Source organism: Rhizobium sophoriradicis, assembly GCF_025200795.1.
Classification (GTDB): domain Bacteria; phylum Pseudomonadota; class Alphaproteobacteria; order Rhizobiales; family Rhizobiaceae; genus Rhizobium; species Rhizobium sophoriradicis.
In genome coordinates this window covers 1-57,334 of record NZ_CP104157.1, presented here as the reverse complement: position 1 = coordinate 57,334, position 57,334 = coordinate 1, and the positions used below count along the sequence as shown (strand labels likewise).

Annotated in this window: 50 protein-coding genes and 12 pseudogenes (1 of these 62 cut by a window edge); 23 read left to right on the top strand and 39 right to left on the bottom strand. The window is 60.7% G+C overall.

Going from position 1 to position 57,334, the window contains the following annotated elements:
- Positions 1-529: the 3' end of an IS110-like element ISRel25 family transposase gene (locus N2597_RS32995; RefSeq protein ID WP_011053446.1), read on the top strand. Its footprint begins 731 nt before the window's first position; 529 of the gene's 1,260 nt are visible here — the last part of the coding sequence; the start codon falls outside the window, past its left edge; it ends in the stop codon at positions 527-529.
- Between the two features lie 243 nt (positions 530-772).
- On the opposite strand, the pseudogene N2597_RS32990 reads toward N2597_RS32995, so the two are convergent.
- A pseudogene (locus N2597_RS32990) lies at positions 773-1,581 on the bottom strand (IS3 family transposase); the annotation flags it as partial.
- A gap of 57 nt (positions 1,582-1,638) precedes the next feature.
- Between N2597_RS32990 and N2597_RS33820 the strand changes: the two are divergent.
- Positions 1,639-1,731 (top strand): annotated as a pseudogene (locus N2597_RS33820) (hypothetical protein); the annotation flags it as partial.
- 17 nt (positions 1,732-1,748) lie between these two features.
- Here N2597_RS33820 and N2597_RS32985 read toward each other — a convergent pair.
- A pseudogene (locus tag N2597_RS32985) lies at positions 1,749-2,039 on the bottom strand (IS21 family transposase); the annotation flags it as partial.
- A 661-nt stretch (positions 2,040-2,700) separates the two neighbouring features.
- Here N2597_RS32985 and N2597_RS32980 point away from each other — a divergent pair.
- From N2597_RS32980 to N2597_RS32950, 7 genes and pseudogenes are all read left to right on the top strand, one after another.
- A complete protein-coding gene (locus tag N2597_RS32980) occupies positions 2,701-2,907 on the top strand; it encodes a hypothetical protein (protein WP_225882632.1) in 207 nt (68 codons plus the stop codon).
- Positions 2,908-3,102: 195 nt separating this feature from the next.
- The gene (virB2, locus tag N2597_RS32975; protein WP_077991700.1) at positions 3,103-3,468 is read left to right on the top strand and encodes a pilin major subunit VirB2; all 366 of its coding nucleotides are present in this window, start codon (positions 3,103-3,105) and stop codon (positions 3,466-3,468) included.
- 62 nt (positions 3,469-3,530) lie between these two features.
- Positions 3,531-3,662 (top strand): VirB3 family type IV secretion system protein, encoded by a 132-nt coding sequence (locus N2597_RS33815; RefSeq protein WP_406550286.1) that lies wholly within the window; start codon positions 3,531-3,533, stop codon positions 3,660-3,662.
- A 19-nt stretch (positions 3,663-3,681) separates the two neighbouring features.
- Positions 3,682-4,152 (top strand): annotated as a pseudogene (locus N2597_RS32965) (SUMF1/EgtB/PvdO family nonheme iron enzyme); the annotation flags it as partial.
- 393 nt (positions 4,153-4,545) lie between these two features.
- Positions 4,546-5,052 (top strand): hypothetical protein, encoded by a 507-nt coding sequence (locus N2597_RS32960; protein ID WP_011427416.1) that lies wholly within the window; start codon positions 4,546-4,548, stop codon positions 5,050-5,052.
- A gap of 1,065 nt (positions 5,053-6,117) precedes the next feature.
- Positions 6,118-6,324: pseudogene (locus N2597_RS32955) on the top strand (DUF1403 family protein); the annotation flags it as partial.
- Between the two features lie 2 nt (positions 6,325-6,326).
- Positions 6,327-6,713 (top strand): annotated as a pseudogene (locus N2597_RS32950) (SMC-Scp complex subunit ScpB); the annotation flags it as partial.
- A 48-nt stretch (positions 6,714-6,761) separates the two neighbouring features.
- On the opposite strand, the pseudogene N2597_RS32945 reads toward N2597_RS32950, so the two are convergent.
- Positions 6,762-6,968: pseudogene (locus tag N2597_RS32945) on the bottom strand (DUF1403 family protein); the annotation flags it as partial.
- A 218-nt stretch (positions 6,969-7,186) separates the two neighbouring features.
- Between N2597_RS32945 and N2597_RS32940 the strand changes: the two are divergent.
- The 5 genes and pseudogenes from N2597_RS32940 to N2597_RS32920 all read left to right on the top strand — a co-directional run.
- Positions 7,187-8,087: pseudogene (locus tag N2597_RS32940) on the top strand (site-specific integrase); the annotation flags it as partial.
- 56 nt (positions 8,088-8,143) lie between these two features.
- Positions 8,144-8,641 carry a thermonuclease family protein gene (locus N2597_RS32935; protein WP_341356298.1) on the top strand — a complete coding sequence of 166 codons (498 nt, stop codon included), beginning with the start codon at positions 8,144-8,146 and terminating at the stop codon, positions 8,639-8,641.
- Positions 8,638-9,234: a thermonuclease family protein gene (locus tag N2597_RS32930; RefSeq protein ID WP_077991578.1), complete on the top strand. Its 597-nt coding sequence runs from the start codon at positions 8,638-8,640 to the stop codon at positions 9,232-9,234. Before N2597_RS32935 ends, N2597_RS32930 begins: the two co-directional genes overlap by 4 nt.
- A gap of 25 nt (positions 9,235-9,259) precedes the next feature.
- Complete coding sequence (locus tag N2597_RS32925; protein WP_077991585.1) at positions 9,260-9,574, top strand: hypothetical protein; 315 nt, start codon at positions 9,260-9,262, stop codon at positions 9,572-9,574.
- A 133-nt stretch (positions 9,575-9,707) separates the two neighbouring features.
- Positions 9,708-10,253 carry a hypothetical protein gene (locus N2597_RS32920; protein ID WP_077991586.1) on the top strand — a complete coding sequence of 182 codons (546 nt, stop codon included), beginning with the start codon at positions 9,708-9,710 and terminating at the stop codon, positions 10,251-10,253.
- Between the two features lie 32 nt (positions 10,254-10,285).
- Here N2597_RS32920 and N2597_RS32915 read toward each other — a convergent pair whose 3' ends face one another.
- Entirely contained in the window at positions 10,286-10,627 is a 342-nt protein-coding gene (locus tag N2597_RS32915) for a helix-turn-helix domain-containing protein (protein ID WP_077991587.1), read from the bottom strand.
- A gap of 397 nt (positions 10,628-11,024) precedes the next feature.
- Here N2597_RS32915 and N2597_RS32910 point away from each other — a divergent pair, with 397 nt between their 5' ends.
- The 3 genes from N2597_RS32910 to N2597_RS32900 all read left to right on the top strand — a co-directional run bounded on the left by N2597_RS32910 (position 11,025) and on the right by N2597_RS32900 (position 13,137).
- Positions 11,025-11,312: a hypothetical protein gene (locus N2597_RS32910; RefSeq protein WP_077991590.1), complete on the top strand. Its 288-nt coding sequence runs from the start codon at positions 11,025-11,027 to the stop codon at positions 11,310-11,312.
- Between the two features lie 9 nt (positions 11,313-11,321).
- On the top strand, positions 11,322-12,707 hold the full coding sequence (locus tag N2597_RS32905; RefSeq protein ID WP_077991593.1) for a DUF8535 domain-containing protein: 1,386 nt from the start codon (positions 11,322-11,324) through the stop codon (positions 12,705-12,707).
- Positions 12,708-12,840: 133 nt separating this feature from the next.
- Positions 12,841-13,137 carry a hypothetical protein gene (locus N2597_RS32900; RefSeq protein WP_165779400.1) on the top strand — a complete coding sequence of 99 codons (297 nt, stop codon included), beginning with the start codon at positions 12,841-12,843 and terminating at the stop codon, positions 13,135-13,137.
- 22 nt (positions 13,138-13,159) lie between these two features.
- Here N2597_RS32900 and N2597_RS32895 read toward each other — a convergent pair whose 3' ends face one another.
- The 18 genes and pseudogenes from N2597_RS32895 to N2597_RS32810 all read right to left on the bottom strand — a co-directional run bounded on the left by N2597_RS32895 (position 13,160) and on the right by N2597_RS32810 (position 33,074).
- A complete protein-coding gene (locus tag N2597_RS32895) occupies positions 13,160-15,871 on the bottom strand; it encodes a type IV secretory system conjugative DNA transfer family protein (RefSeq protein ID WP_077991598.1) in 2,712 nt (903 codons plus the stop codon).
- A complete protein-coding gene (gene virB11, locus N2597_RS32890) occupies positions 15,840-16,889 on the bottom strand; it encodes a P-type DNA transfer ATPase VirB11 (protein ID WP_049730566.1) in 1,050 nt (349 codons plus the stop codon). Before virB11 ends, N2597_RS32895 begins: the two co-directional genes overlap by 32 nt.
- A complete protein-coding gene (gene virB10 / locus N2597_RS32885) occupies positions 16,886-18,220 on the bottom strand; it encodes a type IV secretion system protein VirB10 (RefSeq protein ID WP_077991599.1) in 1,335 nt (444 codons plus the stop codon). The genes virB11 and virB10 overlap by 4 nt, the downstream gene beginning before the upstream one ends.
- A 10-nt stretch (positions 18,221-18,230) precedes the next feature.
- Positions 18,231-19,064, bottom strand: a complete 834-nt coding sequence (locus N2597_RS32880) for a TrbG/VirB9 family P-type conjugative transfer protein (RefSeq protein WP_077991600.1) — start codon at positions 19,062-19,064, stop codon at positions 18,231-18,233.
- Positions 19,061-19,795: a VirB8 family type IV secretion system protein gene (locus tag N2597_RS32875; RefSeq protein ID WP_077991601.1), complete on the bottom strand. Its 735-nt coding sequence runs from the start codon at positions 19,793-19,795 to the stop codon at positions 19,061-19,063. The genes N2597_RS32880 and N2597_RS32875 overlap by 4 nt, the downstream gene beginning before the upstream one ends.
- Before the next feature lie 59 nt (positions 19,796-19,854).
- Complete coding sequence (locus N2597_RS32870; protein WP_077991602.1) at positions 19,855-20,928, bottom strand: TrbL/VirB6 family protein; 1,074 nt, start codon at positions 20,926-20,928, stop codon at positions 19,855-19,857.
- A gap of 21 nt (positions 20,929-20,949) precedes the next feature.
- Positions 20,950-21,159, bottom strand: a complete 210-nt coding sequence (locus N2597_RS32865; RefSeq protein ID WP_077991605.1) for a hypothetical protein — start codon at positions 21,157-21,159, stop codon at positions 20,950-20,952.
- Complete coding sequence (locus N2597_RS32860) at positions 21,156-21,947, bottom strand: conjugal transfer protein (RefSeq protein WP_077991608.1); 792 nt, start codon at positions 21,945-21,947, stop codon at positions 21,156-21,158. Before N2597_RS32860 ends, N2597_RS32865 begins: the two co-directional genes overlap by 4 nt.
- A 22-nt stretch (positions 21,948-21,969) precedes the next feature.
- Positions 21,970-23,142 carry a lytic transglycosylase domain-containing protein gene (locus N2597_RS32855; RefSeq protein ID WP_341356297.1) on the bottom strand — a complete coding sequence of 391 codons (1,173 nt, stop codon included), beginning with the start codon at positions 23,140-23,142 and terminating at the stop codon, positions 21,970-21,972.
- Entirely contained in the window at positions 23,120-25,639 is a 2,520-nt protein-coding gene (locus tag N2597_RS32850; protein WP_077991614.1) for a VirB4 family type IV secretion/conjugal transfer ATPase, read from the bottom strand. The genes N2597_RS32855 and N2597_RS32850 overlap by 23 nt, the downstream gene beginning before the upstream one ends.
- A 3-nt stretch (positions 25,640-25,642) precedes the next feature.
- Entirely contained in the window at positions 25,643-25,969 is a 327-nt protein-coding gene (locus N2597_RS32845) for a VirB3 family type IV secretion system protein (protein WP_077991619.1), read from the bottom strand.
- Positions 25,970-25,971: 2 nt separating this feature from the next.
- Positions 25,972-26,343 (bottom strand): TrbC/VirB2 family protein, encoded by a 372-nt coding sequence (locus N2597_RS32840; protein ID WP_077991620.1) that lies wholly within the window; start codon positions 26,341-26,343, stop codon positions 25,972-25,974.
- A complete protein-coding gene (locus tag N2597_RS32835; protein WP_244597353.1) occupies positions 26,340-27,260 on the bottom strand; it encodes a lytic transglycosylase domain-containing protein in 921 nt (306 codons plus the stop codon). The genes N2597_RS32840 and N2597_RS32835 overlap by 4 nt, the downstream gene beginning before the upstream one ends.
- An 813-nt stretch (positions 27,261-28,073) precedes the next feature.
- Complete coding sequence (locus tag N2597_RS32830) at positions 28,074-28,874, bottom strand: hypothetical protein (protein ID WP_077991710.1); 801 nt, start codon at positions 28,872-28,874, stop codon at positions 28,074-28,076.
- Positions 28,875-29,165: 291 nt separating this feature from the next.
- Positions 29,166-29,609: pseudogene (locus tag N2597_RS32825) on the bottom strand (transposase); the annotation flags it as partial.
- Between the two features lie 7 nt (positions 29,610-29,616).
- A protein-coding gene (locus N2597_RS32820) for an IS630 family transposase (RefSeq protein WP_097622115.1) occupies positions 29,617-30,565 on the bottom strand; the annotation gives its coding sequence in 2 pieces (ribosomal slippage) (positions 29,617-30,228 and positions 30,230-30,565; 948 coding nt in all).
- Between the two features lie 93 nt (positions 30,566-30,658).
- A pseudogene (locus N2597_RS32815) lies at positions 30,659-31,410 on the bottom strand (IS256 family transposase); the annotation flags it as partial.
- Between the two features lie 1,178 nt (positions 31,411-32,588).
- Positions 32,589-33,074 (bottom strand): hypothetical protein, encoded by a 486-nt coding sequence (locus N2597_RS32810; protein WP_077991622.1) that lies wholly within the window; start codon positions 33,072-33,074, stop codon positions 32,589-32,591.
- A 505-nt stretch (positions 33,075-33,579) separates the two neighbouring features.
- On the opposite strand from N2597_RS32810, the gene N2597_RS32805 reads away from it, so the two are divergent.
- Positions 33,580-33,849: a WGR domain-containing protein gene (locus N2597_RS32805; RefSeq protein WP_077991624.1), complete on the top strand. Its 270-nt coding sequence runs from the start codon at positions 33,580-33,582 to the stop codon at positions 33,847-33,849.
- A gap of 86 nt (positions 33,850-33,935) precedes the next feature.
- Here the strand turns inward: N2597_RS32805 and N2597_RS32800 are convergent, their stop codons facing one another.
- Entirely contained in the window at positions 33,936-34,100 is a 165-nt protein-coding gene (locus N2597_RS32800; protein ID WP_165779399.1) for a hypothetical protein, read from the bottom strand.
- Between the two features lie 396 nt (positions 34,101-34,496).
- On the opposite strand from N2597_RS32800, the gene N2597_RS32795 reads away from it, so the two are divergent.
- The gene (locus N2597_RS32795) at positions 34,497-34,775 is read left to right on the top strand and encodes an HU family DNA-binding protein (RefSeq protein WP_077991628.1); all 279 of its coding nucleotides are present in this window, start codon (positions 34,497-34,499) and stop codon (positions 34,773-34,775) included.
- Positions 34,776-34,821: 46 nt separating this feature from the next.
- Here the strand turns inward: N2597_RS32795 and N2597_RS32790 are convergent, their stop codons facing one another.
- From N2597_RS32790 to N2597_RS32780, 3 genes are all read right to left on the bottom strand, one after another.
- Positions 34,822-35,133, bottom strand: a complete 312-nt coding sequence (locus tag N2597_RS32790) for a DUF736 domain-containing protein (protein WP_077991631.1) — start codon at positions 35,131-35,133, stop codon at positions 34,822-34,824.
- 496 nt (positions 35,134-35,629) lie between these two features.
- Entirely contained in the window at positions 35,630-36,025 is a 396-nt protein-coding gene (locus N2597_RS32785; RefSeq protein ID WP_077991642.1) for a hypothetical protein, read from the bottom strand.
- Positions 36,018-36,263 carry a type II toxin-antitoxin system prevent-host-death family antitoxin gene (locus N2597_RS32780; RefSeq protein WP_077991644.1) on the bottom strand — a complete coding sequence of 82 codons (246 nt, stop codon included), beginning with the start codon at positions 36,261-36,263 and terminating at the stop codon, positions 36,018-36,020. Before N2597_RS32780 ends, N2597_RS32785 begins: the two co-directional genes overlap by 8 nt.
- Positions 36,264-36,632: 369 nt before the next feature.
- On the opposite strand from N2597_RS32780, the gene N2597_RS32775 reads away from it, so the two are divergent.
- Together N2597_RS32775 and N2597_RS32770 are read left to right on the top strand one after the other, a co-directional pair.
- Positions 36,633-37,043, top strand: coding sequence for a hypothetical protein (locus N2597_RS32775; RefSeq protein WP_341356296.1), 411 nt, complete (start codon positions 36,633-36,635; stop codon positions 37,041-37,043).
- A 141-nt stretch (positions 37,044-37,184) separates the two neighbouring features.
- The gene (locus N2597_RS32770; protein WP_077991649.1) at positions 37,185-37,784 is read left to right on the top strand and encodes a hypothetical protein; all 600 of its coding nucleotides are present in this window, start codon (positions 37,185-37,187) and stop codon (positions 37,782-37,784) included.
- Between the two features lie 91 nt (positions 37,785-37,875).
- On the opposite strand, the gene N2597_RS32765 is transcribed toward N2597_RS32770, so the two are convergent.
- The 4 genes and pseudogenes from N2597_RS32765 to N2597_RS32750 form a co-directional block, all read right to left on the bottom strand.
- A complete protein-coding gene (locus N2597_RS32765; protein WP_077991712.1) occupies positions 37,876-38,808 on the bottom strand; it encodes an ArdC family protein in 933 nt (310 codons plus the stop codon).
- Between the two features lie 285 nt (positions 38,809-39,093).
- Positions 39,094-39,678, bottom strand: a complete 585-nt coding sequence (locus N2597_RS32760; RefSeq protein WP_077991651.1) for a hypothetical protein — start codon at positions 39,676-39,678, stop codon at positions 39,094-39,096.
- Positions 39,679-40,175: 497 nt separating this feature from the next.
- A pseudogene (locus N2597_RS33810) lies at positions 40,176-40,828 on the bottom strand (DUF7007 domain-containing protein).
- A gap of 326 nt (positions 40,829-41,154) precedes the next feature.
- A pseudogene (locus tag N2597_RS32750) lies at positions 41,155-42,852 on the bottom strand (ParB N-terminal domain-containing protein); the annotation flags it as partial.
- Positions 42,853-43,187: 335 nt separating this feature from the next.
- Between N2597_RS32750 and N2597_RS32745 the strand changes: the two are divergent.
- Both N2597_RS32745 and N2597_RS32740 read left to right on the top strand, forming a co-directional pair.
- Positions 43,188-43,928 (top strand): NYN domain-containing protein, encoded by a 741-nt coding sequence (locus N2597_RS32745; protein ID WP_077991652.1) that lies wholly within the window; start codon positions 43,188-43,190, stop codon positions 43,926-43,928.
- Positions 43,929-43,937: 9 nt separating this feature from the next.
- Complete coding sequence (locus N2597_RS32740) at positions 43,938-44,138, top strand: BrnA antitoxin family protein (protein WP_077991655.1); 201 nt, start codon at positions 43,938-43,940, stop codon at positions 44,136-44,138.
- Between the two features lies 1 nt (position 44,139).
- On the opposite strand, the gene N2597_RS32735 is transcribed toward N2597_RS32740, so the two are convergent.
- From N2597_RS32735 to repA, 9 genes are all read right to left on the bottom strand, one after another.
- A complete protein-coding gene (locus N2597_RS32735; protein ID WP_341356295.1) occupies positions 44,140-49,227 on the bottom strand; it encodes a helicase-like domain-containing protein in 5,088 nt (1,695 codons plus the stop codon).
- A 100-nt stretch (positions 49,228-49,327) separates the two neighbouring features.
- Entirely contained in the window at positions 49,328-49,933 is a 606-nt protein-coding gene (locus N2597_RS32730) for a DUF1419 domain-containing protein (RefSeq protein WP_077991714.1), read from the bottom strand.
- 98 nt (positions 49,934-50,031) lie between these two features.
- Positions 50,032-50,985: a DUF3991 and TOPRIM domain-containing protein gene (locus N2597_RS32725; protein ID WP_077991660.1), complete on the bottom strand. Its 954-nt coding sequence runs from the start codon at positions 50,983-50,985 to the stop codon at positions 50,032-50,034.
- A 448-nt stretch (positions 50,986-51,433) separates the two neighbouring features.
- Positions 51,434-52,144 carry a sulfite exporter TauE/SafE family protein gene (locus tag N2597_RS32720; RefSeq protein WP_077991661.1) on the bottom strand — a complete coding sequence of 237 codons (711 nt, stop codon included), beginning with the start codon at positions 52,142-52,144 and terminating at the stop codon, positions 51,434-51,436.
- Positions 52,145-52,364: 220 nt separating this feature from the next.
- Positions 52,365-52,532, bottom strand: coding sequence for a hypothetical protein (locus N2597_RS32715; protein WP_341356294.1), 168 nt, complete (start codon positions 52,530-52,532; stop codon positions 52,365-52,367).
- 485 nt (positions 52,533-53,017) lie between these two features.
- Complete coding sequence (locus tag N2597_RS32710) at positions 53,018-53,311, bottom strand: transposase (RefSeq protein ID WP_077991665.1); 294 nt, start codon at positions 53,309-53,311, stop codon at positions 53,018-53,020.
- A 325-nt stretch (positions 53,312-53,636) separates the two neighbouring features.
- Positions 53,637-54,941 carry a plasmid replication protein RepC gene (repC, locus tag N2597_RS32705; protein WP_077991667.1) on the bottom strand — a complete coding sequence of 435 codons (1,305 nt, stop codon included), beginning with the start codon at positions 54,939-54,941 and terminating at the stop codon, positions 53,637-53,639.
- A gap of 177 nt (positions 54,942-55,118) precedes the next feature.
- Positions 55,119-56,117 carry a plasmid partitioning protein RepB gene (repB, locus tag N2597_RS32700; protein ID WP_341356293.1) on the bottom strand — a complete coding sequence of 333 codons (999 nt, stop codon included), beginning with the start codon at positions 56,115-56,117 and terminating at the stop codon, positions 55,119-55,121.
- Positions 56,114-57,334, bottom strand: a complete 1,221-nt coding sequence (gene repA / locus N2597_RS32695) for a plasmid partitioning protein RepA (protein WP_077991670.1) — start codon at positions 57,332-57,334, stop codon at positions 56,114-56,116. Before repA ends, repB begins: the two co-directional genes overlap by 4 nt.

Here is a 57,334-nt window from a genome sequence, read left to right as displayed (position 1 = left end):
TATCTGCATGTTTCGTATGATCCTGGCCGAGGGCAGAAGCCTAATCGCCCAACGTAATGAGATCGAGGCGCGTGCGGTTGCGATGCTGAAGGACAACGCAGATTACCAGCTCTTATGCACAATCCCCGGCATTGGCCCAATCAATGCTCTGACAATCATGGCAGAAGCTGGGGACCTGCGCCGGTTTCAACACCATCGCCAGTTCCTGAAGTTCTGCGGCATGGATCTTGCGACAATCCAGTCAGGAATGTTTCGAGGCCAGACCAAACTCTCCAAATATGGAAATGCACGGCTGAGGCGGACCTTATGGATGGCAGCTCAAGTCGCGATATTGCAGCGCGCCAACAGCTTCCGCGACAAGTTCGAGCGATACATCACCAAGGACCGTCACAACACCCATTTACGTCGCAAGGCGTCAACAGCAATCGCCGCCAAGATGGCCCGCACCGTACATGCGGTTATCAAAAGCGGTGAACCTTATCGCCCCTTCTTTGAAGGGACGATCCACAGCGGAAGGACCCTTCTCTGACAGTGCCGTGGAGGCGTTGAGCTGCTCAGCGACCTCGTAGATAATGTTCAGGCCTTCCGCTCGACGGCAAAAAGGATCTCGTCTTAAGGACGGTGAGAGCCGCGATCATGCGTACTCTGTGTTTGTTATGGGAGAGACCGTTCGTTGACGATTGGCCGGGCCTACATCATAATTCAAACGCATCGGGAGACCGACGCGATAACGACCTGCTGCCAAAACGGCGTTTCATTCCGATTATAGGACGTTGTCGGAGACGATCATTCCGGGCTTGCCACGTCGTTCGATCAGCGTCGTCAGCTCCCGTGCGACGCGGCGGCCGGAGATCGAGGTGTCCGGGATTGCTGCCAGGCATTCGCGCGTCACGTCATCGACAATGTTGAGCACGCGGAATCGTCTGCCGCAGGCAAACTGGTCGTGCACGAAGTCCAGCGACCAGCGGGCATTGGCCTTCGCTTCGACCAGGATCGGTGCACGCGTGCCGACAGCACGGCGTCTGGCTTTACGCTTGCGAACGGAAAGACCCTCCTCGCGATAGAGCCGGTAGATGCGGTTTACCCCGGACAGCTCTCCCTCCCGCCGAAGCAGCACGAACAGCCGCCGGTAGCCGAAACGCCGACGCTCGTTGGCAAGGTCACGCAGCTTTGCTCGCAACTCCGTCTCCGGCGGTCGGTTCGCCTGGTAGCGGATCGTCTTGCGGTCGGCGGATATGATCTGGCAGGCCCGCCGCTCCGAAAGACCCATCACGGCCTTCAGATGCGTGACGGCTTCGCGCTTGGCGGCAGGCCCTACCATTTTTTTGCAAGAAGCTCGCGGAGCGCGGCCGCATCCAGCAACTGCTCGGCCAGCAGCTTCTTCAGTCTCGCGTTCTCGTCTTCAAGCGCCTTTAGCCGTTTCGCCTCGGAGACTTCCATACCGCCGTATTTGGCCTTCCAGTTGTAAAACGTCGCTTCTGAAATCCCGTGCTTGCGGCAGAGGTCGGCTGCCTTCGCACCAGCCTCCTGCTCCTTCAGCACCGCAATAATCTGCTCTTCGGTAAATCTCTGCTTCTTCATTCGTCCGTCCTTTGATGGGCCGGACTCTAATCAATTCTGGAGGAAATTCGCAGTGGCAGGTCAGAGATGATCAAATTCTTCACGACTGCAAGACCATGCCTTGTTGGTGTGGAAGCTTGCGCCACGGCGCATTATTGGGCCCGTGAACTGATTGTCAATGCCGCGTGGGCGGCGTGTTCCTGGCGCATCGTCGGCGAAAGCCGTTGCTCGAAGCTTCTAAAGAGCTCACAAAAGCGGCTGTAGCCGTAACCGTCGGGATGCGACCCACGATACTCCTCCCACAGGATGAGCAGAGTCACGCCGGGCTTCTTGAGTTCGACGGCAAGATCGGCCCAATTGGGTTCGACACGGCGTCTCGTGCCCTGTTTGATGCCGTTGCGAGCGAAGAGCTTGTTCTCGAGCGCATCGTCAGTGAGTTCGCCCGGCAACGGCCAGCTCAATCCAATTGCTGCCGCGCGCTGCTGTTATGCGGGTTCGTGACGAAAGTTCACGATCCGTTCGAGCTTAGCGTGTCGCCAGGAACAAATCTTGTTCCGACCCCAAATACCCCGCTCATTCGAACCGTGCAGCGCCGAATGAAAATCTGGCGCAGTACACAGGCCAATGCGCTGGTGTTCGGGCCATTCGCCGATGCGGCGCGGCAGACGGAAAGTATAGAGGTCGGGCAGTGAGATCATTACCGAACAATACAGGATCGTCATCCGCGCTCTTACCGCCAGGTTGGCCTTCGACAACCGACCCCACCGGAAAACATGATGACCGCCCGCGAAGCCGCCCGCTCGCTACAGCGCTATTGAGAGGCGCGCTCGCGAGCGGCTTCGCTACCTCCGTCACCTGCACCAGGTGCGGGGATACGATCGGAACAACCCGTGAGGCATTCGAGAACATCCGAGTGAGGCAACGGCATTATTTTCTGGGAACACTCTTGGGTGAGGCAATACGAGTCTCAACTAGATTGCGCTACGCACCGGTGCTGTTCAATTTTCGCTTCAAATGAGATTGAAATGTAGAAATCGAAAACTCTAGTGTAACCGAGCCTCCCGATAATCGTGAACATCAGATGACGGCATCTCTTCCGACCGAAGGGGCTGTGTTAGCTATGAGCACGCGGAGATAGGAATGTTGAAGGCAACGGGGCCGCTGTCGATCGTCTTGTTGGCCTCCACGCGCCCGTTCAACGACGCGCCGCCGTGTGCTGGCGGCGAGACGGCTGACGAGGAGCAATTGGCGCTTCGTCGGCCAATCTCCGCCTACAACACAGATTCTTCCACGCACGGCTTTGCGAACGCTACGTGCGAAAAGTTGAAATGGCCGCTCAACAGCTAGTTCCCCCGTCAACCGAGCAGCCGAAGCATGACCGGGAAAAGTCGGCATCCGAAGAATGGGATGTTTGGAGTTCATATACGCGTCGTTCTCCGAAGGGCGGCGCGATCCATCCGGTCCGCCACCGTCGCCGGACCAGGACGAGCGTAAATCCGGAGACCAACTCTTGTTCGATCTAAACAAAGGAGATTCGCAATGATGCGATGCTTTGAGAGATACCGCGTACATCTGAATCGCCTCTCCCTGTCGAACGCGGTGATGCGCCTGGTATCTGGCTATGCTCCTAGCGTGGGCGGCGCGATGGGTTGGAGCATGTTCTCCTTTGGGCCAGCTGCGGCCCAATCCGCAGGTGGCGGCACCGACCCGGCCACAATGGTTAGCAACATTTGCACGTTTATCCTTGGTCCGTTCGGCCAGTCACTCGCCGTTCTTGGAATCGTGGCGATCGGACTCTCCTGGATGTTCGGTCGCGCTTCACTGGGTCTTATCGCCGGCGTTGTCGGCGGCGTTGTCATCATGTTTGGAGCGAGTTTCCTCGGCAAGACGCTGACTGGAGGTGGTTGATTAGTAACCGTCTGGGAGAAGCCCTTTACCTGGCGGCGACACGGCCCGCATTGTTTCTTGGGGTGCCGCTAACGTTGGCCGGGCTATTTATGATGTCTGCCGGCTTTATCATCGTTATCGTTCAGAACCCGCTGTACGAAGTCGTACTCGTTCTCTTATGGTTCGGAGCGCGTCTTGTTGTGTACGAGACTTAATGCTGCCAGTGTGGTCCTGCTGGCGGCTCGTGGTGGATTGGACGACGCAGAATATGCCTGGGGTAACGAGTTGGAGCCCGAGGCCATGCCGATGGCAAGCATCTGGCAGGGGATTTCCGTGAGATCGTCGAAGCTTAAGGGTGCCGAACGCACCAGCGCCGTCGGGTCGTTCCCGGCAAACGGCCACGGCCTCTATGACATGATCGGCGACGTATGGGAGTGGACGACAGACTACTGGTCGACGAGTCACCCCGAGCTCGCACGACATTCCTGCTGCATCCCGAGCAACCCGCGCGGCGGCGATCCGGAGGCGAGCTACGATCCTCGGCAACCGGAAATTCGCATCCGCCGCCGGGTCCTGAAGGGCGGTTCGCATCTTTGCGCGCCGAACTATTGCCGGCGTTACCGCCCGGCCGCCCGACATGCCGAGCCGGAAGGCACCTCGACCAGCCATGTCGGCTTTCGCTGCATCAAAACATTGACGGGCTGAGGAGTGACGCGGGCGGGGGCATGAGTTCGCTTGGACTGTCGACAGTATGGATAGGGAGGAGCAGACTGCGGCTGAGCGCGACGCGATCCAGCTACGGACTGGCGTTCGCCAACTCGGGAGTGATCCGGCGCCCGCTTTCCGCAAGCCCGCTTCAAGGGCGTCGGCGACGTCGGTCTTGAAGCGTCTCTCCCGGATCTTCCGGCTGAACGTCTGCTCGAATCCGGGGTGGAAGCGCCTGAGATCGGCGAGGCCCGCGGGGGCCTGCGGAGATCCAAGCTGAGCGAGGGACGCGGCCCGCAACGCCCTGACGAGAAGGTCTCCGAATTCACCTGTTCTGCAAGGAGGGAGGCCGTCGACCATTCTTGCGATATGCGTTGAGCGCAAGAACCATCGTTGCTTCCCGCGGCGGCGGTTCGACGGCGCCCGAGCTTCTCCCGCCAGAGCGACACCTTCCTCGACCAGGCCGGCGGCGAACATGACGGTGGCAAGCTTGGCCGCTACCTTCGGACTGCCGGGATTGAGCGCCTGAGCGCGCCTGCCAGCTTCGATCGCAGCCTCGGGGCGCCCGCTCAGAAACTGCGCCACCATGAGGGCGGTGTTCGCCCGTGCAGAGAGGGGGGCCATCGCGACCGCCTGGTTAGCGAGGCCGAGCGGCCCATCCGTATCCGATGGATCGAGGGCGAGCTGCGTCCGTGCGAGCGTCGCCAGCACTTCCGCACCAGGTCGATCCCAGTCGACGGTGCGCCGCAGGCAGCGCTGCGCGGCACGGATGCTCGTCTCGCCCTGGGAGATCGAGGGGATGCCGGCCTTCAGGACGCAGACGTTGCCTGCGGCTCGGCCCGGCGCTCGTTCGATCTCGAATTGCCCGATCCCACCGAGCTCTCCGGCAAGCTTCAGTGAAAGCGACTGGACAAGCACCTCCCTCGCGGATACCGCCGATCGATCGTCGGCGTCGATTCCACGCCGTTCTTGACGACATGTCCGTCGGCGTCGTCGGTGACTTGCCACCAGATCGTCCGCACCGCTGATCGGCATAATATTTGAGTTCCGCCGAATAGAGATTTCTCCGGCCGTCGGTGGTCATGGGCTGCCCGGTCGACGTGGCAACCGTCAGCGTATCGAACCCCGTCAGCGCCGAAAGCAGAAAGTCCCTGGTAACGCTCGCCTCGCCCTCGAGCCGCTTCTCGGACGCCGACATGGTCACCGCAAGCAGAGGCTTTTCGATCACGACCGGCCGCGTACTCAACCGCGCCGCCCGCCCCGTAACGGATGTCAAACAGAGGATTGCGACAGCCGCGAAGCGCGGATACGGGAGAATGATTTTCCTTGCCCCTTGCTCTGAAGACTGCAACTCCTGCTCTCAGCCCGTCGCCTCGTCTTCCAGCTCTTCGGTCGGACCAATGTCCTCCTCCCCGAACGCCAGCCGATAGCGCCCTTTCGGCACGCTCAGCATGATCCGATGATCGCCGGACATAGTATTGCTTCAGGAAAGTCCGCACCCGACCGACTTCGATGCGAACAATGGGGTCGGCGGGATCGAAGCTATGGGGTCTCGCCAGCACGTCAATCGCAATGTCGTAGGCCTTGACGGGATCGTGGTGCCCTTCAAACCGTCTTTGCACCAGATACGACGGGATCGTGCGGCTGCGCTCCGTCGCCTGGAACTTCGGATCTTCCAGAAGGCGGCGAAACTCCACGCGCGCCGCATCCATGCTGGCTTCGCAAGCCCTGCCGTGCGTTCCCCAGCGTTCATAGCCGCCCCCCGCTAAGCCGTGGTTCAAGTCGAAACAGACCAGACGGTCTTATCGCTCAAATGACGAGAGGTTTGCAATCGGAGTTGCTGATATACCGTTGCATGATCGCGCCCAGGTAGCTCGGTGGCCCTCACTCCTGCCGTGTTTTAACATTCGCGACGCGGTCTTGCTGACCGCCGCGGGAGATGATCCAGGGGCCGGCGGCAAGGCGCGGCTATTGGCGGTAGCGCCGAAGGTCCGGACCAAGGGCGCCGATCCGGTCATTCGCCGATTGCTGACCGAAGACGCGGTACCGGCGTCCGCTCCGGGCAGCGCTCTGTCACGCTGGGCGGCAAACCGCCTGTTCGAGCGGCTCGAAAGTTTTGAGGCGGTGCGCGCACTGTCCGGCCGGTCCTCCTTCCGGATTTTTGGGCTGTGACGATGGCGGGATCGAGCACAGCCAAGACCAGTCGGCGACAGGCGAAAGGGCGACAGCAAGAAGTCCTGTACGATCGCGAGCTCGAGGACCTGCCGCCGGAGCTGCGCTGGCGGGAATAGATGCTGCGGGTCGAGGCGGTGTGATTTTTGCCTCGGCCGAGCCGATCAGGCGAGAGACCCTGGCGCGGGTGGTCGGCAAAGACTGTAGCATTGACCTGTTGATCGACGATCTCATCGAGGAGCTGTGGGATCGACCGTACGAATTGGTGTCGGTCGCGGGCGGCTGGCCGCACCAAACACGATCGCGGTTCGCCGAGACCATCCGAACTTCGGCAGCGCCAACAAGGGGAGGGGGCGGCGGCACTGTTCGAGTTCAAGGCGATGGTTGTTTTCCTCCCCGTTGCGGCCGTGCATCCTGGCGGCGACGGCGGCCGATTTGAGGGCGAGGCGATCGCGCCAACAGCCCAGCCATGGCGGGTCTGCACGGATTAGATCATCGAGCGATTTCAAAGCGATAGCTGCGGCAAAGGCAGCATCGGATTCGCTGACGTCGCGGCCGCGTGCCAATCCCCAACCTGGTAGACGGTGAGGCCATGGCGACGTCGTTGGAGCGGCGGCAATGAGCGAATCCGTGCGGAAGAGCATAAACATGAGCGCGGTTTTTGCCACCAATAAAGGATCAAACCGCACACCTTGCCGGCACGGTGATATGAACGATAAACTTCCATTGTCGTTCATTAGAGAAATGACGCAAATCACCGAGCAAAACAGCGAAATTCACGTCGAGGCGGGCTCTTCTCCGCCCCTCAGCACGGCGGCCGCCGGTGACATTTCCGCGCCGCAGTGGTCGGCCGCCATCTCGTTCCGTGTGGTGCCGCCGGCAAGGGTTGGGTGCTTCCGCCCGACCCACAGACGGTCGGCCTCTACATCACCGCTTGTGCCGCCGGGAGTGACGGGATCACCGCCTCGCGCGACAATCGCCGGTCGCAAGTCGAATTCGGTCAAACGATCGAGCGGCGACTTTCGGCGCTGACCTGGAATTATGCCCGGCGTGGCACAACGCTCGACCGAAAGGACCGCCATGTCGCTACTGTGCTCGCCGCGATCCGCAACACCCACGCCACGCAACCCCGCCAGAAGGAAGCGGCGCTGCCCGAACACCTGATCGCCATGCTGGAGACGTTGCCCTGCGGCACCTTCTGGGGACTGCGCGACCGGGCGATGCTGCTGATCGGTTTTGCCGGCGGGCTGCGGCGTTCCGAGATCGTCGGGCTCGACGTCGGCCGCGACCAAACGAAGGAAAGCCGCGGCTGGGTCGAGATTCTTGACAAGGGCATGGTCGTCACGGTGCGGGGAAAGCGCGGCTGGCGAAGTGGAAATCGGCCGCGGCTCGTCGGACGCCACCTGCCCGATCGTGACGCTGCAGACCTGGCTCAACCTTGCGAGGATCGCGCACGGCCCCCTGTTCCGGCGGGTGACCGGTCAAGGCAAGGATGTTGGCCCCGAACGGCTGCTGGATCAGGAAGTGGCGCGCCTCGTCAAGAAGGCGGCACTGGCTGCCGGCGTGCGACCCGACCTTACCGAAACCGAGCGTGCGGAAAAGTTCTCCGGCCACTCGCTGCGCGCAGGCCTGGCCTCCTCGGCCGAGGTCGAGGAGCGCTAAGTGCAGAAGCAACTCGGTCACGCATCCGCCGAGATGGCCGCAAGTACCAGCGCCGGCGCGACCGCTTCCGGGTCAACCTTACCAAGGCATCCGGGCTTTGACACGCCCCCTCCTCTGCCACCGTGCGGTCGTCCGAGTTCAGGCCTCTGAACAAGAGTTGCCCGCCACTGGCGCGCGCGACGACGATCAGTCCAAATTCCTTCCCTTTCCTTCAGAGGCGCAATTCGAAACCGGTGACACCTGGATTTCCAGCGGCCGGCGGTATCGCCTCTACGGCCTGCAATCGTGCCTCCGAGGGACAAATATCACGGTGTCTGCCGGCGTCGTGCGCGACTGCGGCGAGCTCGACCTCATCATGGTGCAAGCATTGATCCGGGACACCCGACCCGTCTGCGCCACCATCAAAGATCTCGACCAGAACAATGCGGTCGTGGCGTGCCAGACAACCACCGGCCAACACCGCTACGATCTGGCAACCTATATGATCGCTCAGGGATGGGGATTTGCCGCAGTCGACGGGGCGGGCCGTTTGATCGTCCCTGGATATAGGACGGCTGAGGAGGCGGCGCGATCTGCACGCGCCGGGCTTTGGGCGTATCCTGACATGCCGCATCCGGTTGCGTTCCTCACGCAGCAGGCGAGGACCCAACGATGAAAGCTGTGACCGTTTCGATGATGCTGTTCATGGCGATACCAGCGGCGTCGCTTGCACAAAGTCGACCAGCCGATGTGCCGCGCCAGATCTACGGCATGGTTCAGGTCGTTGATGCAACGACTTTCGAATTCGTCAAGAGCCGACAGGTCGTCCGTCTCGCCGGCTACGAGGCGCCCCGACTGGAGCAGACCGCGACGAGCGCTGGAGTGGGATGGCCTGCCGGTCAGGTGTCACGTGCATGGATGATCCTTCGGACGCTTGGCCAAAACGTCAACTGCGGGCCGATCGGACGCGACGCCAAGCAGGTGTTGGTCGCCCACTGCTTCGTCGGAGAGACCAATCTGGCAGCGACAGCAATTGCCGAAGGCATCGGCTATGCGTTCAACTACCCGGGCGAGCCTCAGGTGCCTGCCTATTTCGACATCGAAAGAAAAGCCAGGGGTCTGGGGTACGGAGTCTGGTCGTCACCCGACCTGCTTGCGCCCTGGCTATACGATGCTTCGGTGGCGAAGGCAGACACGTCCGACCGCAGGCTGCCGGAATCCGAACCGGGACTGCCGTTGCCGCTCCCCGTCAATCAAACAACGCGCTGAGTTGAAGAATCTGCCTGGAGGCTGAATGAAACGTGTTCTCGAAACCCTTGTCGTAGCAATGGCCTTGCTTGCCTCTGTTCCGGTTGCAGCCAGCGCGCAAAATGCTGGTTCGCCCAACCAGATCGAACAGCGAGACCCCGATCACTGCGGTGTCGCCGGCGCCGGATGTGATCCGGCGGACGTGCAGCAATGGAAGGCTGTTGGCAACCGGCTTGCCGACCTGTCGTCGGCAGACCTTAGCCAGTACGCCTACGCCTGCGCGCGTCATCCGGAATGGAAAAAAGACTGCCAAACCGATCCCGCAATCATTCTGAAGCGCCTGGGAATTGAAGGATATTGAGACTGCCGATGAGCAAGTCGGACAATGTCGTCGCCATTGCCGAAATGGCCTTCCTCGTCAGGACGGCCGGCCCTTTCCTTCAAGGATCGGTGGCACCTGGACGCTAATTCAAGAAATAGATGGAGGCGAAGTAATGAGACGATTTTCAATCGTGGTCGCGGCGTTGGCGGCTGGGAGCTTCACCGTATCGAGCCCTGATGCGAAGGCCGACGACGCGTCATGGGGTTGTCAGGTCCTCCTATGCGCGGCATCGCAGAATCCCTCATGGCATGGCGTTCCCTATTGCGTTCCGCCCATAACGAGGCTGATTGCTGCCATGAAGAAACCCGGATTTGATTGGCCTATCTGCCACGAAGCCAATTCGGGCAAGCCAGGCCGCGAGGATTTCGAGGAATGCCCAGCCGGCACGACAGTCGGCTACAGCTTACAGGGCGACAATGGATGGCGAGGTGAGCCGGACCAGTGCATCAAGACAGTCGATGTCTGCCGCTCGCCGAACCTGCGTTCAGATGCGACGAAGTCGCCTGGTCAAACCATTCGTCGCAGCTTTGGAAACGACGACACCGGCTGCGTCCAAAGGATTGCCACTCCGCGCCCGCGACGCGCCGACCCCTATTTCTTCGACATACCCAACGACACGGGCGTCAAGGAGCGGTTCTGGTTCAACCTCAATCATTAGCCGCGTGTTTTCGATCGATCCGGAGAGCCGAGTCAGGCAGCGGGCTCCGCTGTCCTCTTTTTCTTTCCCCGCCGCGATCTCAACGCTGCGACGCGAGTAAGATCGTCTTCGGTGACCTTGAGCAGATCTTCGATAACGACTTTCCACTCGCGCTGCATCTTGTCGAGGGTCGAAAGTTTCACGTCACGCATGCAGCGTGTGACTTGCGACATGTAGGCTTCCGATACGCCGAGCTGCTCGGCCAAATCCTTGTTGGTAACGCGACGCCTAGCCTTCAGACGGGCAATACCGACGGCCAGTCTTTCCTGAAACGACAGCGATGTGAGGATCGACTTGTCCAGTTCTATGTCGGCATCGACCTTCACACGTGGCATTGCACGAATATCCCGCGTTCGGTTGAAAGCGACATGCCGGGAGAGGACGCGTCATCTCTTGGAAAAGAGTCGTCGCTGCGGCGCCTGTTTGTCAACATGTTCGAAAATAAATCAATCATTGCGGATCCGACGGCGACAGATGATCAACATAAGCATGCCTATAACTCTTTGTTGCCCATCGTTGTCATTGGGACGTTCACAAGCTCGTTACCTCTCTACACCGTCAGTCAACAATGCAGCAAGCGGTCCTGGATTGCAGGGGGCTTCGAACTGCGCCCTTTGATCGTCGTCGCGATGATGTCGGACGACATGGCTTGCACTTGTGAACAAAAATTCCATTGCCGAATAATTATACTGCAGTTAAAGTCTATTCGTTATGCTTGATCGGAGGATTTGGATGGTATCGTTCACGACGTCCAGCTATCGATTTGACCTGACGCGTCTCGCCGTCGCGCTTTTGATCCTCGGACTGATTTTCATCACGGCCCGCCTGTCGATCGGCGACAGCCTGACAGTTGGTTACGTTATGGTGATCCCAGTGTACGTTTTTTTGTCGGCCGTTCTCGAGGACGCGCGGCTCGTAAAACACAGCCGCGTCCATGCGTGGGCAGAGAGATTGGCAGCTTTTAGCGCTGCAGCGGCTTGCGGATATACAGGCTACCAACTCTGGATATCAGGGTACTAAGACGTCGGCATGCGGATCGTTGTTCGCAATAGCCCTGCCCACGGTCTCGCCACACTGGAAGAACGCGAGGCAGTTGCGTTGCGCGCCTGGTATGGCAACGCTGCTTCCAGTGAAGACGAGGCCATCGCCCTATCCGTCATCAAGCGCTCTCGGTTGATGGACGGTTGGATCGAATGCGACTGCCTGCCCGGCCGATACCAGCCCCTTCTTGCCCCGATTCAACAGGAACACACATACACCCTACGGCGCCTGCTGCCGAAAGACGAAGATCCCGACCGGCATGAAGAGCGCCCAAACCATGCACATGCCTGCCCGTTTCATGTCGACAAGGATGCCGCGCCCTCTCGCTTCGATCGCGGCTATCAACTTCGCCCGTTGCCCAAGTCGGAACGAAGCTACATCGATGCGCTCCCAGCCATTCCCGGCCGACTTGCTGACGTCTCCGCCTCAGACCGGATCCGATCGGTCGAGCGAAACGATCGGCCCTCCCGGCTTGGATCAATCCTCTGGAGGGTGCTAGATAAAGCCGGCACCAATGTCATTCCGCCCCTGCAGGATGAGCGGGATTTCAGCCTCGGAGATCAGCTTGCGAGGCTACGCTCCGCAGCGCGTGAGTTTCGGGTGCTGCGCACCTGGACGCTTAACGCGTTGATGTCGACATGGGCGGCCGACTACCGTGATCCAGACAGCCGTTGGCAGCGGTTGATCGCAACCTCGCGCCCAGACTGGCCCGAGACTGTACGTCGAACCGGCTTCATGGCGCTGTTTGCGACAAGCGTTTCGACACAGACAATCATGCCGGCATCCTCGGCGCGCAAGCTCGATATCCTGGCAAAAGTCCGCCAGCCCCTTCGTGGCGATCCTACCAGCCGCGGACCATTCCTGACACTGTTGAATGTCGATTTTGGAGACCATGACGATGGGCCGGCCCGAGCGGTCCAAGCCTATGCACAGCCCGTCTACAATGGCGACACCCTGTTTCCGGTGGAATCGGGATTTGAGCGGGACGTAACCCATCTCCTGTTCTGGCTGCAACAGTCACTATTTGAGGCCGCACCAGAACTTCGTATCGAGATCACCAAACCACTCTTCGCCTCTGACACACCCATTGGTCCATGCCGGCCAGACTTCATCTTGAACGTCAGCTATGGAGCAACCCATTCCTTAAACCTTATCATCGAAGCCTTTGGAATGGAGAGTGACGAGTATCGTCAGGCGAAGGAGGTGATGTTGCCGCGAGCTAAGTATCTCGGACCCCTTTTTGGAATTTTTCCGAACGACCTGGCTGCGGCGAACGCGGCTGAGACTGCCCGGCGTCTGCAGTCGTGGGTCATCGATCAGGTGCGACACGCCGGAAATCTTTCCAGCCTATCTGCCGGTGGACGTGCGTCGTAGCTATCCGTCGTCGACGTCGGAACTGGAGCTATCTCCCGCGTTCTGTAATTGAGCATCCCGCAGTTCGGCACCCGCTGCTTGGAGCAAGGCCTCTTGAATGTTCGCTAGGGTCCCGGTTGAACACGTTCCAAACATGCGCGAGACCAGTTCCTCGGCGAGAAGTGCGATCGACGGCGTCAGTCTTTCCGCAGCGGGACTGCCCACCTCGCTTCTCACAGTGGTGAGCGCGTTAACGGCAAGCGTCCGCCTCTCCATCTCGCGCTCGTTCACCATCAACCAGAAACCTGCGTCAGCCTTTGCCGCGGAGACGATCTGCTGGATACTCCGAGGATCTGGAAAATCTGCTTTCGAAAAAGTGTTTAATCTCGCCCATGATATTGCTCTCCTCAAAAAGGTGACGCGGCGCTTCTTGCTTGCCTCGCCGGTTTGAATCGCTGGCGATGGAGACGCGCCTATTCGCCCGGCTCATCGAGTCGCTCGACCTCCTCCCCCAACGGATCGCGCGCCACCCTCGCGAACTGATGCAGGTAATCCAGTGAACTCGTCTGCGTCAGGCGGTTCGATAAGGTCCCGATGAGGAGATCGACGTCCGAATTGAGGTCGGTTGGTTCGAGTGAGAGCTCGTCGGTCTGCTCGAAGATCGCATCGTTCAAGGTCCGCAAGTCGCTTCCGAACGCTTCCCCGACCTCCTGCCGCTTGAGAATGCCTGCCTCCGCAGGGCGGGCGGCTGCATGATCCGTAGACTGGTTGACACCTTGGCGTCGACGACCGTTGCGAGCCGGAGATCCCGAATAGACATTATCCGCAAGTCTCCGCTCGTCGATTTTCAGACCAACGCCGGGGCCACGGTCGGGACCATGCCGGTTCGGCGCGCGGTCCTGTCGACGCCTTCCCAAGGGCTCCGATGCAGGTTCTTTCCGTCGCTGCTTCTGCTCCGCTGCGGATGAATCATCGTCGGCAACCCCAACCTCACGCGCCTCATCCAGATCGAGCCGATCGCGAAGCTCATCGAGGGAGGAGATATAGACATGGCGAACACCGTCTTTGACGATGAAGCGCTCGTCGTTGGCTTGCCACGACCGTGTGACGGCTGCGTGGTCGCGATGGCCGATCGTCGATTCGACCGGCTCCATGCATGGCCGCGACACTGGGCCGAATTTGCGCACTTTAGCGAACATCCGCTCGCCGCCAGAATCGAGTTTCATGATCCGCATCAGCGGCATGCCGGTGACCTGCAGGATTGCCTCCTCAGGCTTCATCATCATCAGCGTGTTGACGGGAAGCAGGTCGACCGAGACCGGCACTTTCGAAATCGATCTTTGGCGGCGTCCGTGGCGGTGGGAATAGGAAGATTGCTCGACCCATTCCGTCGTCTTGCCGGCTGCCATGGAGACCGCTGTCGCGTCCTCCTGGTTCTGGAAGTTCATGAACAGCTTGATCGTCGATGCCCCCATGAGGATCTTCTGGCCCGAGCGTTGGTAGAGGCGTTCGAGCTGGGCACCATCCTGGAGAATGAACACGAAACGCACGCCGTTCTTGCGGATCAGCGGCGCGAGCGTCAGAACCGTATCGATACGGCCGCCGTTGCCGAACTCGTCGAGCATCATCAGGACCTCGTGCTCGCCGTTGCGCAACGGGCCCATCTGGACAAGTTTGTCGGCCATCTGCTGGATGAACATCGAGATCAGCCGCTCGTAGATCTGCATGGCGTTCCAGTCCGCCTGGATATACACCACCATCTTTCGCGTCCTGATTGTGTCGATCGGGATTGACGTGATCGAGGTAAGCGCTTCGACCAGCGGGTTCTGCAAGAAGTTGAGTTTGGCGACGATCTCGGCGGCAATCCCCTCCCCGAGCTTTTCGTGGCGGCCGGCGAATTTGGTCAGTTGCATACGGGTCTGGTCGGAAAGGACCGCCTCGTAGTTTTCAAGCAATTGCACGATCGCCTTGCGCTCGTCGGACATGGAATTGAGGATGCGGTAAAGTTCGCTGAGCGACTTGCGCGAGTCCGGGCATTCGAGCACAAACCCCAGCATCGCCGTCAGTAGGATCCGGGCGCTCTCCTCCCAGAAGTCGGACGAGTCGGACCGCAGGCGTTCCGGCAGCAGCATCTGCGTCAGCTTCTGCAGGTCGGTGATCCGCTGGTTCGGCTCGGTGCTGATCAGATCGAGCGGGTTATAGCCGTCGGTGAATTTCGAGCCTGGCGCCAGAAGAAATACCTCGTAGCCTTTGTCCTTCAGGTATCCCGACGTTTCCTCGAACAGCTCACCGCTCATATCGAGGACCATCTGCGACCCTTCAAAACTCATCATCGTCGGGATGACGAAGCCTCGCGATTTTCCTTGCCCCGGCGAGCCGATGACCATGACGTGCTGGTCGCCGTCGTTGCGCAGCAGAAGCCCTTGTTTCAGACCGAGGACGATGCCGCGCTTGTCGCGTAGACGAAAATCGGCCGCATCCTTCAAGGTCGCCAGACGCGCCCTGCCCATGATCATCCGCTGGCGACGCTGGATGGCCGCGCCGATCGGAAATCCTACCAGAGCGCCGGCGGCGGCAAGACCGGCAAGCGCGGCTAGCACCGTCTGCCGGGAAGGCTTCTGATAGATCCCGGCCGTGTCGGTCGCGCCGAAAGGTGCCTGATACATCGCGGCCAGATGATTGCCGTAGTAGCCGGCGATCTCGGCGTGTTCGCCGGCTTTGGTGGCCACGAGATAGAAGGTCACACCATAGACGATCACGCCGGCATAGGCAGCCGCGAAGACCAGAGCCGTATGCGCGATCAGGCTGAACATCGAGCGCACATGCAAAAGGTAGAGGATCTTGCGCGAGAGAGCCCTGCCTCCCTTCAGCATCCAGAGGCACAGCAGGAGAAACAGGAATGGCGCGGCAAGCGCGAAAGCCAGCAGCGACAATCCGACCGTGTTGCGAGTGTGAATGATCGACCAGGTATAGCGGAGAGCATCGACGAAGCGCACCTGCCCGACATAGTCGAAGTAGGAGGCCGACCCAAAGGAGGAGGTATAGGCGTCGTAGATCAGCGTGAAAAATATAAGCCAAAGCATGACCGCGCAAAGCAGCGCGACCGGCAAGGTAATCAGCGAGGCACGCTGCAGGACGGTCCATTTTGGGCGGTCAGTCTCCGCTGACGTGAATACGCTTGCCATCTTTGTCCACCTCATCGGCAAAGTAGATCTCGCTGACGCCGCGGCCGCCGGCCGCATCGCTCTTCTTCAACTGCACCACGATCGGGATGATCGAACGGATATATCGAATGATATCGTCGCGCTCCATGCGGACATTGCTGTTGAGCACCAGCGTCGACAGGCGGTTGAATGCATGGTGCGGCGAGTTCGCATGGATGGTCGACATCGATCCCGGATGGCCGGTGTTGATCGCGTTCAGGAAATCAAACGCCTCGTCGCCGCGCAGCTCGCCCATGAAGATCCTGTCCGGCCTGAGCCGTAGCGCCGTGGCCAGCAGATCAGTCATGGTGACCCTCGCCTCTCCTTGGCCTCCCTTCGAGACCAGCAGCGACACGACATTTTCCTGTCGCGGTTCGAGTTCCTCCGTATCCTGCATCAGGATGAAGCGTTCCTGGTTTGGAATGGAAGTCAGCATGGTGTTGAGAAACGTCGTCTTGCCGGTGGACGTCCCACCGGAAATCAGCATACTGCGGTGATTGACGGCTGCGAGTTCCAGGAAAGCGCGAATCTTGCCGGCGCGGAGCAGCGTTGAAAGCTCGATATCCACGTCATCGATATAGTCATCGCCAGTAACCTTCGTGAAGCGAAACGCGCCGGCCTTCTCGTAGTCGTCTAGGTCGAAGCGACGAATGAACTGCTTGCGGATCGAGAATGCATGCCCCGTCGCCGACGTCGGACTAAGGACGAACTGCACGCGCTCGCCGCCTGTCAGTGTCGCCGACAATAGCGGGTTCTCAGCGTTGACGGTCTGCTTGGTAAAAGACGCCGCGCGAGACGCCATGTGGCGGATTGCGTCCTGGTCCAGGCCGTCGACCTGTTGGCTAACCATGCTGAGCTGGCCGATCTTCTCGAGCCAGATCTCGTTGCTGCGCTGGCAGGAAATCTCGACAACGGCAGGATCGTCGAGAAAGGCCCGGATGGGTTCCAGCGCCTCTGCCAGAAAATGCCGTTCGGCGGAGATTGCAGGGCGTGCGTTCATTTGCCGTATCTCTGCTTGCGCAAGCTCTCGAACCGCTCACGAACCGGATCAGGATAAAGGTCTGCGAAGTCGAGGTCGCGTGTGACAAAGACGTTGATGTCGGAGCCCTGCGGGATGTGGATGGTCGGCCGGATGTTGCGGCTGTCCTGGAAGGCTTCCGTGCCAAGCTGTTGAATGCCGGAAGCGATGGTCTCTGCGGCGATTTGCCGGGCTCGATCCTGTGACGTGTCGCCGTTGTCCTGCGGGATGCTGGTGACGCTGCCACTGTCGTTGATGATGGTGATATTCCGGTCGGGCTTCTGGCCAAGCTGGGCGATATATTGCGTGGCGCCGCCGATCAGCGTCATCAGAGCCGGCGGTCCGAACCGTTCCCAATATTTCCGGTCGACGACACCCGTCATGCCCGAGCGGCCAAGCCGGTCTGTGCCGTAGGAGCCAAGCTGCACCGAGACACCGTCACCGCGGATCATGCGGGTCCAGACGATCAGGATACGCTCCTGCCCCCGTTCGACCCCGGACTTGTAGTCGCCGATCAGCGAGGAATCGGCCGGAATAAGAATTCGACGGCCGTCAAAGGAATAGACGTCTTCGCGGACAATCCCTTTGACCATGCCGGCGAGATCGGAATTGATCGCTGTCTCCAGCGTTCCCCGGATCATCGTGCCCTGGGGGATCCAGGCGTCGGTGCGACGGTTCTGGGAGGCGACAGAGACTTCGGCGCCTTGCCCACCCATCGCCTTCAAGAACGCGCGGTCACTATCGGCCGCATTGCCATCCGTCGCCGCGCTCGGCTGCGCCCCCGATCCAACCCCTGATCCGAACGGTCCGGCACTCGCGCTATCGGCGGACGCTTGGGCCGCACCGGTCGTCCTGTTTGATTGGTCGAAGACCATGGCCGACGAACGTACGCGCTCCAAAAGCTTTGCCTCCCGCGCGAGTTCGATGCAGCGCGGGTTGTCAGGGTTCTTGCCTCGCGTGCAATCGACTTCCGCCGGGGGTGCTACGGGAGCAGCGGCGGGAACAACAGGTGCGGGCGGTGGCGGAGGTGGCGGCGGGGGAGCCTCTGGGACTTCAACCGTTGGAAGCGGTGGAGGCGCTGGCGTCCTGAAGCCTTCACTGCGCGGCACCTGCGCGGGGCGAAACTCTTCGCGCGGCGACGTGTCGACCGCCGGCTCCCTCTCTCCGCCCGCCAGGAGGAAATACAGGACCACGCCTACGCCCGCGATCGCCGCAACGACCGCGATCGGCCGCATCATGCCGATGCCAGACCGTCTGACCTGCCCGCCGATGGCGGTATCGTTGTCGATCGAGTGGTAGCTGGGATCTGACATGGCGCACCTCCTATCGTGATTGGGATTGCTGGTTGGCGGCTCCGGCTCCAATCCGCTTCGGAGCGACTGCACCTTCGATGGGCGCCGGAGTGTCGGCGGGAGACGTCCGGAGATTGAACAGGCACGTCTCCTCCTCGGTCCCGTACCGGAGGGACCACTGCCGCGAGACCTTGTCGATGACGATATAGTCCGCCTCCCGACGGTAGTTCACGAGGCTCTCGCGCCGCTTGGGGTCGACAATGAAAATCGCCGGGATGTCGCCGGTGAACTTCATGAAGGTCTTCACCCCATCGTCGAAGACCCATCGGGGCTTGGCGGCATCGTTGCCCTTGAAGCCATAGTCGTAATTGACCTTGTCGCGACGAATGTTCTTGATATTCGGATTACGCTCGGCATCCTGAGCCTGCTTCCAGAGCTCGGCAGTTCCTTTCAAGCCGGCATCTTCCGGATAGGTGAATGTCAGCTTGAAGGTCTGGTTCTGCATCGCCTTGCTGTCGTTGACGCGCAGATCGAAGGAATAGGTTCGCTTCGTGGTCACAACCGACAGATTGGTCGCCGCGTCCTTCTCCATCGGCTTCAATGTCAACGAACGCCTGTCGGCCGAGGTGAGGATCTGCCAGGAGACGGTGTCGCCCGCGACGACCTGAGTGATCTCCTCGTCAGTACCGAAGAGAATGGTCGTGACCAGCCCATAGGTGCCGGTGACGAGAAATACCTGCTCGGCGGAATACGGAAGTGACCGGACGCGCGGGTCAAGCCGGCCCGGCCGTGCCAGCAGCTCGCCATGAACGACTGCTGGGCTCAGCAGCAGAACCAGGGAAAATGCGGCGGCGCATCTCTTCATGGGGCGAGCCCCGAAGGCATTGTCTCTGGGACCTTCACATATTCGGTAACGACAAAGCCGAGCGGATTGTAGAGCCGAACCCGGTTGCTGGCCGGCAGATTGATCTGGCGAAAGCGTACCGTTGCAGACCACCGATTGACGACGTCACCGCCACGCTGGCGCTCACGTGTCTCGAACCGGACGGCCATGGTTGAGGCATTGAGCGGATTGACCGAGAGGATCTCCGGACGGATGTCACCGGTCGCGCCCATGGTTTTCACAGGCCCTCGTGGGTTGGAAGGGTTCATCCACTCCTCGTAGTCCTTGAAAGCTTCCGAGTTCGGCTCCGACCAAAGCGCGATCATGTCGAAATTATCCGACAGATAGCGCGGATCGTAGGTCTCCCGCCGTATGACGTAATTGCCAACGAAGGAGGCCCGAACGGCCTGCATTTCCGAGACGCTCGACCGATCTTTGTCGAGCGACGTCACGGTTTCCATGTATCCCGTGTTCTTATCGACGATGAGAGGAACGACCTCGGTGCGCACAAGGGGGAAAAGCTGGGCCACGGAAAAAGAAAGCACGCCGGCGACGACCCAGCCGGCAACGGCGAAGGCCAACAGGATGAGACCAATGAGGGTCCTGAGCGAGCGGTTCTTTTCTCCCCAAGACAAATGCTGATCGTAGATATCCAGCGGACCGGGGAAATGATCGGCCGGGGCGGCCCTCAATTGGTTTCTGAACAATGCCAAGTTTCAAACCTCGAATTCGTGGGCGTCAAAATCGTGGAAACATCTCTGTCGCCGGATCGTCACTCGCCGCTGCGGCGCCGGTTGGTCAGCATGCGGCCCAGTGCGCCGGCACCTGCCAAGCTACTGCTGCCGGCGAGCGCCGCTGCGGTTACCGCGCCTCTGGGGCCCGCCAACATGCCAAGAGCAACCTCTGCGGCCTGCCCGGCTCTCGAATTGCTGGCCGACAGTCTCCTTCGTGCCGATCCATATGCCGCGTCGACGCCGCCCCCGGCCGGCACGCCGGAAATGGCAGCGCCGTAAGCGAAGGTGCGGGCAAAATCAGGGACCTGGAAAATGAAGTAGGAGATCAGCGCCAGGTACAGCACCATGGCCAGCACGATCGCGAGCGCGTTCTCCTTGGTCGCCATGTCACCGTTGATGGTGTCCATCATTCCGATCAGAAAGCCGAACGACAGCCCGGCCATGATGTAGGTGAACAGAAGCATGAACATGCCGTAGGCGACGCCCCTTACCCAGGCGTCGAAGACGAAGCGCGTGATGCCGAAGAAATAGCAAAGGATGGCGATCGGCCCGATCGCTAACATCACCGCGGTGATCATTTTGGCAAAGAGCGTGACGCCGGTCAGGATCAGCAGCATCGGGAGTAGGCCGAAGACGAGGACGATGAAGACGACGACAGCGCCGGTGACATTCGGCAGCCAGCCAGATTCGTAGGAATTGAAGAGCTGCATGGCAAAGTCGTAAACTTTGCGCGCCATCGAGGCGACCTGGCTGGCAAGATCCGATCCGGCTGATTGCCCACCCATTGCCGAGGAAATCGCCGAGCCAAGATCCTGTGGCGTCGACAGCACGAACTGGCCGATATTGTCGTAAAACGTGGCCCAGGACATAATAAGGGCGTAGGCTAACGCGAGCTTGAACGCTGTAACGGCCATGTCCTGTAAAGATACGCTGGAGAACCCGAGCGCGCCCCAGAGAAAGTACAGGATGAGGAAGATCGCCAGGATCCTAGAGACGAGATTGCCGTTTTCGGCAAACAGACCCCAGGCTCGTTCCAGCGACGCTTCGTTGATCTTGTCGAAGTAACGCAAGGCATCGCCATAGAAATTGATCGCGTAGCTGACCGGATCCATGTCGCATCCTGTAAGTGGCTTCTAGAATTGATTGACGGGTCGCATGGGACCGCAATCGTTCACGACGGCTGCCGCCATTGCCCGTTCAGCGGGTCCAGGCTTTTGCTCCTTATCAAAGCCGAGTGCCGGCACCGGGTTCTCGTCGGCGGAGCACTTCGCCAGTTGTTCCTGTTTGCCGGCGCAGCCGGAAAGCGCCACGCAGCCGAGGAAAAGCACCAGAATCAGCCTCACTGTGACTGCTCCTCGAACGCCTTCAGTTGATCCCGCACGGAGACGCCTTGCTGACCGGCACCGTCATCACGCATGACGCTGTCGGGGAGCGTCGCGAAGGTCTTCAGGTTTTGAGACGACGTCGCGAGCGCGGCCTTGTATTGTTGGTTCAACAGCATGACCTGATTGTTGAGCGAGCCGACGGCCTCGTTGGCGGTCTGGTTGCCCTGCAGCACCATCTGGGTGTTCTGCTCCAGCGCTCCCTTCAGATCCTGCGCGGTGCCCACCTGCTGTGTCGCCTGCATGAAGGAGTTCTGTCTATCCTTGGTGGCGCTGTTCATCGCGTCGGTGAGCGCCGTCATGGTCGTCAGGGCGTTTATGCCTTGCGAGTAAGCCTGGTTGGCACCGGAGAGCTCGCCCCCCTTGACCGTGTCGGCGATCATCTTCACCAGATTCAAGCCGTTGATCAGCTTGGCGGCCGTATTCTGGAACTGGCCGCCGATACCGCCGAACACAGCTTGGTTGCCGGACAAGATGCTGTTGAAATCCGGCGCCTGCCCCATGCTGAAACCATTGCCGGTCGCAAGCTTGGCAAACTGGCTGGCATCCTGGGTACGATCGCCGGTAATCGCCTGCAGCGTCTTCGTCGTATTGTCCTTGACGACTGACGTGTCCTGCTGGATCTGCGACGATAGCCGCTTGATCTCCTCGCTCAGAGATATGTTCTCTGCATCCTTGACCGGCACCTGCGAGTGAGCGTGCGAGGCGGCGATGATGCCAAGACCCGCCGCGATAATGAATGCCTTCATGTGCCTAACCTCTCTTTTTCGTTCAGTTTGCTGTCGGTCTGGCGTCGACGACCGTCACCAGACCCAGTGCTGGATCCTGCATAACCGAGAAGGTCGCGACGTCGCCGTTGGCGCGCGCCTGTTCCTGCAGGTCCTCAAGCCAGCGCTGGATCTGTTCGGTCGTCGCCGTCGACGGCACGGCAAAGCAGCGGGTGCTGCCGGTATCGGCGATCGTCGTCGGGCATTGGATCTGCGCCATGACAAGCGAACCGTCCTGGTCCTTCGCATTGCCGCCGCCAGCGCCGCGCAGATTCGCCGATGACGACTGCAACCCGGCCTGAAGACGCTGCAAATATTGCTGGTTCGCTTCCGTCGACTTTTCGACAAACGCGTTCCACACGTTGCCGCGCTCGATCTGTGCCTCTGTGTTGCGATCGACGGCCTTCTTCAACTGCTCGCCGCAACCGGTGCTATCGCTGACAGTTTCCGGCTCGGCTTCGGAGCCAGCGGGGGGAGTGCGGTCGCCATTCTGCGCCTTGTTGCGGCTGTAATAGGCCGAAACCTTTTTGACGTAGTCCTGCGTCTCGGGAATCTTTGGGATCTGTCCATTCTGCAGCGACTGGCGATACGGCCCTGCATTATAGCCGGCGGCGATCAGGTCAAAGCGATTGCCGAACATTCCTTGCAGTTGCTTGATGTATTTGACGCCGCCACGAATGTTGTCGCGCGTATCATAGGGATTGACGCCAAGCCCTGCCGCGGTTCCGGGCATCAACTGCATGACGCCGGTGGCGCCAACGGCGGAACGCGCGGATTGCCGGAAGCGCGATTCCTGTTTGGCAATTGCCATAGCAAAGTTTGGGTCGACGCCCTGGCGCAGCGCCTCGTCCGCGACCATGCGAGCGACCTCCTGTTGGCTCGGGGTCTGCTTCGATAGAGCGGCGGGCGCTGTGTTCCCTGCCATACCTTCCGCCGAACAATCGGCCGGTGCGCCCGAGCCTTCCCCGGGTGCCACGCTGTCGGTCGTTCCGCCCGTGGCGCCCTTTACCCCTTGAGTGTCCGCCTGATAATTTTTGTACCAGTTCAACGTCTCCTGCTGGATCTTCAGACGAGCGTTGTCGATGACGGGCACCTGCGCGTAGGCAGTCGGGGTCGTCACAGCGGCGAGCGCCAGGAGGCTGACGGTCGCCAGCTCAGAAAGCCTTGCGGTCTTCATCGGACGCGCCTCCCTCCCAGTTGCAGAACTTCGAAAGCCAGCCTTTCGGATCGTCACCGTATTCGTCGAGCAGCAGCTCGACTTCGCGCACGGTCTCTTCCCTCCCAGAAAGCACCTTGATGAATTCCGGCATGTGGGACATGTCGACGCGCGCGATGACGCTGCTCTTGGCTTGCTTGATCAGCATGAAGCGCGAACTTGGGTCGCCGTTCTTGACCCAGTCAAATTCGGCCCTGGAAAGCCCGAAATGCTCCATGTAGGAGTTCTCGTCGGCCTTCGGATTGGCGAAAAAAATGTTGGTCGACGTCTGCTCGATGATCGTCCGGCTGACGCTCGATTGAACCACGTCGTCGGCGGACTGCGTGCCAAAGATCACAAGACCGTTCCGTTTACGGATGGTCTTGAAATAGTCTTTCATCGTGCGCTTGAACTCGTCGTCATCGAGCAGCTTCCAGGCTTCGTCCATCAGGTTGATGATCGGCGCCTTGCCGTCATAGATCGCGTCGAGCCGATGAAACATGTACAGAAGCGCTGCTGTGCGCACCGTGGGGTCGTCAAGGATCGACGTCATGTCGAAGCCGATCATCGGCCTGGAAATGTCGAGATTGTCATCGGCATTGTCGAACAGCCACGCATAGGGGCCGTGACCGACCCATTTATCAAGCCTTGCGATCAGGCTCCCCTCGGTTCTCTCGCTGCCGGCGAGAAGAGCACGTAGCGACGACAGACGGCGATAGGATCTGTCCTTCGTCTTCAGTACCGACTTTATCGCGTTGCGAATAATCGCCTCTTCCTGCGGCGTCAGGTTCTCGCCTTCCTTCGAGGGCTTCAACATAAAGCTCAGAAGGCCGTATAGAAAAACCCGGTTCTCTTCGGTGTCATCGAGAAGGAGCGGATTCCAGCCGGACGGTTCTCCGGGCTCCAGCGCCATGTATGTGCCGCCTGCAGCGCGTACCATGATGTCGAGGCCGCGGTCCTTGTCGAAGACAATCGTCTTCAGGCGCGGGCTGACCCTGTAGGCTTGCAGGATCAGAAAAGCCATGATCACGGTCTTGCCCGATCCGGTCGGGCCAAAGACGGTGGTGTGCCCGACATCACCCTGATGGAAATTGAAGAAGAAGGGTGTGCCTGATGTCGTCTCGAAAATGGTGATCGCCGGCCCCCAATGGTTACCGTCCGGCTTGCCATAGGGATAGGCGTGGAAGCTGCTTAAACCCGCGCAGTTAAGAGTCGAGATCAAGGCTCGTCGGGCAATGTACGCCTGGTTGCCGGGAAGCTGCGCCCAATAGGCCGGCTCGGCATTCAGGTCTTCGCGAACGTAGGAGGCGCCGAGCGCTCCCAATTCATTGCCGATGAGGGCCACGGCGTCGTCCAGCTGGGCCGTCGACTTGGCGACGGGCATGACGGTGAGATGGTGCTCGGTGAAGGCGACACGCTTGCGAGCCAGTTCGTCACGGGCAATGTCGAGATTGGCCTGGACGCTAGAACCACCCTCGTCGGCTTTCGACATCTGCCGGTCGAGCCTCTCGATCCGGCTGCGCGCCGCCATGTCGTCGATGAATGACATCGACTGGGTCAGCACGATCTCGAATGGAAGCTTGAGAACATAGTCGAGCATGCCGGCCCCGGTTTCGGGCGGGTACTCCTTCAGCGAAACCATCGCGGCATATCGATCATCGTCCTGCGTATCGCCCTGCAAATGGATGACCCGGTTGCCGATCGACGTTCGACGTGCGGGAAGCATTTGATCGATCGGGATATTGCCAAGCCGGATCGGTCGGACGCGCCCACCGTTCAGGAGCGTGTAGAAGAATTCACACTGTTCCGAGAACCAGATCTTCCGCATGCCCTCCTCGACCACCATGTCTTCGGAGATGTCGCGATAGATCTTCCTTCCGTTCCCAAGATCGGCTTCGACGCGTTGCATATCGCGCAGAACCTTGGGGCCATAAACAGCGAGAGACTTCTCAAGTGCGCGCGTCGCCTCGACCAATTTATCGCGCATCGCCCGAAACTGCTCCCTGCGTACGACATTGCCGCCGACGCCCATGATCCGGGACAGCGCCGATCCTTTCTTGAACAAGGGCCGGACGATCAGCGACACGTAGGTGTCGTTGACGAACATTTCGTTCTTGGAGATGCTCGATTGATAGACGTCGTCGAGGCGCCGCATGAAGGGGTCGGAAAACCCGGACGGTAGCGATGGCGCCACCTTGCGCCTGATGACATGGGTGTAGAGCGCGAAATTGCCGATGGACGAAATTGCCCGAAACGCCGAGTTGCGTTGTCGCTGCAGCATGTTGATCGTCTCGATATCAGCTGTCTCAAATGAGAAGCCGGTCAACTTTATGGTCGAGACCAGGCAATCGTTCTTAAGCCGGATAATGCCGTTTTCGATCGGCACGTAGAATGGAACATGGGTCGAGATACTGCGGTCGGCAAATATCTCCCATCCCTTCGACAAGGTTCCTTTCAGCGATCTCGCCATCGTGCTCATGGGTCAAACTCCGTAGGTTCGGATGCCGCCGCCGAGCCGACGGCCGAGCGGGTTGATGCCGCACAGGCTGAGCCTCCCGACGATGTCGAAGAACCAGAGGTCGAGCTTGACTGTGAGCACATAGAGGATGGTGTGCAGGATGACGAAGGAGACCGGAAACCAGAGGATCGAGCCCAAGATCATGAACACCATCAGCGAGACAAAGCATTCCGCTAGAAAATAGGTGTAGGGTATGCCCATCACGGTCGGCGGCCGGGTGAGCGCGAGAATGACGGGGTGGCACTCGATATAGTCGTCGCCACCGTCTGCATTGCTTGTCGACCCGGCCATGATCAGGATCCGCCGCCAGCCAGGAAGTCGACGAGTTCGGCGGCGGCAAACATGCCGGCAAGGCTTCCGCCGACGCGAAGCAGCGCGCCCCAGGACCAGTATCCGAAGGCTGCCGCCAGAAACATTCCGATGAAGGCGATCGCCCCGACCGAGCGGCCGAAGGGCCCGGTAAAGAATTGTACCAGCCGGTCGGCGGCGTTCTGCAACGCATCGAGATTTTGCGCAGCGGCTGGCTCAAATTGACTGATGAGGAGGATCAGGCTGGCGGTGACGATGACTGCGGCATTGCCGATCCACTTTTGTCTCATCAGCGAGTACCAGACCGCGCGCCCGTAGACGACGAGGATCTGGACTGCATATTCGGAACGATTCATGGGAGCACCTCTTCCTTGACGATTTTTACCGGGCCGCCGAATGGGATTGCGGCGGCCTCCTCTTGGCTGCGGCTCGCCGCCACGGGCGTGCCTAAAATGGAAAAGACAAGCATTGGGGATCTAGCCCGATCAGCCCGACCTGTAGGACGACCAGGGGCCGGGGCGGACGGAGCTGCGTTGGCAGTGCTTGAAGCTGATGAAGGTGACGATGTACCCGTGTAGTAGCCAACGGCCCGCGCCACATAGTCAGCCGTCTCCTGAATCAGCGGCAAGGAATGACGCGCGTCGACGCGGGGTTCGCCGGCATTGTAGGCGGAGGCGACGAGAACCGGATTGCGATATTTGTCGATGAGGAGGCGCAGGAAGCGGGTACCGGCACGGATATTCTGCTCGGGATCCGTAAGGTCGGCAGCGCCGAAAGCCTTCCCAATCTTCGGCATGACCTGCATCAGGCCGATGGCGCCAGCGGCACTGACCAGTTCGGGATCGAAATCGCCATTCTCGGCGCGCATGATCGACAGCACCCAGTTCGGATCGACGCCCTCTTCGACGGCGATCTTTATGGCAAGCGCGGTATACTCCTGGGGCATTTGGGCAATGAGGTCAGGTCGCGCTCCGGCCGCCGCGCTGCTCTTGCGAGGCTCGCCTGCCTGGTTGGCGGGCGCGATCACCGGCTGATCATCAGCGGAAAAAACGCCGATCGACGAATAAACGCCTGATTTGGCTCCGGCAGCTCCGCTCGAGGCCGTGCCTCGCGCGTCAAGGCTGCTTTCCATCGTGTCGACCACATTTGTCCCCAGTGGAGACAGGCTGGGCGTCATCTTTTCGGCAGTGTCGGGTTCACCGATCCGCTGTGAGAAATTGGTCCAATCGATTGCCGGCGGCGAGGCTACGCTCACCTTGGTCGCCGCGCCCACGGCAGCCAAACTCGGCTGGGTTGGAGCGACGCCTGATTTGAAGTTGTCAACAGAGCGCAGCCGGTCGCCTCGCTGAGGCGGTGGCGCGGCTACGATAAACTGACCGCCCTTCCCGGTACTGGCGGTGAAAGACGTCAGGATAACAACAGATGTAAGTGCTGGCCAAAAAACGTGTCGCGACCATTCGGTTTGCGGTCTCTGGAGGGGAGAAAGCGGACTGAGAAACATGGCCAAACCAGTTCATGAATTATACTGCGGTATAATAGTTTGAACTGTATCCCGGCCTGGAAATCAACCGAAAAATTGCACTTGAGTATAATTCTCGGAGAGTTGCGCCTTCTGCGCCAAAAAATTCACAAGAAACTTCAATCCCTTAGGCGCGACCACGGGTCAGGCGTCCACCGGTATTCAAATTGTTCCCGATCGCCAAGAATTCGCGCGAGGCGAACCGCCGTACCACCCTTGATCAACACAGAGCCGACATCAGCTCCTGATTGAGTGCCATAGATTCGGCACACGAAATTTGGCAACTGCCGCTGGACTCTCGGCGCGGGCGAGCACGACGATACCTGATACCGAACGTCCTCACGATCGGTCGCCAGGGCGAGCGCGACCTCTTGTACCGGGCCAAGGCGATGCCGCCCAAACTTCGTGCCATATTCCAGCTGGCACTCGACGATATTGCTTCGATAGTCTCGGCAGGCTGTGAGGCTCAGATATGCAAATGGTGGTGCCGGCGACGGCCGCGCTGGTGGCGGTAATTGCGCGCATCCCGAAAGAACGAGCGGAATGGCGAGAAGTCGCGATAGTGCTCTAGAGATCTGCATGATCCGCCTCCTGATATTCCTGCTGATACCCGGCATCGCCGAGCGCTTTGAGAAAGAGATCGCGGGCAAGCGCGCAATATGGTGACGACGCCTGCGCGAGATGAAGCTGTGTCAGCACCAAGCCAAGATCGGAGACGGTGGCCACCACACTGGCCAAATCGTCGTTGACGGCGTCGCGAAGTACCTCGCGACCGTCATGCCCCCTGACAAGAATGGCGTAGTCGTTGCACGCGATGCTATGCCACAATTCGAGTGTACCGCTATCGCCACCTGGGCTCTCCGTGTCGCAGACGAGCACAACCGCGTAGTCGGGATACGGGAAATCGGTTTCCTCGATCGATGTGCCGCCGCGAAACTCTGTCAGGACCGCGTTCGACGCGAAGATCAGCACCCGTTCATTCACGAGCAGCCGCCTCTGCCCCAAACGCACGAAACCATTCATCACTGAAGACCGGATCGTCGGCGGTGCGAGACCCTCGGTGCAATGCTCACAAATCGGCATCAAGCAATCGTTTCTGAAAGCGAATATGCTATGGAAGCGGTTGACGACGAAGCGCTCGATATTTTGAGTTCGACCGCTCAGCGTTTCGACAAATGCAAACCCGTCCAGTAAAGCCGGGGTCCTCGTCAGGATATCGTTTTCGGCGGAGTCGACGGGATCTCCAATCAAGCTCGACGGCCCCACAACGATGCCGGCAGATCGCGTTTGCGCGCCGCAGCTCGGACAGTCGACGCAAAGCGGGACCTTGTACCATTCCTTGGTCAGGAGAGATCGGCTGTGTGTCATCGAAAAACCTGCGTTCATCAAACGGAGGATTGGCAGCTGGACCAGCCGAGCAGAGGGCGAAAACCGGCGTCGCGTGATACTTATACTTCAGTATAATTATTTGCAACCGGTAGAGGTTTCACAAGTCCGAACCCTGACGCGTTGCCGAAATGCGCCGTGCAGTAAACCCGCCCTCAGAACTCATGAAAGGTGCGTTCGCTGGCGGGACCTGGGTACATTTCATCGCCCGATGCCAGTTGCCTAAAAAGGTCGTGTACGGCAAGTCCTGCAAATAGCGGCTTGGCCTGCTGGTCAGGCTGCTTGACGTAGATCGGCTTTCTTCATCTCCTTCAAGTCGTTCATGTTGAGATAGCGGTTGGCCTCGAGCCAGTTTTCGTGGGTCTCCACGGCGAGCGAGCGGATGAGGCGGAGGCAACTGTCCTCGTTGGGGAAGATGCGCAGCACGATGGTCCTGCGTTTGATCTCCTCATTGAAGCGCTCGAGCATGTTGGTAGATTTCATGTGTTTGTGGTGCTGGCGCGGTAGCCGGTAGAAAGTGAAAGTCTCCTCGATGGCCTCCTCCGCCCAGCTCGCGAGTTTGGGATATCGCGGTGACCATTTCCTCAGCCAAGCAGCGAGGTCGCTCTTGGCCTCTGACAATTCACGGCGATCATAGATCCAACGCAGTTCCTGGAGGCAATCGTCGTCTGCTTTGCGCGGCAGGTGATCGAGTGCGTTGCGAAGGAAGTGGACATAGAGCGTTTCAGGTTTTCACGGAAGCATATCCGGCATTGGCGAAGTAGTTGCTGCATTCGCTGGGCTCGATGGTTGTGACGAGGTGTCCGATGTGGCGCCAGGTGTCATCGATGGTTCGCTTCTGAGCCAGGCGCATCCAGTGCTTGATTTTGGCGAAAGCCTGTTCGATCGGGTTAAGGTCGGGGGAGTATGGCGGCAGGTACCAGAGCCGAGCACCAGCGTTGCGGATCATCTGACGGATGGCGACCGACTTGTGGGAGCCGAGATTATCCATCACGACGATATCGCCGGGTTTGAGCACCGGTACGAGTTGCTGTTCGACATAAGCACGAAAGCACTCACCGTTGATCGGTCCATCGAAGACACAAGGCGCGGTGAGCCGATCGCAGCGCAACGCGCCGAGGAAAGTCAGGGTGCGCCAATGTCCGTGCGGGGCGAAGCTGCGCAGCCGTTTGCCCTTCGGCCCCCAGCCTCGAAGCGGCGCCATGTTGGTCTTGATCCAGGTTTCATCGATGAAGACCAGCCGGCTTGGATCAAGGCCAGCCTGCCAGGATCGCCAGCGCTGTCGCCGTCGCGCGACGTCAGCGCGCGCCTGCTCAAGGGCGAACAGTGTTTTTTTTGAACCGTAGTCCCTCGCGCCGCAGAAACTGCCATACGGTGTCGTGGGATACCTTCACCCCTCGCGCGGCCAGTTCTTCCTTCAACCTGTTCAGTGACACATGCGGCGTCTGGTTGATCCGCTCGGCGATAAACGCTCGGTACGGCTCAAGAACCCGCTTGCGGTGGCCGCCCATCTTCCCAGGCGCGACAGATCCGCTCGAACGGTAGCGCTGAGACCACTTCACCGCTGAAGACACGGCAATACCGAACCGCACCGCCACCGACCGGCAGCTCTCGCCGGCTTCGATTGCATCAACAACACGCTTGCGAAGATCATTTGAAAGAGGTCGAGTCATCCGATGCTGGCCTCCACTCCAGCCAGCATCTTGAATCACAAAACAGCCAAAAACGGAATCCCTTCCGATTCAACTAAATCCAGATACGCTCTAGCAGCGCTGGAACCATGCGTCGGGCAGAACCTCGCGAACGGCCGCGCGCAAGCCGGCATGGTCATCGGCAACGATGTATTCGACACCGTGCAGTCCGCGCTGTTTGAGGCCGAGCAGGAATTCCTTCCACGACGAGTGGCTCTCTCGGTTGGCAAGCTCGACTGCAAGGATCTGACGACGCCCTTCCCAATCGACCCCGAGCGCGACGAGCACGGCGCACGAGCGAACTACACCTGCCTGGCGGACCTTTTCGTACTTCGCATCGATGATGAGTTAGGCGAACGGCTCGTCCAGCCGACGTTGGGCAAAGGCCGTCAAGCTCTCGTCCAGTCGCTTGTTGATCGCCGATATGGTCGAGGCGGAGAAGCTGTGGCCGCATAGCTCTTCGGTGATCGCCTTCACCTTCCGGGTCGAAACGCCCTGAACGTACATCTCTGCCAGTGACGCTACCAGCGTCTGTTCGGAGCGTTGATAGCGCTCAAACAGCTCAGTTGAAAACCGCCCATCGCGGTCCTGCGGCACCCGCAGTTCGAGCTTGCCGACCCGCGTGATCAGAGTCCGATTGTAATGCCCGGACCGATAGCCGATCCGGGCCTCAGCCCGTTCACTCTTCGCGGCGCCGAGCGCCTCGGTCATCTCGCCTTCCAGCATCTCTTGCAGCAGATCCTGCACAATCCTGCGCAACGCGTCCCGGTCGCACCCATCAAATCTTTGACGGCGGCTATCGATGGTTTATTCTCACTCCTGGTCATGGTGGGGCTCCTACGGAGTTGGTGACGTTAGACATCACCAGCCTGCCATGGCCGCTCAGATCCTCAACGGATTTTTGCAGAACCTCCCGCACACTACCCCTAAAAAGCCCATCCGGCAGATCGGCGATTTCCCTATTCGCTCATTCGCACAGCCACCTATTCGCTGAGTCGCGCATTCACTCATCCGCCGATACGCGTAAACCCCCGTTCGCTCATACGCCGATTTACCCAATCGCCTAATTGATCATTCGGCGGATCGGCGTGTCACCTATTCGCCCATTTGCGCAAACACCTATTCGCCGGTTCACACATGTGCTGATTCACCGAGCGCCTTATTCTCTCAAAGACCGATGCGCTCAGACCCCTGTTCACCGACTTGCCGATCTACCCAACCACCCAATTGCTGAATCGGCGGATCGGCATTTCGCCTGTTCGCTCATTCGCGCATTCACCTATTCGCCGAAAATATGTTGTTCCCGATCGCATCCGGCCGTCGATGACCCAAGCGGTCACCCGCCCCAACTTGCCCGTGGGCCCGACGCCTCTTCGCGGTGGTGTCTCTTCTCTGGATCGACGGGAAATGGGCGACGCCTCCGTCGCCGGCTCGCCATAGCGACAATCGCCCCTCGGGCGAAACGGCTATTGGTATACCAATAGCCTATCCTGCCATCTCTCACCAAATCGGCCCGGACGCCGTGCCCGAGGCGCCATGCTGTTGCGAGTCGTCAGACAAAGCAACAGCGATCACAGGCGCAAGCCTGTGATCCGCGCCGGAGGAACAGCGCGGTGGCGGGGCCGATTTGGTGAGAGATGCTGAAGCGAGCTGTCGTCGTGAGCTGCCGTGATGTCCGTGACCGAAGGGAGCCGGCATCGATGGCATGCGAACGATGAGACGGCGAGCGCACCGCAGGAGGAGAGGATCACCGGGAGCGGATGCCCTAGCATGAGGGCGAAGCGCACGGTGATCCTCTCCTCCGTCTTGTTTGAGGAAGTCGCGGCAGCGTCCGCCTACCGGCCCGAAAGGCCGGGCGGGTCTCGACCCGCACCGCATGGAGAGGGGTGTTTGAGGGGAGAGGCGGCAAGTCTCTCCCCTCAAGATCGCGCGCAGGCTCGATGCCGGCAAGCGGTCAAGGGAACGGAAGATCGCGAGAGACGGCCAAGCCGTCTCTCGCCGAGCATCAATCGTAGACGACACGGGCGGCGCTGATGCCGATGCCAGTCTCGCGGGAGATATCGCGGATGATTGGACCGAGCCCGCCCAGCTCTGCCTCGGTCATGTCGATGGTGCAGGGATAGCAGATCTGGATGCCGTCGCAGTCCGCCGACAGCGCTGAATGCCAATCGCCATTGTTGATACGGTACTCATAGGTGAAGTAGTCAATTTCAAGTTCGTCGAGAAGTATGATCCGGAATCTGTCGAGGCACTCTTGTTCCCCTTGAAGCAGGAACGCGGCGAAGCCTTCGGGATCCGGTTTCCATGCGAGCTCGCGCTCCAGCGCCAGGATGGATCGTGTCCGTCGGATTGCGTGTTCAAGGCCGTCTGCCAAGCTGTCGTGCAGCATCCGCGAGAATTCGTCGGCGCAGCCGATCCGGTTCGCAAGGACCACGAGCTTGAATCCTGAAAGCGCCGCGAGTTGATGAGTGTAGTACCAGTCATCGGACATCGTATTGTCTCCTTTCTGTCTCTGACGAAAGGAGGCCGCACCGTAGCCGCGAGGGGTCAAGGATCGCGGAACGCGGCCGCCAAAGGCGGCAAGCGGAGGAACCGATTTTCTGGCAATGGCCCGAAGGGACGGTGGCTGAAAATTGGAGGGGCCGCGCAGTCCTTGACGCCGGAGTGGCGGGTGCACAATGGGACGTCAGAGAGAGATAGACCACGGCGCCCCAGGCGCCGTGTCCGTACCCGGCGTCCAGCCGGCCATGCTGCCGATGCTCGACCATTGCCTTGGAATAATCCGCCGCCCGAGCGGCGGCCGCGAGAGGGGCGTCACCCGAATGGGACGAAACCCGCAAGCGGTTCGGTGAGCGCAGCTCATAGCACCGTCCGCCACAGGCGGCTCGCCCAATCAGCCTCAACCCGACAATCCATCATCGGCGTGAATCGATGAACACCGACCGATTCAAATATCTCGTTGGACGCGGAGTCTGCCTTGTCTGATTCTGCCTGTTATGATCGCGCAGCCCTACCAGCTATATGTCGAACGCACGGACGCCAGGAAGAACATGGCGCGCTATTATGCGATGTCGATCGAGCCCGACCTGTTTGGCGAAGCATGTCTGATCCGCCGGTGGGGCCGCATCGGCGCCAGCGGCCAAAGACTGGTACGTCATTTTGAGAGTGAGGAGGAAGCGGTCGGGCTCTTCCTCAAACTCCTTCGGCAGAAGCGGAGGCGCGGCTACGGCCCCAGATCGCATCTCTCGCGAGAGACGATTGCCTGAGGATCGCAGGCGGCATTCGGCGTGCCGAACCTTCGAGCCTGAGGCGGCGGCCGGCGCGTCAGGCAAGGCGATGGCAAAAGCCGCCCTCAGAAGGGTGGCTCGGCGTCGATTTCGCCCTCTTGCTCTGCGGTGATCACAGCCAGCTCGGCGCTGGCCAGCTCCAGTTCGGTTTCGATCTCGCGGCGCTCCACCGGGTCGATTGCTTCGCGCAGTTCGAGGCGAAGCTCTTCAATCTGTTGCTCCAGAAGCATCGTCGTCATCTCCTTGACGTTTGTGAAAGATGACGCGCGCGGTCATGGGGGCGTGGCGGGGTCAGGGATCGCGGAACGCGACCGCCAGCGGCGGCGAGTGGGGGTGCCGATTTTGTCGAAGCGCAGGGAACCGAAGCGGAGGAAAAATTGGGGGAACCGCTCGTCCTTGAGGCCGTCATGCACACATGGCACCCTCGGAGGGACTGAGCAGATATTCCTCTCCGTATCGCACCCAAAATCGAAGGCGGGCTCGATGCCCGCACTTCGGTTTACTCACATGTGATCTGAATAACTGTGGAGATCCCGGGCTTTCCGCGCCATTTGCCGCAGCGTGTCGATGACAGCTCGGGTCAGTAATGGCAGGGATTCTGCATCTGAAACGATGCGGAGACGAAGATGACCACGACCAACGAAATCGCCGACAAGATCGCGATCGACCATAGCCTTACAAAGGCGCAGGGGAAAGCCATCGTCGAGGCGGTGATCGCCTCTATTACCGAAGCTGCGGTGGCCGGCAACGAAACCTCCCTACCAGGCTTCGGCAAGTTCAAGGTAAAGGAAACGCCGGAGCGCGAAGCACGCAATCCTGCGACCGGCGCGACAATCAAGGTTGCCGCGGCCAAGAAGCTAGCCTTTACGCCGGCCAAGGCACTGAAGGACGCGCTCAACAAGTGACATGACGAAAGCCCCGGTCCGAGCGAGCGGGGCTTTTATCAGTTCGTCAGCGGCGCGTGCTGCGCGACCAGATTAGCTGCAGGCCTTCCTGTCCCTGGACTTCGGTCAGCGTTGCATAGATCGGGGCGGGGAAGCTCGGGTCGTCGAGCTTGACCGAGATGTAGTCGCGCTCGCTCTCCCGGGCCTGTTTCTGCCAGCCGGCGCCGAATTCAACATTGCCCGCCAGAACCCTGAAATCCGGTGCGTCGTCGGAGGAGCGTTCGACGCGGACGATCTTGGCCTTGACGTTGAGGTTGAGGGTCTTGATGGTGCCGGAGAAGCCGTTTTCGGAAGCGGTGAAAGAGCCGATGGTTGCCATTGTGGTGATCCTTTTCAGTTGCTCGGGCCGCGCCCATCGCGGTCTCGATGGCTGTCGATGAGACCGGAAACGATCGGGCCGCACCCCTTGGGGCCGCAACGAAGTGAAGGACGGCCTTTGGCCGAGGCTTTCTTGTGTCGCGAGGAATGGCCGCAGATCCGGGGTCCCCACATGACCCGTCATGTGGGGTGGGCGTGGCCAGGGGAAGAAAACGAGCAGGCCGTTGCGGGAAGACGATCGAGCCGAGCTTGCGAGACGGTTTTTGGTCAGACAAGCCGCATCGAGACCGCGGTGGGCGAGCCGTTGCTTGGGGAAGGGTCAGACAATGGCTCCGTCAGGGCGGGCGCGGATCTGGACGGTGTTTTCCGGAATATCCCTGCAATCGAAGCGCTCCAAGGCCCGTCCGGCTCGGATTCGGTCCAATTTGCCACTCTGGAATTCAGGGCGTCGCGGATGAGATCGGTGCGGTTGGCATAGGACCCGACGGCGCCACTGGCTAGGAACGGTTCACTGCCGCCAGCCTGCGGCTCGCCGCCGCTTGCTTGACGATGCCGGCGATCTTTTTCAGGAAGGCCGGGCTGAAGCTGCCAAGTGGCCTACCCGTTTCGAAGTCGAAAGCCTTGTCGAGCTCGACACGGTTATATTCGTCGAGAATGATCCAGCACGGAAAATCGAGGCCGGCGCGGCGGCATTCCATCTGGCTGATCGACAGAAACAGGCGATCCTCGGAGGGGACCTGTGAAGTAATGGCAAACAGGAAAACGGCGCCCGGGACGGCTGGTGTCCGCACAACGACGCAGACCGGGCGAGCCTTGCGGCCACTCTCCTCGCCGGCATCCGCCTGTCGCTTCCAGAGGTAATGGAAGCGGACGACGTCGCCCGCATTAAACATGATCGTCCTCAAGCAACGCGTCGAGGCCGGTCATCAGCTCCGCATGGACGGCATCCGGTGCATCGTCGAGTCCGTAGGCCACCGTGTGCGAGCCGCCGACGAGCTTTCGATACTGTTCCGCCGTCAGGATGACGAGCTTTTCCTTGCCGCGCTTGGTGAGCGCGACCGGCTCGATCAAGGCTGCCTCCAGGATCTCACCCGAGGCCCGGTTCATATCGGAAAACGAAAACTGCTTCATAGGCACCTCCAGCCAATTACGTAAAATACGTAATCTATGCGGTTCGCGCAAGCCTGTAGTTTGCTGCAACCGGTTCGCTTTCACCGTGAGCCTGAAGAGCCGATCGAGGTATGTTCTCACCAGGCAGCGCAGCCGACAAGGGTAAGAGAGTGATTGTGGCCGTTGCGGGAAATCGATCGAGGCGCAGCCGCTCTTTGGTCAGACGTGCCTCATCGAGGCGGCTATAGATCGGTCCCTTGTCGCGCAATCAAAGGAATTCGTACATGGCTGCGCCGCAAACGCCGAATGCACGTGAAAACGCAGTTCTCCGCATTGACTTTAAATGACGACGAAACAAATGCTTGGCCCGCCTAACAGAGGAGAACACTGATGGCTGACGAAACCACGATTGAGACCACTGCCACGACCGAAGCGCCGGCCGTAGCTGCCGCTGAAAAGAAGACCCGCAAGCCACGGACGCCGAAAGCCGCCGCCGAAGCCAGCTCCGTCGATGCCATCGCTGCACCTGCCGAAAAGCCGGGCAAGAAGACGCGTGCGAAGCGTGGCTCCAAGGCGGCTCCGGTCAAGGCTGAAAAGGCAGTTGCCGCGCCGAAGGCGGCCGCCACTCGCGCGCCTCGAGCCAAAGCCGCTGCTTCCGCTCCGGTCTCTGCGGCTGACGTCATCGACGATATCGCCGACCTTATCAAGCTTGAGGAGGAGAATAAGCAGCTTCGCAAGGAGCTCTCCGAAAAGCTGCGCGCCGAAAATGAAGATCTGCGCAAGCGCCTTGGCAAGGCCTGAATTCCGTTTTGAGCGGCGCCACGTATTTCCATACGACGGCGCCGTCGATCTTTCGTCAGACTGGGCGAAGATCAATGCGGCCTTGGTAACAATGAATGACCGCGGCGATGTCCCGCCACCATGCTTTGAAGGTTGAATGCAATGAGAAAGCCATGGAGATTTGTAGCTGACCTGGTGTCGCGTAAGCCGAAAACACATGGTCATGACGAGAGCTCAGCAGTCGCACCGAAGAGCATCGCCCTCGAATACAAGCCTGTGCCCGAGGAGGAACAACCTGGCCTCGATGCGACGGCATTCGACCGCGCCGCTGATCGCGGCTCCGAGACGCAAGTCGAGGCAAGCCGACCCCAGTCCGATACCGATCCGACTGAAGCCCGAACAGCGGCATCAGTTGAAGACGCTCCTGCGGTCGCAGTCGGTGACGACGAGCCCGCAAACCTCGCTACCACGGGGCAGGCCGAGGGAACATCGCCTGCTTACCCGGGGACGGAGGCTGCCAAGGCAACGACCAAGGCAGCGTCCACGCGGCGGAAGAGGGTCGCGTCGATCACGGAGCCGTTGGGCTGGATCGGTACAGCTTTAGATGAAGCTCCTGCCATCGCCGCCGGCCCGAGATCCCTCACGGATGAAATGGCCGACCTTGACGCTGAGGTCGATGCGTTGCGGCGTCAGCTGGCAAGGAAGCTCGTCGAGCAGAACGCGCAATTGCGCAAGATGCTCGCGAGGTTCGACGTGCGTTAGTCGTGGCCCCCGTTCCCGATAGGTGAATGCTCCGCCCAAGGCGGCGTCCCTGATCTTCATCAATCCCGGTTTGGGCGGGACAAGATAAGCGTTAGGCCGCGACTTTCACATCCGCTCCCGGTTGCAACGAATGCAAGAAGCTCACGGCGCGTTGCGCATGGGCTGCCGCCTGGAAGATCGCCCGCTTGTCATTGGCAAGGACCGATAACCAGGACTTCAAATAGGACGCGTGATCCGGCCGCGGCTCGAGCTCCGGCGCGATACCGAGGTCGGCACAAAGGAAGCAACTGCCAAGTTCGGCGATCAGTTCTTCGCGGGCACGCTCCGTGCGATCTTTTGCATACCTTGAGAGATCGCGGTTGAGCCGGTGCGAGGCACCCGCCCAGTGGATTTCCTCATGCGCCAAGGTCGCATAATAGCTCTCCACATCACGAAACGCCTCAATGGGCGGCATCTGGATCAGATCCTGTCCGGGGGCATAAAAGGCTGCGTTGCCGCCATGACGGATTACTGCGCCCGTTGCCAGAAAGAAGGCGTCGGCATGCTCCAGCCGTTCCACGGGTGTGAAGGCCGGCGTGTTCGGCGATGCACCGTAACGCGCAGGCAGCCCTTCGATCTGTTCGATATTGAAGACGGTATAGGCCTTCAGGAACGGGATCTCCTGCTCGACGTCGTCACCGTTGGCGTCGGTTCCGGTTTTCTTGATGCGGTTGGCATAGACGACCATCGAGCCGGTCTCGCCTTTGCGCACATTGCCGCCAAGCTCCAGCGCCTGGCGAAATGTCATCCATGTGCTGGCGGCAAAGCCACGGCTGGTGGCCTCCGACCAGAGGAGCAGGACATTGATGCCCGAATAGGGTTCGCCGTTGAAGCGATGCGGCCGCGACACGTTTCCTGCCAGGCGTATGGCACTCCACGGCTGGACCCAGGGGCGCACGCCCTGCTCCATCTGAGCGACCATGATGTCGGTGATCCGCGTGTAAACGTCCGGGCGTGCTGCGCCGGTCTGGCCAGACGGTTTCATTGGCTTTTTCATCGTCTTTTCCTTCCTCTTCGACACCGCGCCGATCGCGGTTCGTCACGGCGGTCGAAAAAGACGAGGCCGGCTGCTGCGCACCCGCTTGGACCTGGACCACGGGTGCCATGCTGGGAGGCGGGCCGGAACGCCAGTAGAGGACGGCGTGCCGTTGCGCTTCTGCTGTCCGGGCGAGGCTAGACCGCGCTCCGGGACGGGCTGCGGTCAGCGCCTGAGCTCAAACAGCAAAAAGGGCCGGCGTGGCCGGCCCTGGACATGCTGGGAAGGGAGGCGTCAGTCGAAGGCTGACATTTGAAGCGAGGCGGCCTTCTGATCCAGCGAGGCGGTCGGCGTTGCGATCGAGCCGCGTTCATAGGGCTTCCACGTCTCGCCGGTGATGTCCTCGTAGGCGGACACCGCGCCTTCAGCGGCCATGCGCAGGACGTGGGCCTGCAGGCCCATATCGGCGGCGAATTCGCGCTTTCGCTGGGCTCGGCTGTCGAAGCCAACGGGACCGTCCAGATCTTCGTCGCGGAACTCGTTGGCGAGTTTCGTGGTGAGATCGCGCGCTTCGGTCACGGACCGGCTGTAGAATTGCCCGGCGCCGTAGGCCGAACCGACGAACGAGCCGACGATGCGCTGCATGTGGATCTGCATCGCCTTGCCGCCGAGCCCATCCTTCAGCGCGTCGGCGCTGTCGATCAGTTGTTGACGATGAAGGTCTCGAATTCCGTCGCTGTCGACAACGGGAAGACCGAAGCTTTCCGAGATCCGGATCGCCTGGACGCTGTCGGGGCATGCGTGGCGGACCATCTCAAGGGTGGTGGCGCGTTGGGCGGAAGGGCGGGCTTTCGGAGCGGAACGGTTAAGCGATGCCATGGTCTTGTCCTCGTCTGGTTGAGCAAAGCCCGAGAGCGTTTCTTGCGTGCTGTCCCTCGGGTGCGGTCGACAGGAACCGGGCAAGCGGCCCGGCCCAAGGCCAGGACGATGAGAGCAAGCGGGGCGGGGTTGCGGAGGCCGCGGACCAGCAGGGCGGTCGGCGGAAAACGCGGGCCCGCCTTGCGCAGCGCGCATCGAGACTGCCGCAACGCGGCGAGGCACGCGGCCTTTGACCGGGGCGAGTCCGGTTCAGACCGCAGCAAACCCGAGAGACAACTCGCAAGACTGGTGACAGTGCTCCTCAGATCAGGAACGGACCGGCATCTGCTGAATGGTTGTTCGCGGGCGCGGACCGCCTGCCTCCCATTCGCCGACCGGCGATGGTCGATGATGCGGCGGTATCAAGTCCGATTTTTCGGATGCGGTTGCCGATGACGTCGACGCCAGCTGACGCGGATCCGGTTCAGTCGGAGCGTCAGTCGAATGCCCGGCACGAACTACTGCGGCGATGAACCGACAAAGCTCGATGGGCCGTCATATGGCTGGTCCTGCTCTTCGTCGATGACGTAGCCGAACTCACCGATATCATAGCGGTCCTCCGCGACCAGGAAACGCCGCTCGACGAGCTCGCCCGACTTGCCGCCGATGGACTTGCCGCCTCGCCGCCCGCCGAGCGTTGCGATGCACTCGACAAAGCCGGGGTTCTGGGTTGAAAGGATCGCCGAAATGACGATCCAGCGTTCGGCGTTTTCCGCATCAAAGGATCGACGGTCCTTCGCCCTGGACTGGCCTCGCGGAAGCGTCGCGCCGTGGATTGTTTCCCAAGCGTCAGGGTAAACCTGTTTCAGGATCTCATCCGCATCGCCGCGTTCCAGTCCGTGAAGAGTTCGGGGAACGCGGCTGCGACCGCGGCCCACGCGCAGTCTTCTTCATAGAAGCCGTTGTCAGATCGCAGCAGAAGATGGATCCCGGTGTTCCGATCCGCGGTGAGCTCAAAGCCTCCATGGCTGGCCGTGTGGTGGAAAACAATACCCTGGCCATAAACGACCGCGTGCTGAGACTGCCCCAGGGCGTAGAGCGCAACGCCAAGGTCGAGGACCGGCCCAGAACTGCCAGTTGCCGTTGGTGGGCAGCCCACCCTTCGACGCATTCGCGAAACCCTGCCTCGTCAACTGGACGGTGGCCCCCGCCATAAAAATCTGCGGCCGTCCAGTCCCCGATGGTGCCGGGCAAACCCCACGCCTTGACGATGTGATGGCCGTTGTCCGTCGGCATCATCGCGAAGGCCTGGTTGCCGACCCGCGCGGCCAGCACTCCGTCGCGCGTGCGACCATATTCGATGGAGATTCTGTTGGACATCGTATGCTCCTGTCCGATGAGCGGAAATGGAAACGCCGCCGGGGAGCCGGCGGCGCGTGTGGAATCTGGATGCGAAGCGCTATTCGGCCGCTTCGCGGAAGCCGGCGGGTTCGTCCTCTTCGCCGTCTTCCGCTGGTCGTCGACCGTTTCGACATCGGCCACGGCTGCCTCGGGCACTTCGCCTTCGACGTCACCGGTGGTCTCGGCCCCCGACCTGTCGTCGCCCGAACCTGTCGGAGCAAAACGGGCAGCCCAGGCGGAGACCTCGTCGGCAGTAGGGGCGATCGTAGACGCTGGATGGATGAAGCTGCCATCGGCAAAATGCTCGACCAGGGCCGCGCGGGTGTCCTTGACCTTGATCCGGACCGGCACATCCGACGCCTCGGCTGCCGCCTCCAGTGCCCCGCGCGACAGGCAGGACAGGAATTCCTGGGTCGCCATATTGGGCAGAAAGGCATCGGCGCCGATAGCGTCACCGGCAATGCGTGCCGCCAAACCGCTATCGGATCGGTTGCGGCGGCATGACATCACATCGACCAGCAGCGACCTCGCCACCTGCTGCAGCGTGTCCCGGTCAAAGTGGAGCTTTCCATCCTCGCCGATAAACCGCGCCGCATGCTTGCGGCCGTTCGCATGGCCATAGGGGTTATCGGAAGAGCCGCTGGCGATCGTGACATTGGTGCCGGCAAAGCCGAGGATTAGCAATGCCATCAGCGTGTCGTCCTCAATCGGAGCGCGGGCGAGCGCCTCATGCAGCGCGTCGGTACGCAGGTCGCCGATCATATCGAGACCCTTCTGGCTGACGTCGGGCCGGGCCTTCGGCGTCTCGATCGGGTCCTGCGCCGTATCGGCATCGCTCTCGCCCACGGCCGCCTTCTTCTTCGTCTCAGGCAAGCGATAGGCGACGGACTGAACGGAGCCGTCACGCGGGTTGATGTACCAGCCGGTGCTGTCGCCCTTGCCCGGCTTGCCGTAAACCTGGCTCGCCTTTGCGGGAAGCTTGGGCTGACCCCAGTCGTTGACCTCAATTATCGCGCCGCGTTTCGGCAGGTTGTTGGAAAGCCATTCCTGCTGGGCGCCGAGAAAGGCCTCGACATCGGTGGTGTATCGCCCGTCCTGGTCTGCCGGCGCGAAGAGATCCTCCTGCCAGACGATCCCATAGGCGGTGGTAAGCTCGTCGCCGAAGCTCGCATCCTTGGCAAGCATCCGGGTTTTCGTCAGCGCCCGGGCGATGTCCCACCAGGGGGTCTGCGGATCCTGCTTCTTCGGCTTGTACTTCTTCCAGACCTCCGCCTGCTCTTCCTGGCTGGCGGCCGCGATGGTGCGCAATTGCTGCTCGTTCGGCATGTCGCCACGCGCCATCTGATCGAGCATCGCCGGCAGGATATTGGCGAGCAGGCGCAGCTTGCGGATCTGGCGGACGGCAAGCGCCAGAGCCAGCGCGATCGATTCCTCGGTCCATCCGAGTGCGACCAAACGCTCGATGGCGCGCCACTGGTCGACCGGGTTCAGCGGTTCGCGGACAATGTTTTCGACGACCGAGCGGATGGCGCCGTCGGCGTGACCGCCGTCATCGACGAGCACGAGGATTTCTGGCAGATCCGCTTCGATCGCCTGGGCCACACGGCGGTGCCCGGCGTCGATCACGAACCCGTTGCTACCATCCGGCGCCGCAGAGACGACAGGCGGCTGCACGATGCCGACGGCCTTGATCGAGGCGAGCAGCACGGCATCTGCCTGCGCGGAGGATTTCGAGCGACGAGCCTTGTTCGGGTTTTCCTTGAGGGCGCGGGGATCGATGGATATGAGATGCATAGGAATATCCTTTTAGGGTTTCCTGGTACGGCCTGTTGCCGTCCCTTCTCGTCTTCATCCCGAAGACCCCTCCCCGGCCGCAGGCGGATGACGCATCCGCAATTGCGAACGAGCGGCGCCGGCTTGCGCACCAGCGGGTCGTTCGACCTGCGTGAGGGCGCGGGCCGGCGTTGCGACGGTCGCGATTGAGGGAACCGGCGGGTGGGACAGTCGTCTGCGACCCGTTCTCCCCCATCTCCGTTCCATTCCCTAAGCGTCCTGGCGCCGTAGGGACGGCTTGCGAAACCGCAGCGCTTGCCTGAAGGTGCTGGCGGACCACACAGGGAGGAACAGCCATGCCAGAGAGCCGGTCGCCGCGGCTAGCGGTGCTGATCGACGCGGACAACGCCTCCGCAAAGATTGCCGACGGGCTTTTCGAGGAGATCGCCAAGATCGGCGAGGCAAGCGTGCGGCGCATCTACGGCGACTTCGCCAATGCCCGCATGAAGGCCTGGACGGAGGTGCTTTCTCGTCACGCCATCATCCCGCAGCAGCAGTTCGCCTACACGACGGGCAAGAACGCGTCGGATATCACGCTGGTGATTGACGCGATGGACCTACTGCACAGCGGCCGTTTCGACGGGTTTTGTCTTGTATCTTCAGACAGCGATTTCACGCGGCTGGCGTCGCGGATCCGCGAACAGGGTGTCGATGTCTTCGGCTTTGGCGAGCAGAAGACGCCGGAGAGTTTTCGCCAGGCCTGCCGTCGTTTCATCTATACCGAAAACCTGATCGCACCTGCCGCCACGAACGGTGCGGAAGCGGCCGCTGCGCCCGTGCCGCTGCAGGAACCGGTGGCGGCGGCTGCGATCATAAAACGGGTGATCGCCCAGATGGAAAGTGAGGACGGATGGGTGCCACTCGGCCTCGTCGGCAATCAGTTGGCTAACCTCGCCTCCGACTTCGACCCCCGCACCTACGGTTTCCGGAAACTAAGCGATCTCGTCAGAAAGACCGGTTCGTTCGAGCTCGAGCAGGCCGAGGGCAAGCCAATGCGCGTCCGCGCCAAGCCACAGGCGGGGCGCAAAAAGCGCTGACCACGGAGAGTGGCCGCGACGCCCCGGCATCGTTGGCCGGCAAAGAAGGCCGCCCCGCCGGCGCCGGAGAGGTCAGTGGTCCCCACTGGCCGGGAAACAGTTTCGATCCGGATCGACTCGGACGTTCTCGCCTTCTTCCAGGAGGACGGCCCGGGCTGGCAGGACCGCATCAATGCGGCCCTGCGCAGCGTCATGGATGCCGGTCGCTAGGTTACGCCACTTGCCTCGGAACTTCCTCCCTGCCCTCGTCGGTGGCGGCGAGTTCTTTTTCGATTTCGGCAAGCAGATCACATTTGAGGGCAAGCTCGGCTTCGAATGAGAAGCTTTCACCCAGACGCGGCGCGTAAGAGCCGAGACGGCGTCTCGCTTCGGCCAGCCGATGATGGTGGCTCTCGCGCTCGTGTTCGAACCCATCCAGCGCGTGTTCGATCCTGGAGATCGCGCCAATCGGTGTCGTGGTGACGGCCAGGTCGATCACGTAACCGTCACCTGTGCGGTGAAGCAGGGTCTCATAACGGTAGCCATCCTTGCCGAACCGTTCACCATGGTATGCGAGATCGAAACCGCCGATCGTGCCATTGATGGCTTCACCCTCCTGCTGAAGCTGAACCAGCGTCAGGATCTCCTTCATCAGCGCGCGGCCGGCGAGCTTGCGCTCAACGAATGTGTCATTTCCGACGTGCATTGTGAACGCGTCACCCGTGGTCGGGATCAGGCGCTCGATGTCCTTGCTCACATCTTCGATCCGGTGGCTGGAAAACTCGATATCCCGTTCTGCGTCGCGTATCTGCCGACGGACGGCGTGCTGGTCATCGATATGGGCGGCCCGCAGCCGGTCGAGACGTGCGATCTCGGCCTCCAGCCCGGCCTTCTGCATCAGCCGCTCGTCGCCAGAGGCGATCGCCTTGGCCATGGCGAACTGGTTTGCCTGCCCCTCGCCCATATCCTCAAGCCGCCGCACACTGGTGTCGCCGGAGAGAGCCGCCGCGATGAAGCGCGCCTTGCGTTCGTTGTTCTGCCACATGGTGGCATCGAGACTGCCAAGCGTCGCATAAGCGAAGACATCGACTTCGTCATGCTGATTGCCCTGGCGGATGATGCGGCCCTCACGCTGCTCGATCTGCGACGGGAGCCACGGGACATCGAGGTGATGCAGGGCCTTAAGCCGCGCCTGAACATTGACGCCGGTGCCCATGGTTTCCGACGAGCCGATCAGCACGCGCACCTTGCCGGCATTGAAGTCGTTGAACAGCCGCTGCTTGGCCTCGGACTTCTTGTAATCCTGCATGAAGGCGATTTCGGAAGCCGGCACACCAAGGCGGACGAGCTCACCGCGGATCCAGCGATAGGCCGAGAAGCCGCGCGTGGCCTCGACCGAGATGGTGCCGAGATCGGAAAAGATCAGCTGCCCCGCGCCCGGCCGGTCGAACGGCTTGCCGTCCTTACGGCGATATTCCGCCTGTCCGGTTTCCTGCCAGATCCGATGGGTATTAGCGACAAGCGCATTCAGTTTGTTGGCTGACTCATTGCCCATGGCTTGATCGACCAGGCGCAAATCGATCGCAGCATGGCGGCCGTCGGTGATAACCGACAGCAGAATATCGTCGCCGGGCTTGGCCGGACCGTCGCGCATCTCGATCGCCTTGATCCGCGCGTCGAGCTGTTTCTGGTAGGACTTGAAAGCCGGCGTCGGCTCGGCGGTGACGATCTGGCGCTTGCCACCCGCTATCTCGGGCACCTTGACATAGGTCCTCAAATCCACCGGCAGCACGACGTCGGCGAACGAGCGGAACATGGCGATGAGTTCCGGCACGTTGACGAACTGGCTGAAGCGGGTGACCGGCTTGTATTTGCCGGATGGCTGCAGCTCGAGTTCCGTCGAGGTATCGCCGAAGGTCGAGGCCCAGGCGTCGAATTCGTGCAGTCCGCGCTCGGCAAGGGCCGCCGGATCCATCAGTCGCTGCACCGAGAACATCTCGCCAAGCGTGTTGGTGATCGGCGTGCCCGATGCCAGCACCAGCGCCCTGCCCGGGTTTTTCGTCTCGATGAAGCGGGATTTGACGAACAGATCCCAGGCGCGCTGCGAGCCGTTCGGATCGACGCCGCGCAACGTCGACATGTTTGTGGCAAAGGACAGTTTGCGGAATTCCTGCGCCTCGTCGACGATGATCTGGTCGATGCCGAGCTCGGAGATCGTCAAGAGGTCGTCCTTGCGGGTGGAGAGCGCCTCCAGCCGTTCCTTGTGGCCCTCCTTCATACGCTCGATCCGCTTGCGCGATATCCGATCGTCGCGCTCGACCTTGGTCAGCAGCTCCTCGTAAAGCCCAAGCTCATCCTGGATCATCTGCGCCTCGAAGGAGGACGGCACCGCGATGAAGCGGAACGCCGAGTGGGTGATGATGATGGCATCCCAGTTTGCGGTCGCCGCCCGTGAAAGGAAGCGGTGGCGCTTGTCCTTGACGAAATTGGTCTCGTCGGCGACCAGGATGCGGGCATTCGGATAGAGCGCCAGGAATTCGCGGGCGGCCTGCGCAAGGCAATGGCCAGGCACGGCGAGCATCGCCTTGTTGATCAGGCCGAGCCTGCGCTGTTCCATGATGGCGGCGGCCATGGTCAGCGTCTTTCCGGCCCCGACGGCATGGGCGAGATAGGTAGCTCCCGCCGAAATGATCCTCCAGATGCCGCGCTTCTGATGACCATACAAAGAAAAGGCGCCAGAGGCGCCCGGAAGCTGGAGATGATCGCCGTTGAAGGCACGCGGCGCGTTATTGTTAAATGTGTCGTTATAGACCCGCGCCAGGCGGTCGGTGCGATCCGGATCCGACCAGAGCCACGACTGGAAGGCCGTCTTGATCTTGGCGAGCTTTTCCTTGGCGGCTTCCGTCTCCACCGTATTGAGCACGCGCCGCTCGGTATCGCCGTCGCGGAACGTATCGAAGATCTGAGGCACCGAGGAGTTCAGGGCGTCGGAGAGAAGCTGACCGGCATGGCGGCGACGGGTGCCCCATTCCGTTGTGCCTGATGCCGACCACTCCAGCTGCCGGGAATTGACGGTCCAGGTCGCCAGTTCCGGCAGATGGTGGATGGAGATATCGGCGTCCATGGTCTGTTTCACGAAGGCGACGACATCACCGGCCGGTATCCATGGCGCGCCGAGGCGCGCGGTTATGTCGGAAGGCCTGAGATCGGCAGGCTGCACGCGCTCAAGTGCTGCGACATTGCGCGCGAATGCGGGATCGAGGTCTGCGGCCGCCCGTGCGGCCACGAGCTTCGAACGGACAGCGCCGGACAGATAGGCGTCAGCCGTGTGCCAGGAACCATCGGCTGGATCGCGAAATATCGCTTCGCCCAACTCCTCGATCACATCCTCCACGTCACGATGTAGCAACTCGGCGATATGATCCGGATCGACGTGCCCCCGTTCGTTCAAAACCACCGCGAGGGCGTCCGATGCGGAGGTGATGACGGGTGCCGGCGGCGGCGCGATCACCCGCTCGCTGAAGATCGGCCCGGGCTTGGCGGTATTGGTCTCCAGATCGTAGTCCTCGATCGAGGCCACCAGCCAGCAATCGGGATCGTCGAGAAACGGGGCAAGGTTCGGCCGGCGATGGACTTCCCTGACCTCGCCGGTTTCCGGATCCTCCGATGTCGAGACGGAGGTGAAGTTGATCGGGCCGAACTCGCGCACGAAGTTCGACCAGGCGATGCGCAATGAGACCTGTGCCTTTTGCCAGGGCTGGTCGCGCTCCTGAAGCTTGAGAATGAGCCGCACAGCATCGCGAATCGGGATGAGCTTGCGGATAATCAGGGCGTGCTTGGCAAAGATGCCGTCGGTGCTCTTGCCCGTTCGGACAATAACCGGAACTGCGGCCCCGTCCACCACCTGCATCAAGGCCGTCGCCTTGCCAATGAAATAACTCCCTTCGCGCACCTTTGGATCGTCGGGCCGCTCTGCCATGGCGTCCGCCACCTCATCCTCGAGCTCGAAATCGATGGTCGAGGGCTCTCCGTCATAGATGTCGGCAGGAAGCCGTTGGATGGTCGCGTTCAAGATCGTTTCAAGATCGTCGTCTGTCGGCTGGCAGGTGTAGTTCTCGCCGAAAGGACCTGACGTGAGCGCGTGGCGTCCGAGAACCATGTCGGGATGTTCGGCGAACCACCGGTTGATGCGGATGCTACCGCCCTCATCTGCGGCCTGGACATCCGCAAGATCGAGCCAACTGTCCTCTCCAGCCCGCTCGTTGCCGCGCCGCTTGCGGAAGAACAGGATATCGACGACGACATCTGTGCCGGCATCGGCGCGAAAGCTGCCCTCGGGCAACCGAGTTGCTCCCACAAGGTCGGCCATGCCGGCAATGTGCTCGCGGGCGCGGGCATCGGCCTTGTCCATCGTGCCGGACGAAGTGACGAAGGCGGCAAGACCGCCCGGCTTTAGCCGGTCGATGGCCTTGGCGATGAAGTAGTCATGCAGTCGGAGACCGAGGGAGCGAAAGGCCGGATCGCTCTTCACTGTCCGATCCGAGAACGGCGGATTGCCGATCGCCAGATCGAAATGATCAGGCAGATCGGTTCGCGCGAAATCGCCTCCCATGATCCTGGCCCGTGGCTGCAGCAGCCCGACGATACGGGCGGTGACCGGGTCGAGCTCGACGCCCGTGACGTGGCTGACCTTCGAAAGCGCCTCCGGCATCAAAGCTGGAAACATCCCCGTGCCGATCCCAGGCTCCAGGATGCGTCCACCGCTGAAGCCAATGCGCTCCAAGCCTGACCAGATGGCACGAACGATAAACTCGGGCGTGAAGTGGGCATATTGGGTGCAGCGTGCCAGCGAGGCGCAGTCACCTGGTGCTAGGGCGCTTTCGAGATTGCCGCCGAGTTCTTCCCAGCCTTTGCGAAAGGCATCTTCGCCCGGTCGGCGGAAAATGCCGTTGGCCAGATCCGACGCGCCGAAGCTGGTAAACCGGATCAGCCTTGCCTGCTGGTCTTCTCGGGCCGGCAGACCATGACGGTCGATCTCGTTGGCCAGCAGGATGGCGGCGATGTTGTCGCGGGCACGCTCGCGCCATGTGTTGGCGAGACCGCGAGAACCCTGTAGCCGGAAATCGACCTTCGTCCGCGCCTGCAGTTTTATCCCGGGTTCTTTGCGAACCGCAGCGGCTGGCGCCGGTGTCGAGGGGTGCGGGTCAATATCTATATCGGTTCCGAATTCTGCTGCGAAACCCGGCACACCGAGATCAAAACCGGATGCGAGAGCTGTATTGCCGAACAAGTCGATGGTGAAGGGATCGTCATGCGCCATGGGAAAAACTCCTGTGAGTAGGCGCGCCGAGGCACACTCGCCGTTGGGTGCGGGTGTTGCCAGGACGCGGATAATGGAGGTTTGGAAGTGAAGGATGCCGTCAGGCAGCGACGGTCTCGGACATGTGCCGGAATTGCACGGGCAGTTTGGCGGCGATCTCCTCGGCGGTCAGGTCGTCGAGCAGTTTCCAGATCTTGCCCTGATCAGTACGATAGACGAGTACGATCTGGCGGTTGCGCAGATCGGCCGGAAAGCGAGCGTCGGCGTAACCTCGGAAATTGGGACCGGTCGTGCTCCAGATATAGTCACGTTTTTCTTGGTCACTCATCGCCCGCACAGGCCGGGACTCACGCGCGATGATCTCAGCGCGCATCCGCTCGAGCGACGGGCGATCGGACAGGTCGCAATAGCCGTGAAACCAGCGGGTGCGGTCATCGATCCTCAGCGCAAAAAAGACGCTGGTGACGCTGGCAGCCAGGAATTCGCGCATGGCGAACATGTCGCCGCGATAAAACAGTGGCGGCAGTATCTCGAACATGCGGTCGTGGTCGGCTTCGGAAATCTCAAACCATTCGCCGACGTAGCGCGTGCCATTCATCCTGTTATCATCGAACGGCGCCTGGGCATGCCGGTTGAACAGCGCATACATCTCGTGGCGGCTAGCCACGCCTTCAAACACCTTGCGGATTGCGGGGGAAACGAACATCTGCGGCTCCTTCGGGGTTGTGGCTGAAGGGATGCCCATCGACCTCCGCTTCTGTCCTTTGATCACCCCTCCCCGCTCGCCGCCTCGCGGGCGCCGTGTCAGGGGCCGCCGTCCGGCGGGCGCAGCTTTACCCTTGACCCGGCAGCGCGCGTATGCGGCACGTCTTCCTCATGTTGCCTTTCCTTCAGCTCCTCGTTCCAGTCGATCGCGTGTGGTCTCAGCCGGATGAAGTCGCCGCCGACGCGATCAGCGATCTGCCTCAAGCGATCGGCATAGACCTCTCCTTGCGGGTCGGCGTCGGTGGCGGCAACCAGCATCGCCTTTGGCGCAATCGTTTCGATGGCTCGGACGGTCGATGGCGACCACCCTCCCCCGGTGCTGGCATAGAGCGTGTCGGGCCTGATATCCTCAAGGGCGGCGAGACTGAGCGCATCGATGGCCGCCTCGGTGATGCAGACGCGGGTCATAGCCTTTCCGCCGAGGCGAAACAGGGTCTTTGATCCACCGGTGGAAAAGCCGCGCCATTGCGGCCCGCGTTCCTCCCAACCGGATATCGTGCCGGCTTCGTCGTGGTGGGCAAACCAGGCACTGCCCTGCGGGCCCTGCCGGACGATGCCCATTTCGGCAACGCGCCGCAGCACCTGCCATGGCAGCGCGCGCGTATCGTGCAGATAACGCCAGGCCGGTGACAGCCGGAAGAGCCTTGGCCGCCGTTCCCACGTATCCTCGACAGATAGCAGGGCCGGCGGTGCGCCGAGCCATCTTGGGGCCGGCATGAGGTTCACCCCTGCGAGCCGGCGGACACGCGCGATCGACGCTTTGAACGGAATCTTCTCCAGGAAGACCGCAAGCGAAAACACGTCTCCCTTTTCATCCGAAAGAGGATCAAACCAGCCGGCCCCGCCATGGGTTACGATGACGATCTCGCCGCCCCGGCGGAATTTGACGGCGCGGCGGGAGCTCTCGCGGGCGTCGAGGGCGAACCCCGCATCCACCAATACGGCCCCGCAAGACACTCGCTCGCGCAGTTCTTCGATCTTCTGCCTGTCCATTGTCTTCTCCCTGTTTCTGGCCTTTCGATACGAGAGGGCCACAGCTCTGCCCGGCGCGAAGGCCTGGCGCTGCAAGGGCGCGGTTACAAACAGGATCGGAATGGTTATGTCCGCGGCGAAGCTTCCCTTGCGGCGGCAGAGGCGCAAGCGCCACCGCGTCAGGGATCAAAGCCCGTCAGGGGCAAGAGTGGCACGGCCAGGCTTGCGCTGTGCCGAGAGCCCGCGCCGACAGGTGACGCACGCGACTGATTGCCGAGATCCGCGGTGGACTCTCTGGAAATTGGCGCCTCGTGTGAACGACGCATGCGCTGTCTCTGCCGCGAGATCATTGAATTGCCTGCTTGGAGAAGGATCGTATTCCGGCCGACCACGGATGCTTCGGATTGCGACGCATCGAAAACGCGGTCCCACAATTATTTTAGTCGCGTCTGAGACAGGCTTCGGCCGACTAGAGGTAGGCTCTCGCGAAGAAAATGACGGTGGTCAGGACGGCAACCAGTACGGTGATAGCCCGGACAGTAGGCGCCGACAGCCTGCGCCCGAGATGGGCTCCGCTCCAGCCACCTGCCAAGGCACCCGCGATCATCGGCAGGCATTGCTGCCAGGCGATCGCCCCGGCGAGCACAAAGACGATCACGGCGACCGCATTTGCCGCCGTCACCATGACCATGCGGGTCGGATTGAGACTTTTGATATCACCGCCGCCAAGCAGGCTCCACGCGGCGAGCATCATCAGTCCCACCGCTCCGCCGAAATAACCGCCATAGGTGCCAAGCAGCAACTGGACCGGCAAGACAACCGCGGTCTGCGAGCGTTTAACCCGTTGCAGCCGAATGCCGAGCTTGGGTCCGAGAATGAGCATGGAAGTGGCGATGAGCAAGAGCCAGGGCAACATGACGTCGAATGTCGTCGTGGGCGTCAAAAGCAAAAGGACGCTACCGGTGACACCGCCTGTCACGGTGGCAATTGCAATCGGCTTGACCCCGACACCGCAGACGTCTCTGACCCCGTCGCGATAGACCCAGGAGCTTGCCACGCCTCCTGGAAAGAGAGCGAAGGTACTGGTTGCGTTCGCGATCACGGACGGAACGCCACCTGCCAGCGCGTTCATACTGCCGGCGAGGAAGCCGGCCACGAAAAGCAGCAAAAGATCAAACATGGTCGGAAGAAACCCCGGGCGACGCGACCATCCGCCTCCGTCTTCAAGGCAAAGGCGACGACCGTATGGACCTTCTAACCAGATCGGTGGCGGGCCCGCAAGAACGGTCGATGCACGGATGAATGTGATGTCTCATGACAGGAGACATTGAGGAGCCTGCCTGAGGCGTTCCGACGAACCTACTCGAACGGCGAGGAAATTGCCTTCATCCGCGCCTGCATCATTCGGTATCGAACCGGCGCAACATGGCCTGAAGTGCCCGGTTTTCGTCACGGAGCTTGGCAAGCAGAAGACGCTTGAGGCGGCGGTTTTCTGCGTCGAGCGCACTAAGGTCATCCATCTGGCTGTCTGGTTGCAGCTTTGCCTGGTGGTCGTCGACAGGTGTCATCGCCGGGATCGAGGCAGGCTCAGTCTGCACAGAGGCAACGGCGGTCCGCTTCGAGGCAGCAGGAGTGCGCCGATGCCGAGGAGCCGGCGCGACAGGCTTCTCGGTTGCAGCCCCTGACGAAAGCTCCTGTTTCGCCACGCCAATTCCGTCGGGCAGGATGCCAGCAGGAGGTTTCTGGGGATTATGTTCGGGTGCGGCAAGGAGATCCAGCGACGGGACGGATGTTTCAGCCGGTTTTGGGTCGTCGACTGTCTGCCTCGCAACTAAATGTCCGGTATCAGGCAAAATCCCGTCGGCCTCGACCTGTCGGGCCACGGCTCGCAGATCAAGGCTGCCCCAAATGGAAGAAGGTCGCGTGAGGGTTTGCCGCCTGTTCGCCTTGTATTCGACGACGAAGGGGCGTTGTGGTGTTTTCATATCTCATCAATTTCGTCGACAGCGGCAGCGCAGTAAATCCTGCTGCCCAGCGTCTCAAAGGATATTGCTTAGTTGATCCCGAGCCGCTTGCGCAGTTCTGCGTTTTCGGCGCGGAGTTTTTCGCCAAGGAGCTTGCGCAGCCGCCGATTTTCTTCCTCGAGCTGAATGAATTCGGCAAGCTCGTCGTCAACGGCAACTGGGCTGGACGACGTCCCAGACGTTGGTGCAGCGACGGCTTTCTTCCATGTGTAGTAGGTCTGGTCGGATATCGAGACCGCACCCACGGCATCTTTCAGGGTTGCCCCACCAGCAACAGCGGCCTCGATCTGCCTGATCTTCTCAAGCTTGTCCGAGTTGCTCAAGCCGCGTACCTTCGGCTTGTCGCTCTCTTGGACCCTGCTGGCAAGCCGGTCGCGGCCTTCTTGGGGCTCGACCGGGTCACCTTGGTCTTCTCGACCTCAGCTTTGGTCTCGGTGATATCCGATTGTGTCGGGACGTCGTCTTCGATCATCATTGATCCTCGTATCGTTGCAGGCGTTTTTCGGCCAGGCGAGTGCAAGAGTCAACATCGAGCTTGGGCGGCATCAAACCCATGCTTGAAGATCGTGACGTTTGGCCCCGCCTTGCAGCGATCATGGCATTGCGCTCGGGGGACCTATCGGCTCGCCTTCGAAGCCAACGGGCGTTTCATCCCGTCCGGCGAGCCATCGGACCGTTCAACCGCACGAGCGCCATCAACATCGGGCCAATGGCAAATTCGTCCCTCTCTGCGCGGCGGGTGAGGTCGCGAAGATATCCTCCGGCCGAGCTCACATGACCACCTTTTTCCAGGATGCAGGCGACGACAGTTGCCGCGTTCTCCGGCCCCAGTATCGAGCAGGCCTCTTCAAATGCGGATGGGCTGACGCCGAGCATCGTTCGCACGACCACCGCCGCTTTCATCAGATCCCGCCAGCTTGAAATAGCTCCCGCCGGGCCATAGTCGATGATTTGCGGGCAGGCCTGAAGTACGAGCCCGAGCGGGAAAGACTTCAAACCGGCCCGAGCTTTCATGTCGGCCGCGAGGGACGGCACGGTCACGGCCGCAGCGCGAAGCTGTGCCTGATCCGATCGCCCCGCTCCTGCCGTCTCGGCACGACGATCGTGGTCTTCCGCTCCCTCTGCGCCCAGCTTCGCTTCGAAGCCGGGTTCAAGTTCAGAGATAGAGTCGGGATTTGAATTCTGTATATGCCGCTCATTTTGATGGGCATTGGCGCTTTGTTTTGTGGTTTTTATTTGCGGTTCCAATGTGTTGAGGATTTCCTGGCGGAGAAGGTCGAGCTCATCGAGCACGTCCTCGACCTGGGAGGTGCTCGGCTGACGGGTCAACCGCGCTAAAATGGACTTCAACATCGCGATCATAGCCTGCCAATCACCATCCACGCCCTCCTCGATGGCCGCCTCGATTAATTTGGTGATATCGCGCCGGCAGACGGTCAGGCGTTCGCGCAAGCGCTGAAGGCGCAGTCGATCGGTGACCACCTCGGCCGCCAGGCCCTCGATTTCCGCAGCGCGAGCCAGCAAGGGCGCGAGAGAAAATCCGAAAGCCTCGGAAATCTCTCCACCGCGACCCTTATGTGCATACCGCTTGCCATTGGCGCTATCCTTGCGCACGAGAAGGCCGGTTTCGATCAGCGCGGCGAGATGCCGACGGATGGTTTGCTCCGCCATGCCATGTGCCCTCAGCGACAGCTGTGCATTGGAAGGGAACACGATCAGACCGTTATCTTCCGCCAGTTCGTTGTGCGGATAAAAACTGAGAAGCGCATTCAAAACAGAAAGCGCCCGGTCGGTGATACCGAGCAACGGCCTCGCCTCGCACAGCGAGCGATATAGTTTCCACTTGTCGATCGACGCACCTGGTTCTATCTCGCGCGCCGTCATCTGGCTTGCGAGCATGCCAAGCGACATCGAGCGCCGCCCAAAGGGCGTCGTCACATGTCCACTCTCCATTTTCTTTCACCTTTCATCAGGCAAAAGAAATCCGCTCACCAAAACGATGCCAAAGACTCTTGACTGTGATTCGGGGAAATGCGATTCTCGATCTGTCACGAATACGAGAGAGGCTTCCACGGCTTGGTCGTTTGGGGGCCTTTTTCTTTTGCTGCGCTTTGCTCCTGGTTCGTGTTGTCAGTCCGCGTTTCGATTTTGCTTAGCGCGGAAGTTTTCATAGATTTCCGGCAACTGCTCGACGAGAAAGGCTGCGAAATTCGGCGCCATCTTCTCGTTGATCGTCACCTTGGTTTTTCTTGCATTGGTCTCGACCTCGGCGATACGCTCGCCTTGTCTGGTCGATACGGTCACAGAATTCGCTTGGCTGGAACGCGGCGGTGCTGCGGCCGCAGCGACATGTTCGAAGCGCTCATCGCTCCCCAGTGACCGGAAACCGTTGTCTTTGATGACCGTTCGCCAATCAAACGCTTCGTTCGAAGCGAGGTAGTTCGCGAGCTGCTCCCAACGCGGCCGGCCGATCTTCGGGGCGGCGCCGATCGCAACGATCAATTCCTCCGGCACCTGCCGCGTCAGCGATATCATCGTCGACAAATTGCCTTTGTGAACCGAAAGCGCCGCGAGGATCACCTCTCGCTTCATGCCGCGTTCCTCAAGGCGTTTAGCAAACAAAGCTCGCTCGATGAACGAGAGGTTCTTTCGCTCGAGGTTCTCTTTGCCTTGAGCGATGATCAGATCATCGTCGCCCATGTCCCTGACGACGGCCTTTACCTTCATGCCCAGTCTGCGCAGCGCCTCAACGCGCCGGTGGCCGAAAGCGAGCTGGTACGTGCTGGGCTTCTGCGGATGGCGCCGGACAAGCACAGGCAAGATCTGTCCATGCGATGCAAGGCTTTCCTGCAAGATCTCGAAATCCTCCGTATCAAAGGCATCGAGGCGGTCTTTGATGAACGAGGCGTCAATATCGCTCGGGTCAATTTCGACTATCGACGCGCCGGCGGCGATCTGCGCACGCAACTCTTCCGCTGCCTCAGCGTCCTGGGTAAGGCTTTCGAACGCAGCGTTCATCGATCGCAGAGCGCCAGACTGCACTACCGGCTTTAACTGCCGAGGCACTTCATCTGGTCCACCGGTGATCGGCGCCAGCATGTCACGCATCGCGTCACGTCGCTTGTTCATACGGGTCTCCCCCACGCGCCTTTGACCAGGTCTTCGATTTCACCGTTGACATTGTCGAGTGCCTCCATTGCTCGGTCATAGGTTGAGCGGTGGAAATTCTCCCTGCCGACCTCGTAAAGCGTCTGTTTCGTCAGGCCTGCGTCCGAGATCGCAGCCGACTTCAGGAGCGTGTTTGTCAGAACTCTCTCGCCGAACAGGCTTTTCAACAGCCCAACAATCTGCCCCTGGGGACCGTCGCTTGGCTCATAGCGCGTGACCACATACCGGAAGAAATCATAGTCCGCATTGCCCCCTGCCCTTTCCACGACGTCGAACAGGCCGGCCGTCATATGGAGGAACTGCGACATCGAGGCGACGTCGAGCATCTGGGGGTGGATCGTCACAAGCACGCTACGCGCTGCGCAAACGGCCGAGAGAGTGAGATACCCGAGGGACGGCGGGCAATCCAAGATGACAACATCATAGTTTTCCTCCACCGACTGGAGCGCGCCGCCGACGCGGGCAAAGAACATGCGGTCCTGTGCGCGCCCACGTTCGGCAAGAACACGAGGGGTATCGTGCTCGAACTCCTGGAGTTCGAGGTTGCCCGGGACGATATCGAGACCGGCGAAATAGGTCTTCTGAATGATCTGACTGAGTGGCACCTGTTGATCGTCGTAACGGATTGCTCCGTAGAGCGTTTCGTTGGGGCCGAGGTCAAACTCAGGCTGGATGCCGAACAACGCAGACAGCGAAGCCTGTGGATCAAGATCGACGGCAAGGGTCCGATATCCCCGCAGCGCAAAATACTGCGCTAAATGAGCCGCAGTCGTGGTTTTGCCCGAACCGCCCTTGAAGTTGGTTACGGCAATAACCTGCAGAGCTTCGCCTTCCTTGCGTTCCGGGGAATAGCCCTTTTTGGATGTCGCCAGATGTCGGCGGATCTCGTGAATTTGCTCGAGCGAATAGAGACGCCGGCCAGCACCGTTTTTCTCTGCTTCAGGAATGACGCCTTCTAGCGAAAGGTGCCGCAAATAGGCATCGCTGATGCCAATCAGTTTGGCGGCCTCGCCAGCCATAAATTTGCGCAGCACTTTCTGTGCGGAGGGTGGGAATGCGCGTGCCCGCAATGTCTGCAACTGCGCACTGAGAAGTTCCGCATCGGCTTCCACGAGTCGCGTAAGCGATCGGACACTCGTGTCACGCACCGATAGTGGTTTTGCGCTGCTCTGCATCAT

Coding starts and splice junctions, on each gene's coding strand:
- N2597_RS32980 (WP_225882632.1), top strand. CDS start 2,701: ATGTTGAAGGCAACGGGGCCGCTGTCGATCGTCTTGTTGGCCTCCACG.
- virB2 (WP_077991700.1), top strand. CDS start 3,103: ATGCGATGCTTTGAGAGATACCGCGTACATCTGAATCGCCTCTCCCTG.
- N2597_RS32930 (WP_077991578.1), top strand. CDS start 8,638: ATGAAAGCTGTGACCGTTTCGATGATGCTGTTCATGGCGATACCAGCG.
- N2597_RS32925 (WP_077991585.1), top strand. CDS start 9,260: ATGAAACGTGTTCTCGAAACCCTTGTCGTAGCAATGGCCTTGCTTGCC.
- N2597_RS32920 (WP_077991586.1), top strand. CDS start 9,708: ATGAGACGATTTTCAATCGTGGTCGCGGCGTTGGCGGCTGGGAGCTTC.
- N2597_RS32915 (WP_077991587.1), bottom strand. CDS start 10,627: ATGCCACGTGTGAAGGTCGATGCCGACATAGAACTGGACAAGTCGATC.
- N2597_RS32910 (WP_077991590.1), top strand. CDS start 11,025: ATGGTATCGTTCACGACGTCCAGCTATCGATTTGACCTGACGCGTCTC.
- N2597_RS32905 (WP_077991593.1), top strand. CDS start 11,322: ATGCGGATCGTTGTTCGCAATAGCCCTGCCCACGGTCTCGCCACACTG.
- N2597_RS32900 (WP_165779400.1), top strand. CDS start 12,841: ATGCGCGAGACCAGTTCCTCGGCGAGAAGTGCGATCGACGGCGTCAGT.
- N2597_RS32895 (WP_077991598.1), bottom strand. CDS start 15,871: ATGGCAAGCGTATTCACGTCAGCGGAGACTGACCGCCCAAAATGGACC.
- virB11 (WP_049730566.1), bottom strand. CDS start 16,889: ATGAACGCACGCCCTGCAATCTCCGCCGAACGGCATTTTCTGGCAGAG.
- virB10 (WP_077991599.1), bottom strand. CDS start 18,220: ATGTCAGATCCCAGCTACCACTCGATCGACAACGATACCGCCATCGGC.
- N2597_RS32880 (WP_077991600.1), bottom strand. CDS start 19,064: ATGAAGAGATGCGCCGCCGCATTTTCCCTGGTTCTGCTGCTGAGCCCA.
- N2597_RS32870 (WP_077991602.1), bottom strand. CDS start 20,928: ATGGATCCGGTCAGCTACGCGATCAATTTCTATGGCGATGCCTTGCGT.
- N2597_RS32860 (WP_077991608.1), bottom strand. CDS start 21,947: ATGAAGGCATTCATTATCGCGGCGGGTCTTGGCATCATCGCCGCCTCG.
- N2597_RS32855 (WP_341356297.1), bottom strand. CDS start 23,142: ATGAAGACCGCAAGGCTTTCTGAGCTGGCGACCGTCAGCCTCCTGGCG.
- N2597_RS32850 (WP_077991614.1), bottom strand. CDS start 25,639: ATGAGCACGATGGCGAGATCGCTGAAAGGAACCTTGTCGAAGGGATGG.
- N2597_RS32845 (WP_077991619.1), bottom strand. CDS start 25,969: ATGGCCGGGTCGACAAGCAATGCAGACGGTGGCGACGACTATATCGAG.
- N2597_RS32840 (WP_077991620.1), bottom strand. CDS start 26,343: ATGAATCGTTCCGAATATGCAGTCCAGATCCTCGTCGTCTACGGGCGC.
- N2597_RS32830 (WP_077991710.1), bottom strand. CDS start 28,874: ATGACACACAGCCGATCTCTCCTGACCAAGGAATGGTACAAGGTCCCG.
- N2597_RS32810 (WP_077991622.1), bottom strand. CDS start 33,074: ATGTCCGATGACTGGTACTACACTCATCAACTCGCGGCGCTTTCAGGA.
- N2597_RS32805 (WP_077991624.1), top strand. CDS start 33,580: ATGATCGCGCAGCCCTACCAGCTATATGTCGAACGCACGGACGCCAGG.
- N2597_RS32800 (WP_165779399.1), bottom strand. CDS start 34,100: ATGCTTCTGGAGCAACAGATTGAAGAGCTTCGCCTCGAACTGCGCGAA.
- N2597_RS32795 (WP_077991628.1), top strand. CDS start 34,497: ATGACCACGACCAACGAAATCGCCGACAAGATCGCGATCGACCATAGC.
- N2597_RS32790 (WP_077991631.1), bottom strand. CDS start 35,133: ATGGCAACCATCGGCTCTTTCACCGCTTCCGAAAACGGCTTCTCCGGC.
- N2597_RS32785 (WP_077991642.1), bottom strand. CDS start 36,025: ATGTTTAATGCGGGCGACGTCGTCCGCTTCCATTACCTCTGGAAGCGA.
- N2597_RS32780 (WP_077991644.1), bottom strand. CDS start 36,263: ATGAAGCAGTTTTCGTTTTCCGATATGAACCGGGCCTCGGGTGAGATC.
- N2597_RS32775 (WP_341356296.1), top strand. CDS start 36,633: ATGGCTGACGAAACCACGATTGAGACCACTGCCACGACCGAAGCGCCG.
- N2597_RS32770 (WP_077991649.1), top strand. CDS start 37,185: ATGAGAAAGCCATGGAGATTTGTAGCTGACCTGGTGTCGCGTAAGCCG.
- N2597_RS32765 (WP_077991712.1), bottom strand. CDS start 38,808: ATGAAACCGTCTGGCCAGACCGGCGCAGCACGCCCGGACGTTTACACG.
- N2597_RS32760 (WP_077991651.1), bottom strand. CDS start 39,678: ATGGCATCGCTTAACCGTTCCGCTCCGAAAGCCCGCCCTTCCGCCCAA.
- N2597_RS32745 (WP_077991652.1), top strand. CDS start 43,188: ATGCCAGAGAGCCGGTCGCCGCGGCTAGCGGTGCTGATCGACGCGGAC.
- N2597_RS32735 (WP_341356295.1), bottom strand. CDS start 49,227: ATGGCGCATGACGATCCCTTCACCATCGACTTGTTCGGCAATACAGCT.
- N2597_RS32730 (WP_077991714.1), bottom strand. CDS start 49,933: ATGTTCGTTTCCCCCGCAATCCGCAAGGTGTTTGAAGGCGTGGCTAGC.
- N2597_RS32725 (WP_077991660.1), bottom strand. CDS start 50,985: ATGGACAGGCAGAAGATCGAAGAACTGCGCGAGCGAGTGTCTTGCGGG.
- N2597_RS32720 (WP_077991661.1), bottom strand. CDS start 52,144: ATGTTTGATCTTTTGCTGCTTTTCGTGGCCGGCTTCCTCGCCGGCAGT.
- N2597_RS32715 (WP_341356294.1), bottom strand. CDS start 52,532: ATGACACCTGTCGACGACCACCAGGCAAAGCTGCAACCAGACAGCCAG.
- repC (WP_077991667.1), bottom strand. CDS start 54,941: ATGGAGAGTGGACATGTGACGACGCCCTTTGGGCGGCGCTCGATGTCG.
- repB (WP_341356293.1), bottom strand. CDS start 56,117: ATGAACAAGCGACGTGACGCGATGCGTGACATGCTGGCGCCGATCACC.
- repA (WP_077991670.1), bottom strand. CDS start 57,334: ATGATGCAGAGCAGCGCAAAACCACTATCGGTGCGTGACACGAGTGTC.